The 54,964-nt window shown below is 62.8% G+C and carries 58 protein-coding genes and 1 tRNA gene (2 of these 59 only partly in view); 29 read left to right on the top strand and 30 right to left on the bottom strand.

The annotated features are described in order from the left end of the window. The 4 genes from C6W91_RS00515 to C6W91_RS00500 all read right to left on the bottom strand — a co-directional run. A protein-coding gene (locus C6W91_RS00515; protein ID WP_274833672.1) for a VWA domain-containing protein crosses the window boundary here: on the bottom strand, positions 1–176 show its beginning. The gene continues 1,009 nt to the left of window position 1, outside the view; 176 of the gene's 1,185 nt are visible here — the first part of the coding sequence; the start codon lies at positions 174–176; its stop codon lies off the left edge, out of view. Between the two features lie 19 nt (positions 177–195). Beyond that, positions 196–363 (bottom strand): hypothetical protein, encoded by a 168-nt coding sequence (locus C6W91_RS00510; RefSeq protein WP_165832664.1) that lies wholly within the window; start codon positions 361–363, stop codon positions 196–198. Positions 364–410: 47 nt separating this feature from the next. Then, positions 411–1,796, bottom strand: coding sequence for a DUF2927 domain-containing protein (locus C6W91_RS00505; protein ID WP_370570387.1), 1,386 nt, complete (start codon positions 1,794–1,796; stop codon positions 411–413). 180 nt (positions 1,797–1,976) lie between these two features. Beyond that, positions 1,977–2,819 carry a MoxR family ATPase gene (locus C6W91_RS00500; protein WP_065273228.1) on the bottom strand — a complete coding sequence of 281 codons (843 nt, stop codon included), beginning with the start codon at positions 2,817–2,819 and terminating at the stop codon, positions 1,977–1,979. A 198-nt stretch (positions 2,820–3,017) separates the two neighbouring features. Here C6W91_RS00500 and dksA point away from each other — a divergent pair, with 198 nt between their 5' ends. Beyond that, positions 3,018–3,440 (top strand): RNA polymerase-binding protein DksA, encoded by a 423-nt coding sequence (gene dksA / locus C6W91_RS00495; protein ID WP_065273809.1) that lies wholly within the window; start codon positions 3,018–3,020, stop codon positions 3,438–3,440. A 99-nt stretch (positions 3,441–3,539) separates the two neighbouring features. Then, positions 3,540–4,718, top strand: coding sequence for an FAD-dependent monooxygenase (locus tag C6W91_RS00490; RefSeq protein ID WP_370570386.1), 1,179 nt, complete (start codon positions 3,540–3,542; stop codon positions 4,716–4,718). A 31-nt stretch (positions 4,719–4,749) separates the two neighbouring features. Here the strand turns inward: C6W91_RS00490 and xth are convergent, their stop codons facing one another. After that, positions 4,750–5,556: an exodeoxyribonuclease III gene (gene xth / locus C6W91_RS00485; RefSeq protein WP_370570385.1), complete on the bottom strand. Its 807-nt coding sequence runs from the start codon at positions 5,554–5,556 to the stop codon at positions 4,750–4,752. Between the two features lie 396 nt (positions 5,557–5,952). Between xth and C6W91_RS00480 the strand changes: the two genes are divergently transcribed. The 3 genes from C6W91_RS00480 (at position 5,953) to C6W91_RS00470 (ending at position 8,431) form a co-directional block, all read left to right on the top strand. Then, complete coding sequence (locus C6W91_RS00480; RefSeq protein WP_274868812.1) at positions 5,953–6,252, top strand: DUF6749 family protein; 300 nt, start codon at positions 5,953–5,955, stop codon at positions 6,250–6,252. Between the two features lie 161 nt (positions 6,253–6,413). Then, positions 6,414–7,475 (top strand): hypothetical protein, encoded by a 1,062-nt coding sequence (locus tag C6W91_RS00475; protein ID WP_274868809.1) that lies wholly within the window; start codon positions 6,414–6,416, stop codon positions 7,473–7,475. Then, the gene (locus C6W91_RS00470) at positions 7,475–8,431 is read left to right on the top strand and encodes a DMT family transporter (RefSeq protein ID WP_370570384.1); all 957 of its coding nucleotides are present in this window, start codon (positions 7,475–7,477) and stop codon (positions 8,429–8,431) included. The genes C6W91_RS00475 and C6W91_RS00470 overlap by 1 nt, the downstream gene beginning before the upstream one ends. A 95-nt stretch (positions 8,432–8,526) precedes the next feature. Here C6W91_RS00470 and C6W91_RS00465 read toward each other — a convergent pair whose 3' ends face one another. Beyond that, on the bottom strand, positions 8,527–8,850 hold the full coding sequence (locus tag C6W91_RS00465) for an iron-sulfur cluster assembly accessory protein (protein ID WP_065273234.1): 324 nt from the start codon (positions 8,848–8,850) through the stop codon (positions 8,527–8,529). Between the two features lie 92 nt (positions 8,851–8,942). On the opposite strand from C6W91_RS00465, the gene C6W91_RS00460 reads away from it, so the two are divergent. The 7 genes from C6W91_RS00460 to C6W91_RS00430 all read left to right on the top strand — a co-directional run bounded on the left by C6W91_RS00460 (position 8,943) and on the right by C6W91_RS00430 (position 16,137). Beyond that, positions 8,943–10,094, top strand: a complete 1,152-nt coding sequence (locus C6W91_RS00460) for a deoxyguanosinetriphosphate triphosphohydrolase (protein WP_274868807.1) — start codon at positions 8,943–8,945, stop codon at positions 10,092–10,094. 152 nt (positions 10,095–10,246) lie between these two features. After that, on the top strand, positions 10,247–11,992 hold the full coding sequence (gene argS, locus C6W91_RS00455; protein WP_274831987.1) for an arginine--tRNA ligase: 1,746 nt from the start codon (positions 10,247–10,249) through the stop codon (positions 11,990–11,992). A gap of 93 nt (positions 11,993–12,085) precedes the next feature. Continuing rightward, positions 12,086–13,342: an SPOR domain-containing protein gene (locus C6W91_RS00450; protein ID WP_274868806.1), complete on the top strand. Its 1,257-nt coding sequence runs from the start codon at positions 12,086–12,088 to the stop codon at positions 13,340–13,342. Then, positions 13,339–14,346, top strand: a complete 1,008-nt coding sequence (nagZ, locus tag C6W91_RS00445; protein ID WP_274828520.1) for a beta-N-acetylhexosaminidase — start codon at positions 13,339–13,341, stop codon at positions 14,344–14,346. Before C6W91_RS00450 ends, nagZ begins: the two co-directional genes overlap by 4 nt. Then, positions 14,339–15,136, top strand: a complete 798-nt coding sequence (locus tag C6W91_RS00440) for a ScpA family protein (protein ID WP_065273239.1) — start codon at positions 14,339–14,341, stop codon at positions 15,134–15,136. Before nagZ ends, C6W91_RS00440 begins: the two co-directional genes overlap by 8 nt. Next, positions 15,136–15,813: an SMC-Scp complex subunit ScpB gene (scpB, locus tag C6W91_RS00435; RefSeq protein ID WP_274831991.1), complete on the top strand. Its 678-nt coding sequence runs from the start codon at positions 15,136–15,138 to the stop codon at positions 15,811–15,813. The genes C6W91_RS00440 and scpB overlap by 1 nt, the downstream gene beginning before the upstream one ends. A gap of 84 nt (positions 15,814–15,897) precedes the next feature. Continuing rightward, positions 15,898–16,137: a hypothetical protein gene (locus tag C6W91_RS00430; protein ID WP_065273241.1), complete on the top strand. Its 240-nt coding sequence runs from the start codon at positions 15,898–15,900 to the stop codon at positions 16,135–16,137. A gap of 27 nt (positions 16,138–16,164) precedes the next feature. On the opposite strand, the gene C6W91_RS00425 is transcribed toward C6W91_RS00430, so the two are convergent. The 8 genes from C6W91_RS00425 to C6W91_RS00390 all read right to left on the bottom strand — a co-directional run bounded on the left by C6W91_RS00425 (position 16,165) and on the right by C6W91_RS00390 (position 22,706). Further along, on the bottom strand, positions 16,165–17,250 hold the full coding sequence (locus C6W91_RS00425) for a 2'-deoxycytidine 5'-triphosphate deaminase (RefSeq protein ID WP_274831992.1): 1,086 nt from the start codon (positions 17,248–17,250) through the stop codon (positions 16,165–16,167). 136 nt (positions 17,251–17,386) lie between these two features. Further along, positions 17,387–17,463, bottom strand: a tRNA-Pro gene (locus tag C6W91_RS00420). Positions 17,464–17,535: 72 nt separating this feature from the next. Then, positions 17,536–19,143: a MerR family transcriptional regulator gene (locus C6W91_RS00415; protein ID WP_370570383.1), complete on the bottom strand. Its 1,608-nt coding sequence runs from the start codon at positions 19,141–19,143 to the stop codon at positions 17,536–17,538. Positions 19,144–19,187: 44 nt separating this feature from the next. Then, positions 19,188–19,490: an integration host factor subunit alpha gene (gene ihfA / locus C6W91_RS00410; protein WP_065273243.1), complete on the bottom strand. Its 303-nt coding sequence runs from the start codon at positions 19,488–19,490 to the stop codon at positions 19,188–19,190. A gap of 92 nt (positions 19,491–19,582) precedes the next feature. Further along, a complete protein-coding gene (locus C6W91_RS00405; RefSeq protein WP_065273244.1) occupies positions 19,583–20,554 on the bottom strand; it encodes a beta-ketoacyl-ACP synthase III in 972 nt (323 codons plus the stop codon). Between the two features lie 21 nt (positions 20,555–20,575). Further along, positions 20,576–21,685, bottom strand: a complete 1,110-nt coding sequence (gene plsX / locus C6W91_RS00400) for a phosphate acyltransferase PlsX (protein WP_065273245.1) — start codon at positions 21,683–21,685, stop codon at positions 20,576–20,578. 39 nt (positions 21,686–21,724) lie between these two features. Then, the gene (rpmF, locus tag C6W91_RS00395; RefSeq protein ID WP_065273246.1) at positions 21,725–21,931 is read right to left on the bottom strand and encodes a 50S ribosomal protein L32; all 207 of its coding nucleotides are present in this window, start codon (positions 21,929–21,931) and stop codon (positions 21,725–21,727) included. Positions 21,932–22,169: 238 nt separating this feature from the next. Then, the gene (locus tag C6W91_RS00390; RefSeq protein WP_370570382.1) at positions 22,170–22,706 is read right to left on the bottom strand and encodes a DUF177 domain-containing protein; all 537 of its coding nucleotides are present in this window, start codon (positions 22,704–22,706) and stop codon (positions 22,170–22,172) included. A gap of 98 nt (positions 22,707–22,804) precedes the next feature. Between C6W91_RS00390 and C6W91_RS00385 the strand changes: the two genes are divergently transcribed. The 3 genes from C6W91_RS00385 (at position 22,805) to C6W91_RS00375 (ending at position 26,045) form a co-directional block, all read left to right on the top strand. After that, a complete protein-coding gene (locus C6W91_RS00385) occupies positions 22,805–23,275 on the top strand; it encodes an outer membrane protein assembly factor BamE (RefSeq protein ID WP_065273248.1) in 471 nt (156 codons plus the stop codon). A 129-nt stretch (positions 23,276–23,404) separates the two neighbouring features. Further along, positions 23,405–24,166: a GNAT family N-acetyltransferase gene (locus tag C6W91_RS00380; protein ID WP_274868803.1), complete on the top strand. Its 762-nt coding sequence runs from the start codon at positions 23,405–23,407 to the stop codon at positions 24,164–24,166. Positions 24,167–24,257: 91 nt separating this feature from the next. Continuing rightward, the gene (locus C6W91_RS00375; RefSeq protein WP_274868835.1) at positions 24,258–26,045 is read left to right on the top strand and encodes an ABC-F family ATP-binding cassette domain-containing protein; all 1,788 of its coding nucleotides are present in this window, start codon (positions 24,258–24,260) and stop codon (positions 26,043–26,045) included. Between the two features lie 155 nt (positions 26,046–26,200). Here C6W91_RS00375 and C6W91_RS00370 read toward each other — a convergent pair whose 3' ends face one another. Both C6W91_RS00370 and C6W91_RS00365 read right to left on the bottom strand, forming a co-directional pair. Further along, positions 26,201–26,956 carry an SDR family NAD(P)-dependent oxidoreductase gene (locus C6W91_RS00370; RefSeq protein ID WP_274836804.1) on the bottom strand — a complete coding sequence of 252 codons (756 nt, stop codon included), beginning with the start codon at positions 26,954–26,956 and terminating at the stop codon, positions 26,201–26,203. 51 nt (positions 26,957–27,007) lie between these two features. Then, positions 27,008–27,949 carry a GNAT family N-acetyltransferase gene (locus C6W91_RS00365; protein WP_274868801.1) on the bottom strand — a complete coding sequence of 314 codons (942 nt, stop codon included), beginning with the start codon at positions 27,947–27,949 and terminating at the stop codon, positions 27,008–27,010. Between the two features lie 48 nt (positions 27,950–27,997). On the opposite strand from C6W91_RS00365, the gene C6W91_RS00360 reads away from it, so the two are divergent. Continuing rightward, on the top strand, positions 27,998–28,135 hold the full coding sequence (locus tag C6W91_RS00360; protein WP_165832663.1) for a hypothetical protein: 138 nt from the start codon (positions 27,998–28,000) through the stop codon (positions 28,133–28,135). A 162-nt stretch (positions 28,136–28,297) separates the two neighbouring features. Here C6W91_RS00360 and tyrS read toward each other — a convergent pair whose 3' ends face one another. Beyond that, complete coding sequence (tyrS, locus tag C6W91_RS00355; protein WP_274868799.1) at positions 28,298–29,551, bottom strand: tyrosine--tRNA ligase; 1,254 nt, start codon at positions 29,549–29,551, stop codon at positions 28,298–28,300. A gap of 142 nt (positions 29,552–29,693) precedes the next feature. Here tyrS and C6W91_RS00350 point away from each other — a divergent pair, with 142 nt between their 5' ends. Next, a complete protein-coding gene (locus C6W91_RS00350) occupies positions 29,694–30,806 on the top strand; it encodes an anhydro-N-acetylmuramic acid kinase (protein ID WP_274868797.1) in 1,113 nt (370 codons plus the stop codon). 163 nt (positions 30,807–30,969) lie between these two features. On the opposite strand, the gene C6W91_RS00345 is transcribed toward C6W91_RS00350, so the two are convergent. After that, a complete protein-coding gene (locus C6W91_RS00345) occupies positions 30,970–31,389 on the bottom strand; it encodes a cupin domain-containing protein (protein ID WP_274868795.1) in 420 nt (139 codons plus the stop codon). A 71-nt stretch (positions 31,390–31,460) separates the two neighbouring features. Between C6W91_RS00345 and C6W91_RS00340 the strand changes: the two genes are divergently transcribed. Continuing rightward, positions 31,461–32,879, top strand: coding sequence for a YdiU family protein (locus tag C6W91_RS00340; protein ID WP_370570381.1), 1,419 nt, complete (start codon positions 31,461–31,463; stop codon positions 32,877–32,879). A 167-nt stretch (positions 32,880–33,046) separates the two neighbouring features. Here the strand turns inward: C6W91_RS00340 and C6W91_RS00335 are convergent, their stop codons facing one another. Continuing rightward, on the bottom strand, positions 33,047–33,955 hold the full coding sequence (locus C6W91_RS00335; protein WP_274868792.1) for a DMT family transporter: 909 nt from the start codon (positions 33,953–33,955) through the stop codon (positions 33,047–33,049). Between the two features lie 148 nt (positions 33,956–34,103). On the opposite strand from C6W91_RS00335, the gene C6W91_RS00330 reads away from it, so the two are divergent. Next, on the top strand, positions 34,104–34,805 hold the full coding sequence (locus C6W91_RS00330) for an endonuclease/exonuclease/phosphatase family protein (protein WP_274839276.1): 702 nt from the start codon (positions 34,104–34,106) through the stop codon (positions 34,803–34,805). 78 nt (positions 34,806–34,883) lie between these two features. Here C6W91_RS00330 and C6W91_RS00325 read toward each other — a convergent pair whose 3' ends face one another. Continuing rightward, positions 34,884–36,215, bottom strand: a complete 1,332-nt coding sequence (locus C6W91_RS00325) for a DEAD/DEAH box helicase (RefSeq protein ID WP_065273258.1) — start codon at positions 36,213–36,215, stop codon at positions 34,884–34,886. Between the two features lie 364 nt (positions 36,216–36,579). On the opposite strand from C6W91_RS00325, the gene C6W91_RS00320 reads away from it, so the two are divergent. The 3 genes from C6W91_RS00320 (at position 36,580) to eno (ending at position 39,460) form a co-directional block, all read left to right on the top strand. Further along, positions 36,580–36,993, top strand: coding sequence for a Fur family transcriptional regulator (locus C6W91_RS00320; protein WP_065273259.1), 414 nt, complete (start codon positions 36,580–36,582; stop codon positions 36,991–36,993). Positions 36,994–37,143: 150 nt separating this feature from the next. Further along, positions 37,144–38,025, top strand: a complete 882-nt coding sequence (locus C6W91_RS00315; RefSeq protein WP_065273260.1) for a DMT family transporter — start codon at positions 37,144–37,146, stop codon at positions 38,023–38,025. A 160-nt stretch (positions 38,026–38,185) separates the two neighbouring features. Then, positions 38,186–39,460 (top strand): phosphopyruvate hydratase, encoded by a 1,275-nt coding sequence (eno, locus tag C6W91_RS00310; protein WP_065273261.1) that lies wholly within the window; start codon positions 38,186–38,188, stop codon positions 39,458–39,460. A 71-nt stretch (positions 39,461–39,531) separates the two neighbouring features. Here eno and C6W91_RS00305 read toward each other — a convergent pair whose 3' ends face one another. From C6W91_RS00305 to mazG, 5 genes are all read right to left on the bottom strand, one after another. Beyond that, a complete protein-coding gene (locus C6W91_RS00305) occupies positions 39,532–39,780 on the bottom strand; it encodes a DUF2798 domain-containing protein (protein WP_274828503.1) in 249 nt (82 codons plus the stop codon). A gap of 251 nt (positions 39,781–40,031) precedes the next feature. After that, positions 40,032–40,307 carry a glycine zipper 2TM domain-containing protein gene (locus C6W91_RS00300; RefSeq protein WP_274828502.1) on the bottom strand — a complete coding sequence of 92 codons (276 nt, stop codon included), beginning with the start codon at positions 40,305–40,307 and terminating at the stop codon, positions 40,032–40,034. 139 nt (positions 40,308–40,446) lie between these two features. Continuing rightward, positions 40,447–40,902, bottom strand: a complete 456-nt coding sequence (locus tag C6W91_RS00295) for an N-acetyltransferase (protein WP_274868791.1) — start codon at positions 40,900–40,902, stop codon at positions 40,447–40,449. Continuing rightward, the gene (locus tag C6W91_RS00290) at positions 40,899–41,840 is read right to left on the bottom strand and encodes a nucleoside hydrolase (protein ID WP_065273265.1); all 942 of its coding nucleotides are present in this window, start codon (positions 41,838–41,840) and stop codon (positions 40,899–40,901) included. The genes C6W91_RS00295 and C6W91_RS00290 overlap by 4 nt, the downstream gene beginning before the upstream one ends. 32 nt (positions 41,841–41,872) lie before the next feature. After that, positions 41,873–42,697, bottom strand: coding sequence for a nucleoside triphosphate pyrophosphohydrolase (gene mazG, locus C6W91_RS00285; protein ID WP_274833719.1), 825 nt, complete (start codon positions 42,695–42,697; stop codon positions 41,873–41,875). A 62-nt stretch (positions 42,698–42,759) separates the two neighbouring features. On the opposite strand from mazG, the gene C6W91_RS00280 reads away from it, so the two are divergent. From C6W91_RS00280 to C6W91_RS00265, 4 genes are all read left to right on the top strand, one after another. Further along, positions 42,760–43,935, top strand: coding sequence for a M20 aminoacylase family protein (locus C6W91_RS00280; protein WP_274868790.1), 1,176 nt, complete (start codon positions 42,760–42,762; stop codon positions 43,933–43,935). Positions 43,936–44,043: 108 nt separating this feature from the next. Next, complete coding sequence (gene speB / locus C6W91_RS00275; RefSeq protein WP_274832012.1) at positions 44,044–45,015, top strand: agmatinase; 972 nt, start codon at positions 44,044–44,046, stop codon at positions 45,013–45,015. Positions 45,016–45,022: 7 nt separating this feature from the next. Further along, a complete protein-coding gene (speB, locus tag C6W91_RS00270; protein WP_274828932.1) occupies positions 45,023–45,970 on the top strand; it encodes an agmatinase in 948 nt (315 codons plus the stop codon). Positions 45,971–46,037: 67 nt separating this feature from the next. Continuing rightward, positions 46,038–46,475 (top strand): DUF1499 domain-containing protein, encoded by a 438-nt coding sequence (locus tag C6W91_RS00265; protein WP_065273270.1) that lies wholly within the window; start codon positions 46,038–46,040, stop codon positions 46,473–46,475. A gap of 151 nt (positions 46,476–46,626) precedes the next feature. On the opposite strand, the gene C6W91_RS00260 is transcribed toward C6W91_RS00265, so the two are convergent. Then, on the bottom strand, positions 46,627–46,929 hold the full coding sequence (locus tag C6W91_RS00260) for a hypothetical protein (protein ID WP_274868789.1): 303 nt from the start codon (positions 46,927–46,929) through the stop codon (positions 46,627–46,629). Positions 46,930–47,016: 87 nt separating this feature from the next. Here C6W91_RS00260 and prfA point away from each other — a divergent pair, with 87 nt between their 5' ends. From prfA to C6W91_RS00245, 3 genes are all read left to right on the top strand, one after another. Then, entirely contained in the window at positions 47,017–48,072 is a 1,056-nt protein-coding gene (prfA, locus tag C6W91_RS00255) for a peptide chain release factor 1 (RefSeq protein ID WP_065273272.1), read from the top strand. Further along, positions 48,035–48,922: a peptide chain release factor N(5)-glutamine methyltransferase gene (gene prmC / locus C6W91_RS00250; protein WP_370570380.1), complete on the top strand. Its 888-nt coding sequence runs from the start codon at positions 48,035–48,037 to the stop codon at positions 48,920–48,922. Before prfA ends, prmC begins: the two co-directional genes overlap by 38 nt. 221 nt (positions 48,923–49,143) lie before the next feature. Further along, complete coding sequence (locus C6W91_RS00245; RefSeq protein ID WP_274868786.1) at positions 49,144–49,830, top strand: DUF4167 domain-containing protein; 687 nt, start codon at positions 49,144–49,146, stop codon at positions 49,828–49,830. 177 nt (positions 49,831–50,007) lie between these two features. On the opposite strand, the gene rsmA is transcribed toward C6W91_RS00245, so the two are convergent. The 4 genes from rsmA to C6W91_RS00225 form a co-directional block, all read right to left on the bottom strand. Then, complete coding sequence (rsmA, locus tag C6W91_RS00240) at positions 50,008–50,853, bottom strand: 16S rRNA (adenine(1518)-N(6)/adenine(1519)-N(6))-dimethyltransferase RsmA (RefSeq protein WP_274833728.1); 846 nt, start codon at positions 50,851–50,853, stop codon at positions 50,008–50,010. Positions 50,854–50,923: 70 nt separating this feature from the next. Next, positions 50,924–51,901 (bottom strand): 4-hydroxythreonine-4-phosphate dehydrogenase PdxA, encoded by a 978-nt coding sequence (pdxA, locus tag C6W91_RS00235; RefSeq protein ID WP_274868785.1) that lies wholly within the window; start codon positions 51,899–51,901, stop codon positions 50,924–50,926. Continuing rightward, the gene (locus tag C6W91_RS00230; RefSeq protein WP_274868783.1) at positions 51,898–53,166 is read right to left on the bottom strand and encodes a peptidylprolyl isomerase; all 1,269 of its coding nucleotides are present in this window, start codon (positions 53,164–53,166) and stop codon (positions 51,898–51,900) included. Before C6W91_RS00230 ends, pdxA begins: the two co-directional genes overlap by 4 nt. Next, positions 53,151–54,964: the 3' portion of an LPS-assembly protein LptD gene (locus tag C6W91_RS00225; RefSeq protein ID WP_274868782.1), read on the bottom strand. The gene runs 349 nt beyond the window's last position; the window shows 1,814 of its 2,163 coding nt (coding positions 350–2,163); the start codon falls outside the window, past its right edge; its stop codon occupies positions 53,151–53,153. Before C6W91_RS00225 ends, C6W91_RS00230 begins: the two co-directional genes overlap by 16 nt.

Below are 54,964 nucleotides of genomic sequence, written 5' to 3'. Positions count from 1 at the left end.
TCGAACTTGTCGATATTGCGCTCGTCCTTCACCATGGCGGCGCGCGCCAGGTAGTAAAAGGCGTCAAGATCGTAGGTCACCAGCCCTTTTTTCATGCCTTCCAGAAAGGTCAGGTACTCCCGCAGCGAAACGGGGACCGAGGCCTGGCGCAGGTTTTCGAAAAAGGGTTGAAACATCTGGGACCTTTCTGGGCAGTTACACCGCCATCCGGTGAATGATCAGGGTGGCGAGCATCCCGACAATACCAAAGGCAATGGCATAGACAGCGCCATATTGCAGCATGTCGGCAAGATTGCCGTTACGTTTCCGGGCCGTCAGCGCGCCTGTCAGCGCCCCCAGCAGCAATGCAGCGATTACGATCATCTTGTCAGTCCGCCTGTGTCATATGTTCCATGGATCCCCGACCGGTCTTAGTGCGGGCGCAGATTTGCGACCTCCCGCAGCTTGGCCCGGACGGCCCAATCCGGGCCGAACCCGTAGCGCGCCCATCCTAGGCTGTCCAGCCTGACCGCAGAGGCGGCGTCGAATTGCCCCGCAAGGTCTAGTGCTTCAGCCTGCATCATCAAGGCGGTGGAGAGCAGCGCGGCGTTTTCATAGCGGGCTGCGATCTCGGGAACCGGTTCCAGCAGCGTTAGGGCCGCATCGGGCTGGCCCCGGGCGATGGCGTAGGCCGCCATGCGTGGGCGGATGCGGGCCTGGTGCAGCTCCGTGCCGGGCTGACCGCGCAGGATTTCCATTGCGGAGGCAAACAGGGCCTGGGCGCTGTCCGGGGCATCGGCCTGTATCAGGCGGCCCAGAACATAAAGCCCCTGCGCCTGCCTATGGTCCCGCCAGCCGCTGGCGCGGCCGATTTCCACGGCGGTGCGGGCCGCCAGCCTACGCTCTGACAGGCGAGTGTCGGGGCCAAGCGCGGTTTCGATGGCGGCGATCCAGCGGCGCGGCGTTGCGGGCAGCGGGCGGGGCGGGATGCCCTGGCCGCGTGGGTTGAGCCGTGCCAGGATCCCCGGCAGGCGGGCGGCAACCTCGGCACGGGTCATGCCGGTGCGCAGGTCCGGCGCATAGGTGGCGCGCAGGATCAGCATGTCAAAGCCGGTCAGAACGGTGTGCACATTGTCATCGTTAAAGACGGAATCCGACAGCCGGTACAGATCGTTCAGCGGGCCAAGCGCCTGCGCCAGCTCTTCGTGCAGGCAGTCGCGCAGCTCTTGCGGGCTGACGTCGCTGGGCAGGAACAGCGCCAGATTGTCCCGCTGGCGCATCCGGGTCCAGTCGGTGTCCGGGCTGCGCCGCTTACGGCGGAAATCCCTCAGCGATGTGACGTTAGGTACCACGAAACAGGCCGCCTTGGGCAGAGCCTTGCGGATCGCCTTGCGAGAGACGGTTTCGATTGTGATCCGGGCGCTGTCACCATTCACCCGGGTGATGTCGATCCCGGCCTCATTGCGCAAGCGTGCCAGAAGGCGGGTCAGTTCGTGCTCGAAACCGGGGGGCGGGGCGCCTGTTACCCGCAGCGTGATGGGGCCGTCAAACCGGGTAAAGACGGGCAGGGTGCCGCCGCCTTCGAGATTGAAATGCAGATCCAGGAAATCCCGCGCGATATCGCGGTTTGCCCGTTGTGGTGGCTGCGGGTGCGCGGCGGCGAATGCCTTGGCCGGGGGCAAAGTGCTGTCGGCGATGGCGGCGCGGCCTGGCTGGCTGCTGTCAAAGGTGCCGGTGCAGCCCACAAGCGCAGCGCAGGCGAGGGCAAGCAGGACCCGGGGCGCCCGGGCAGTGTCACGATGCGTTCTTCTGAACAAAAACGGCGGTCTCCGGAAAAACGGGCTGGCGGGATGCTGCGGTGCCATCAGGCGGCGACGCCCCGGCAAGGATAAGCTATCGCGAAAATAAGTAAACGCAGCATCAAAACGCAGGAACGACCGCCACTACTGCCGAAATGGGCGGCAGCGGTGAGGTCAAGAGTGGTGCCCTGGTAAGCGTCAGCCTCGGCGCCCGCGTGCCATGAAGGCCAGCCGTTCGAACAGATGCACGTCCTGTTCATTCTTCAAAAGCGCCCCATGCAGCTTAGGCAGAGCATCGGCGCCGTCGCGCGCGAGATCCTCGGGGGTCAGATCCTCGGCCAGCAGGAGTTTCAGCCAGTCGATGACTTCGGAGGTCGAAGGCTTCTTCTTCAGACCCGCGGTGTCGCGGATTTCGTAGAACTGGGTCAGCGCCGTGGTCAGCAGGCTTTCCTTGATGCCAGGGTGGTGCACTTCGACGATCTTTTTCATCGTCTCGGCATCGGGGAAGCGGATGTAATGGAAGAAACAACGGCGCAGGAAGGCGTCCGGCAGTTCTTTTTCATTGTTCGAGGTGATGATCATGATCGGGCGCTGCTTGGCGCGGATCGTCTCGCCGGTCTCGTAGACGTGGAACTCCATCTTATCGAGTTCCTGCAAGAGGTCGTTGGGGAATTCGATGTCGGCCTTGTCGATCTCGTCGATCAGCAGCACGACCTTTTCGTCGGCCTCGAAGGCCTCCCAAAGCTTGCCCTTCTTGATGTAGTTCTTGACGTCATGCACGCGTTCATCGCCCAGCTGGCTGTCGCGAAGGCGGCTTACGGCATCGTATTCATAAAGGCCTTGTTGCGCGCGGGTGGTGGATTTCACGTTCCACTCGATCATCCGCAGACCCAGAGCGTCCGCCACCTGTTTGGCCAGTTCGGTCTTGCCGGTGCCCGGCTCGCCCTTGACCAGCAGCGGCCGCTCCAGCGTGACGGCGGCGTTTACCGCCACTTTCAGGTCATCTGTTGCAACGTAATCCTTGGTGCCCTGAAATTGCATGTCTGTCCTGCGTCCTCTGGTTACTCTGTGCCCGTTTCCGGGCTGCAATGATGCGGTTTGGTCGCTTTTAACCCGGCTGGTTTACTATTGTGTAGTGACAATCTGCGCGGCAGGGGATAAACGCTGCGGCATGGGGAGCCGCAATGTTTGGAACGATTTGAAGAGACCAGCATTATGGGCCAGACCGAAGGAGCCGAGATGAAGCAAGAAATGTTTCTGCCGGAAGACTATCGTCCGGCCGAAGACGAGCCTTTCATGAACGAAAGGCAATCTGAATATTTTCGTCGTAAGCTGCTGAACTGGAAGCACGAGCTGCTTGCAGAGAGCCGCGACACTATCGAAGGATTGCAGGACAACACCCGAAACATTCCCGACGTTGCAGACCGCGCAAGCGAAGAGACGGACCGTGCTCTTGAACTGCGCACCCGCGACCGCCAGCGCAAACTGGTTGCGAAGATCGACGCGGCCATCCGGCGCATTGATGAAGGCGAATACGGTTATTGCGAAGTAACCGGCGAACCGATCTCGCTGAAACGCCTGGACGCCCGCCCCATCGCCACCATGAGCCTGGAAGCGCAGGAACGCCACGAGCGCCGCGAAAAAGTTCACCGCGACGACTGATCGTCTCTCGGCGAAGGCAGAAACATTGACGTCGGGGCCTGTGGCTCCGGCGTTTTTCGTTTAAGGGAAACCGGACCGGAGAATCTGCGTAGGCGACCCATGGAACTGACGGATAAGAAAATCACCATTGTGGGCGCTGGTATTGGCGGTCTTGCGGCGGCGGTCGCCCTGCGCCGCAAGGGTGCGCGGGTCACGGTTCTGGAGCAGGCCGAGGCGATTTCCGAAGTGGGCGCCGGGTTGCAGATCACCCCAAACGGTCTGGCGGTGCTGCAGGCGCTGGACCTGGCCGAGGATCTGGCCTGGACTGCCCCGCGGGCCCGCGCTGTGGTGCTGCGCAGCCATGCCAAAGGGGCTGAGGTTCTGCGCCTCGATCTGGAGCAATACGCGGCGGATCTGCGATACTATTTTGTGCATCGGTCGGATCTGATCGGCCTATTGGCGGATGCCGCCCGGCAAGAAGGCGTGAAGGTACGCCTATTGCAAAAGGTCGAACGGGTCGAGCCGGGTCCGGAGCCGATGGTGCATCTGGCCAATGGGGCGGGCTGTGGCGGTGATCTGGTGATCGGCGCAGACGGGCTACATTCGCGGGTGCGCGCGGCGCTCAACGCCCCGCGGCAGCCGTTCTTCACCGGACAGGTCGCCTGGCGCGCCATCGTGCCGAACCATATCGGCCTGACGGCTGAGGCGCAGGTCTTCATGGGGCCGGGCCGCCATCTGGTGGCCTATCCGCTGCGGGACGGCTCCATCGTCAACCTTGTCGCCGCGCAGGAGCGGCGCGGCTGGGCCGAGGAAGGCTGGAACCTCAAGGACGACCCGGACAATCTGCGTCGCGCCTTTGCCGGATTTGGCGGCGATGCAAAGGATCTCCTGGACGCGGTCGAGGATGTGGCGCTCTGGGGGCTGTTCCGGCACCCGGTGGCAGAGCATTGGTATGGCGACTCCATGGCACTGTTGGGCGATGCCGCCCATCCGACGCTGCCCTTTATGGCGCAGGGGGCCAATCTGGCGCTTGAGGATGCCTGGACGCTCTGCGCCGCGCTGGAAGAGGCCCCTGACATGCAGACCGGTTTGGCACTTTATCAGAACCGTCGCCGCGCCCGCGCGGAGAAAGTGGTGGCCGCCGCCACCGGCAATGCCTGGAAATACCACCTGCGCCCGCCGCTTAACTGGCCAGCGCACAAGGTGCTGAAACTGGCTGGACGGCTGGCGCCGCAGATGATGGTGGGGCAATTCGACTGGATCTACCGCCACGATGTGACAGCGCCGCAGCCGGGCTGATCCGGCCGGGCTGCGGCGCCGCGCCGCGGCCTCAGATGTCGAGTTCGACCCAGACGGGCACGTGATCCGACGGCTTTTCCCGCCCGCGAACGTCCTTGTCGATCTGGCAATCCGTCAGCAGATCCGCCGCCTGCGGGGTCAGCAGGAAATGGTCGATGCGGATCCCGTCGTTACGGTTCCAGGCCCCGGCCTGGTAATCCCAGAAGGAATAATGGCCCGGCCCCTGATGGCGGGCGCGGAAGGCTTCGGTAAAGCCGAGGTTGACGATCCGCTGGAAGGCGGCGCGGCTTTCGGGGCGGTGCAGGGCGTCCTCGGCCCAGGCCTCGGGGCGTTTGGCATCCTCGGGCTGGGGGATGATGTTGTAATCCCCGGCCATCAGTGCGGGCATCTCATCGGCCAGGAGGGCCTTGGCGCGCGCTTGCAGCCGCTCCATCCACGCGAGTTTATAGGCGTATTTGCCGCCGGGCACCGGGCTGCCATCGTTGGTCAGCTCCACCGGGTTGCCGTTGGGCAGGTAAAGCCCACAGATGCGGATTGCCTGTTTGCCGACCACGGTGGCCTCGATCCAGCGTGCCTGCTCGTCACTGTCATCGCCGGGCAAGCCGCGGCTGACATCTTCGAGCGGCAGTTTTGACAGGATCGCTACGCCGTTGAAGCTTTTCTGACCATGGGTTTCGACGTTGTAACCACGTTCTTCGAAAATCTCGCGCGGGAAAGCCTCGTCGACCGATTTGATTTCCTGCAGCAGAACAACATCCGGCTGTGCTTCATCGAGCCAGTCGGGCAGGGCATTGGCGCGGGCTTTGATGCCGTTGATGTTGAACGTGGCGATTTTCATGTCGGATCTCCAGGCGCGCCCGGCGACCGCAGGGGTGCGGGCGGGGCATTTGGGGTTGCCGATCTATCGCCCAAACAAGGGGCCAGAGCAAGGGCTGGCCACGGAGGGGCGAATCACTTATGCGGGCTGGCGCTAACGGGTGAAAGGCTCGTTTTGCGACTTTGCATGCATCCACCTAGGGTTGTTGTTTTTGGTCTTGCAAGACTGCCTTTGTGGATAAGGATTAGCATAAGGTGTGTATTGTTTTAAATACCTGTAATTAAACGGTAATTTGCAATTCAAAGTTAAAGTGATTGTCGCGGAAAAAGCAACCTGAAATTGCAGATTCCGGTTTTGGAATTGCCAACTCCGTGCCAGCGTTTTGGTGGCGATAATGCCCGACACTCGGAGGTTTCCATGACTGCTTTGCTCAAGAAAAATGACGTTCAATCTGCCGCTACTTCATCCGCTGAGGCTGCCGCTGCCAGCCTGTTTGGCGGCGAAGCTGTCGAGATGTTTTCGTCCGGATCGGCGCCCTCTGCGGACCTGATGACAGGCGGCGGTGCGGAGATGTTCAGCTCGGGCTCTGCACCGGTTGCGGATGGCAGCCAGTCCAGCGGCGCGCTGACCGGTCTTTTTTCCTCTGGCTCGGCGCCGCAGGCCCGGGCGCGCATCGATCAGGGGGATGTCACCGGCCTGTTTTCCTCGGGCAGCTGAGGCAGGTGCCCCTATAAAAACCGCACCATAAACAGGGGCGATGATCATGACCTGATCATCTTAAAGCGGGGGCACCGCCGATCCGATCCGGGGGTGTCCGCAATACTGATCCTTCCACCGCCCACCACCCACTGCACAGCGCACAAAAGGAGCTCGCCTCCATGGCACAGGTTCTTGCCTTTCCGACAGATCGTATCCGGCCCCCGGGGGGCAATGTGGCTGTGCTGAGCGATACCTTTGCGCGGCAACGGCGCAGCCGGGAGAATGTGTTCTGGCTGAAGGAAAACGCCGAGTTTCTGAATATTCTCGAATGCACGGGGGCAGAGGTGCCTGTCGTGGCACTTGCACCTTTCGAGGCGTTTTACGAGACAGCAGAGCGGCGGTTGAGTTTCTTCCGGCAATACTACCGCTTCATCCTGTCCATCTGTCTTGACCTGGAGGATCTGGGAGTGGATGGCGGCAAGGGCGAAGAGATGGCCGCTTGGGTTGAGGGCAGCGATCTGGTGGGCGCCGAATTGTCCGACCTGCAACGGGCCGAGGCACGGCGGCTGCTGGCGCGCCGGGGTATCATGCTGGACTTGCCGGGGCTGGATCAGCGTCTGCGTGATTTCATCGAAAGCTCGCAGACCTTTGCGCTGCCGAACAAAAAGGCGGGATATGAGCTCACCCATATCGTGTTCTACCTGTCCGAATACGGTCGCAGGGATCCGGGGCTGAGCCAGGCAGCGCTGCGCAGTCTGGAGTACGCCGGGGTGGTGTCCTTTCTCGATCAGGATGCGGATCTGCTGGCCGAGGTCTGCATCGCGCTGCGCTATGCCGGGGGAGAAGTGCCTGTGATCTGGGAGGACTGGCTGGCCGCGCAAACCGATGGTTTCGCCGCAATACCGCAGGGCTTTACCGGCGGCGGCGATGACTATCACTGTTATTTTGTCTGCAACTGGCTACGCGCCCTGAGTGGCCGCCAGGCCTTTGATCGCCGCATGCCGCAGGGCGCGACGCACCTGAAGGCGCCAGAGGGCGCCGGGGTTCTGCGCAGCCTGTCCATGGCTCTTTATGAGGCAGACGTGGCGCGCGGCGGGGACTGGGCGTTGGCACGGGACAGGCTTGCATCAGGGTTGGATCCGGCGCAGCGAAACGTACTGGCGCAAGCCGAAAACAGCTGCGCCTGCTTCGGGCAGTTCTTCGAAGGCTTCCTGCGCAGCGGCCATGCGGGGCGGGCGTGATGGGATTGCCCTTTGCCCTGACCGGCGCGGTGTTCGCTGTTCTTTATACCGGGTTCATCGCCTCGGCCGATGGCATTACCAAGCTGTTGGCGGGCGGCTATGCCCCGGCGCAGATTTATGCTCTGTCCGGGGCGGTTGTGGCGGGGCTTTGCGCCGCGACCACACTCATGCGTAGCGGCGCCCGGTCGCTACCGGACGGACTGCGCACGGACTGCCGCTTGGCCATGGGACTGCGGTCCGCGGCTACGGTGGCGGCGGCCTTGTGTTTCTTCTATGCCTTCCGCTTGCTGCCTTTTGCCGAGGTGTTCATCTTCATCGGACTGATGCCGCTTCTGGCCGGGCTGATGTCGGCGCCGATCCTGCGCGAGCGGGTGCGTCCCGGCGCCTGGCTGGCGCTGGCGGCGGGTTTTGGTGGGGTGATCCGCGTCTTTCCGGGCGGCCTTTCCAGCCTGACCGCAGGCCACGCGGTGGCGCTGGGGGCCTCTGCGCTGGGGACGCTGTCGATCACCCTGTCACGCTATATCGGTCGGCATGAGCAGAACGTGCTGGCGCAGGTGCTCTATCCCAATCTGGCGCTCAGCCTTGTCATGCTGCCAGTGCTGCCCTTTGTCTGGCTGCCGATGCCAATGGCGGATGTGGTCTGGGCGCTGAGCTATGCCGGGCTGTTGTTCGGCGCGCGCTGGCTGCTGGTGGCGGCGTTGCGGCGGTTGCCATCCTATGCGGTGACGCCGCTGATGAACCTGCAATTCGTCTGGATGGTGCTGATTGGCGCCCTTGGGTTTGGCGAGCTACCGGGGCAGGGCACCTGGATGGGCGCCGCAGTGATTGCTGCCTCGGGGATTTATCTGGTCTGGGATCAACTGGCCCCGCGGCAGGCTGTCTGGGGCAGGGCGGTGATCACTGCGCGGCAGCGGGTCCGCCATAGTGCAGCTGCCGCGATGCGCACCGATCCGTAATTCGGTCGTTGCCTGCCGGATCTTTCCGTTGATTGGAACCGGTCTGTTGCTCTCCGGGCGCCGACGTACGCCATCTGGCGCCCGGATGAGAAGACTTACATCGAGAAGGAGGTGCCGCAGCCGCAGCTGGAGGTGGCATTCGGGTTCTCGATGGTGAAACGCGCGCCGATCAGCTCTTCGGTGAAATCGATAACCGCGTTTTCCAGAAACGGCAGCGAAACCGCATCCACCACAACCTTTTCACCGCCGCCTTCGAGCACCAGATCCTCGGGCGTCGGGGTGTCGAGGCCGATCTCATACTGGAAACCGGAACAACCGCCCCCTTCGACGGCAACACGCAGGGCCTGGCCTTGACCTGCGGCGCCGATCTCGGCGAGGCGCGCAAAGGCGCGTTCTGTGACTTTTGGGGGCAATTGCATATATTTTCTCCCAAATATGTGGTGCCGCATGCTAACCCATATATAGAAAGTCCTGGGCGGGCGACAAGATTTGCGAAGGATAAAGATCAGAAATGAATGCGCCTTTTGCGACGATGCCAAATCGGAGCCGTGGCCGGTTGGTCGCCGAGGAAGAAAGCTACTTCCGCTCTCCGTTTCAACGGGACCGTGACCGCATCATCCACGCCAGCGCCTTTCGCAGGCTCAAGCACAAGACGCAGGTCTTTGTCGAACATGAGGGCGACAATTACCGCACCCGGCTGACCCATTCGATCGAGGTCGGGCAGGTGGCGCGGACGATTGCCGGGGCGCTGGGGCTCAATCAGGAACTGACCGAGGCGGTCGCGCTGGCGCATGATCTGGGGCACACGCCCTTTGGCCATACGGGCGAGGATGCGCTGCATGCACTGATGGCACCCTATGGCGGTTTTGATCACAACGCGCAGGCAATCCGCATCGTCACCAGCCTTGAACGCCACTATGCCAATTTCGACGGGCTGAACCTGACTTGGGAAACGCTGGAGGCCATCGCAAAGCATAATGGCCCGGTCACTGGCCCGCTGCCCTGGGCGCTGGCCGAATTCAACGACACCATGGATCTGGAGCTCAGCACCCACGCCAGCGCCGAAGCGCAGGTGGCGGCACTGGCCGATGATATCGCCTATAACAATCACGATTTGCACGACGGGTTGCGGGCAGAGCTGTTCAGCGATGCGGAAATCGCCGATCTGCCCATCGTCGGATCGGCCTATCGCGAGGTGGACCTGCGCTATCCTGGGCTTGAGCTGAACCGGCGCCGACACGAGGCGCTGCGGCGGGTCTTTGGCGTGATGGTCGAAGATGTAATCGCGACCTCTCGCGGCCTGTTGCAGGAGGCCGGGGTGCAAAGCGTCGAAGATGTGCGCGCGCTGGGCGCGCCGGTAGTGGCCTTTTCCGACGGGTTGTGGAGGGATCTGAAGGAGATCCGTGCGTTCCTGTTCCAGCGCATGTACCGGGCGCCGAAGGTCATGAAGAAACGCGCCGAGGTGGCGCAGGTGGTCGAAGCGTTGTTTCCCTACTTTCTGGCCAACCCTTATCAGATGCCGGAGCGCTGGCACGCCGAGATCCGCGCTGCGGACAGCCAGACCGTTCTTGCGCGTCTGGTGTCGGATTACATCGCGGGCATGACGGACCGGTTTGCACTGCAGGAACATGACCGGCTGATCCTGGGGAAACCTGCGGCCTAGCGCAGTGGACTGGCGCGCATGAGGGCCATTCGGGCGTTGCGGACCAGTTTGCGCTGCCCATTGGGGCATGACAGGCCTTGTGGCGGTCGCTGATGGTTGACCCCTGACGCAGGCGTGGGTATCCGCTAGATCAAACCAATAGGACGCCCGATATGAACCTCTTCAACGATATCCGCTCGCTTGTGATCGACAGCCTGAACGCGTTGACCGCCGACGGCACGCTGCCCGAGGGGCTTTCTTTCGACAACGTGGCGGTGGAGCCACCCCGCGATCCGGCGCATGGGGATATGGCGACCAATGCAGCCATGGTGCTGGCAAAACCGGCCAAGAAAAAGCCGCGCGATATTGCCGAGGCACTGGCGGCACATCTGGCGCAGGATGATCGGATCACCTCTGCCGAAGTGGCCGGTCCGGGCTTTTTGAACCTGCGTCTGGCACCGTCCGTCTGGCAGGGTGTGCTGGGGTCCGTTCTGGCGGATGGCACGGCCTATGGGAAGTCCGAGCTGGGGCAGGGCAAACGGGTCAACGTGGAATATGTCTCCGCCAACCCGACCGGCCCGCTGCACGTGGGGCACACGCGCGGTGCGGTCTTCGGCGACGCGCTGGCCTCGCTGCTGGCCTATGCGGGTTATGACGTCACCCGCGAATACTATATCAACGATGGTGGCGGTCAGGTCGATGTGCTCGCCCGTTCTGTCTACCTGCGCTATCTTGAGGCGCACGGCCAGGAGGTCGCATTCGAGGATGGCACCTATCCCGGCGATTACCTGATCGAGGTCGGCCAGGCGCTGAAGGACAAGGTAGGCGATGCCTATGTCGGCAAAGGCGAAGAGGTCTGGCTGCAGGAAGTGCGCAATTTCGCTACCGACGCGATGATGGATCTGATCCGCGAGGATCTGAAGCTGCTCGGCATCGAAATGGATGTCTTCTTCTCCGAGAAATCGCTTTATGGCACCGGCAAGATCGAAGCCGCGCTGGAAAGTCTTGATGCCAAGGGGCTCATCTACCAAGGCGTGCTGGAGCCGCCGAAAGGCAAGAAGCCGGAAGACTGGGAGCCGCGTGAGCAGACCCTGTTCAAATCCACCGAACACGGCGATGACGTGGATCGTCCGGTGAAGAAATCTGATGGCGCCTGGACCTATTTCGCCCCAGATATCGCCTATCACTATGACAAGGTGGAGCGCGGCTTTGACGAACTGATCGATATCTTTGGTGCCGATCACGGCGGCTATGTGAAGCGCATGAAGGCCGCTGTGTCGGCCCTGTCCGATGGTAAGGTGCCGCTGGATATCAAGCTGTGCCAGCTGGTGAAGCTGTTCAAGGACGGTCAGGAATTCAAGATGTCCAAACGGGCAGGGACATTTGTCACCCTGCGCGACGTGGTCGAGGCCGTGGGCCCTGATGTTACCCGCTTCATGCTGCTTACCCGCAAGAACGATCAGGGCTTTGACTTTGATCTCGACAAGGCGCTGGAGCAGTCCAAAGACAACCCGGTCTTCTACGTGCAATATGCCAATGCGCGGATCTGCTCGACCCTGCGCAAGGCGGAAGAGGCGGGAATCGCTTCTGATGATGCGGCCCTAGCCGATGCGGATCTGTCGCTGCTGGCCGCTCCGGCGCAGCTGTCGGTGGCCCGCAAGCTGGCGGAATGGCCGCGCCTGGTGGAAATTGCTGCCCGCAGCAACGAGCCGCACCGCGTAGCCTTCTACCTCTACGATCTGGCTTCGGATCTGCACGGCCTGTACCATCTCGGCAAAAGCGACAAAAGTTTACGATTTGTTAACGAGAGCAGCCAATCGGCAACACATGCCAATTTGGCACTTGCACGGGCCGTTTCCATTGTCATTTCCGCTGGTCTTGGTATTCTTGGCGTGACCCCGGCGGAAGAGATGCGATAAAAATACGCACAGACCGCCGGAACGAGGCAGTTCAAGAGACCCGAAAATGCGGCGCAGGTGATGTTGCGCATGAAACGGGCAGTGAGGCGGATAATGGCGTATTTTACGCAGGCGGGCACGCGCCCGGCCTATGACCAGAGCGGAGTCGCAGATGGCGATTCTGCCGGTGGTGTTCAGTATCAGCGACAGCAGCAGTTCGGTGCCTATGACCCGTCGGTCCAGCCGCAGGCACAGCAGAGTTTTGTTCCACCCCAAGCCACCGCAGCCCCTGCCGCGTCCTATGCACCGCAGGGTTTTGGTGGCTTTGATCCGGCGCAGGCCGATGGGGCCGACTATGAGGCGGATGCCTATATGGCCGATGATTACGGCTACGCCGAGGATGCTGCGCCTGCCGGGCGGGCAGGATTTGGCCGGATGGCCGGAATGCTCGGTGCGGTCGCTTCGCTGGCGCTGGTCGTCGGGATCGGCGTCTGGGGCTACAAGCTGGTGATGCGCGATGTCAGCGGCGTGCCTGTGGTGCGCGCGGTCGAAGGGCCGATGCGCGTGCAGCCGGAAAACCCCGGCGGCCGTCCGGCAGACCATCAGGGACTGGCAGTGAACGCCGTGGCCGCAACCGGCACTGCCGAGGATCCAGCAGAGCGTCTGGTGCTGGCGCCGCAACCCATTGAGCTGACCGAGGACGACCGGCCGATGTCGGAACTGGCGCAGCAGGCCGAACAGAACCGCGCCGACCGCGAGGCGCCCGCAGTTTCCGATCAGTCTCTGGCCGCCTATCAAAGCGGTGACATCAACGCCCTGGTGGCTGAACTTACCGATGGGGTAACGCCTCTTGGTGCAGAGACACCGGATGCAGCGCCGGAGCAGGTTTCCAATGCCTCTGTCGCGGCCCCCGAGATCGTACAGCCGCAGCCCCTGAAACCGGTTGAAATCGCCGCTGTTTCCTCCGCGCCGCAACCCTCTGCCGCGCTGTTGAAGGCCCCGGGCGTCAAGGTTTCGCTGCGCCCGAACCTGCGGCCTGCGCGGTTCACCCCCGCAGCTGCCCCGGCCGCAACTTCCAGCTCTGCTGTCGCGATCGAGGTTTCTGCCGACAGCCTGCCCGCAGGTACGCGGCTGGCGCAGCTTGGCGCCTATGAAAGCGCAGAGGTCGCCCGCTCCGAATGGGACCGGATCTATGCGCAGTTCGACGACTACCTTGCCGACAAGAAACGGGTGATCCAGCGCGCCGAAAGCGGTGGCCGCACCTTCTACCGTCTGCGGGCCATGGGCTTTGACGGGCTGTCCGATGCCCGCCGGTTCTGCTCCGCACTGGTGGCAGGCAATGCCGACTGCATCCCCGTGACCACCCGATGACAGGATTTGGCGCGACCATTCTGGATGCAGAGGGGCTGCGCCTCACCCAGAATGAAAAGGCCCTGTTCCGCGATGCGGATCCTTTTGGCTTTATCCTGTTTGCCCGCAATATCAGCTCCGCAGATCAGGTCCGTGCCCTCTGCGGAGAGCTTCGCGATTCCGTGGGCCGCGATTGCCTGATCACCATCGATCAGGAAGGTGGCCGGGTGCAGCGCCTGCGCCCGCCACTGGGGCGCGACTGGCTGCCGCCGATGGAACACGCGGTTCAGGCTGGTGACGACGCCGAACGGGCCATGTATCTGCGCTATCGCCTGATTGCGCATGAGTTGCACGCGCTTGGTATCGACAGCAACTGCGCCCCGATTGCAGATATCGCCTCTACCGACACTCACCCGTTTCTGCGCAATCGCTGCTATGGCGAGGCTTTGCCGGATGTGACCGTACTGGCTCGCGCGGTGGCCGAGGCGCATCTTGATGGCGGCGTGGTGCCGGTTCTGAAACATATTCCCGGCCATGGCCGCGCGGTGGCGGACAGCCATCTGGACCTTCCGCATGTGGCCGCCTCCGCTGCCGATCTGGAGGCAACGGATTTCGCGGCCTTCCGGGCGCTGAATGACCTTCCGATGGCAATGACGGCGCATATCGTCTTTGACGCGCTTGATCCGCGCCCGGCGACCCTGTCGCCCCCGGTGATGGAGCGGATCCGCAAGCACATCGGTTTTGACGGGCTGATCATGACCGACGATATCTCGATGAAGGCCCTGCAGGGGGCACCGGCAGATATCGCCGGGCAGTCCCGCGCGGCGGGCTGCGATATCGTTCTGCTGTGCAATGCCGATCTTGCCGTGCGTACGCAGGTGGCAGAGGCTGCCGGAACCCTGGACGAGGTGGGGCAAAACCGCGCCCTGCGGGCCATCGCGGCGCGCAAAACCCCCGCTGCGCTTGACATAGAGGCTGCCGAGGCCGAACTTGCTGCCCTGATGGGCGGAAAGGTTTATGTCTGAAGAGTCACTTTTTCCGGAAGAGATTCAGCCCTCGGTCGAGGATCGGCTGGCGGCTGAGGCGCTGATTGTCGATGTCGACGGCTATGAGGGGCCGCTCGACCTGTTGCTGACTCTGTCGCGCACCCAAAAGGTGGATCTGCGGCGTATTTCGGTTCTGGAGCTTGCCCGGCAATACCTCAGTTTCGTGGAACGCGCCAAGGAGCTGCGGATCGAACTGGCCGCTGATTATCTGGTGATGGCGGCCTGGCTGGCCTTCCTAAAATCGCGGCTGCTGCTGCCCCCCGACCCCGAAGAAGAAGGCCCCTCGGGGGAGGAACTGGCGGCGCATCTGGCATTCCAGCTGGAGCGGCTTCAGGCCATGCGCGATGCGGCGGCGCGGCTGATGGGGCGTGACCAGCTGGGGCGGGATTTCTTTTCCCGTGGGCAAAGCGAAACGGTCGAACGTATCCGCACCGTGACCTATAGCGCCAACCTTCTCGACCTGATGCAAGGCTATGCCAGGATCCGCACCCGCGACGATTTTCGCCCCTTTGTGATGGACCGGGATTCAGTCTTCACCATGGAGGAGGCGTTGGAGCGGATGCGCGGTCTCATTGGTTTTACCGGCAGCTGGACCGATATGCTGAGCTACCTGCCGGATGGCTGGCACAGTGACCCCGTGAAACGGCGCTCGGCCACGGCGGCGACCTTTGCCGCCTCCCTGCAGCTGGTCAAAGAAGGCCAGCTGGAAATCCGCCAGAACGAGACCTTTGCGCCGATCCAGTTGCGCCACCTGAACGGGAACACCTGATGGAAGATTTCAGCAACCAGGAGCCGGACAAGGCGCAACAGGAGTCGGACAGCCTGTTCGATGCCCCGCCCATGGCCGAGCAGGAGCGCATGGTCGAGGCGGTGCTGTTCGCCAGTACCGAGCCTGTCACCCTACGCGATCTGGAGGCCCGCATGCCGCATGGCTGCAACCCGGGCGAGGCGCTGGAATACCTGCGCAAACGCTACGAGGGGCGCGGTGTCAGGGTGGTGCGCGTCGGCGATGCCTGGGCAATCCGCACGGCGCCGGACCTTGGCTTCCTGATGCAGAAGGAAATCGTCGAGACCCGCAAGCTGAGCCGCGCTGCAATCGAAACCCTGGCTATCATCGCCTATCATCAGCCGGTGACGCGGGCCGAGATCGAAGAGATCCGCGGCGTATCGGTGTCCCGTGGCACCATTGATCAGCTTTTGGAAATGGAGTGGATCCGCCTTGGTCGCCGCCGTATGACGCCGGGCCGCCCGGTGACATTCGTGGTGACACCGGTGTTCCTGGATCACTTCGGTCTGGAAAGCGCCCGCGACCTGCCGGGGTTGAAGGAACTGCGCTCTGCCGGGCTGCTGGAAAGCCGCCCGCCGCCGGGCAGCTTCCCGACGGGGCAGGGCGGTGACGACGGGGACGAGGATCCCGAGGAGCAGCCAGAGCTGTTCGAAAGCTGACGATTTCGTGTGCGGGGGCAGCCTGCCAAGAAATCGTCCCATTCCGATGTCACAATGGCATGTGAACGGAACCGGAGCCTAATGATGAACGTCGAATCCATTCTCAACATGATCATGCGCCGCCTTGTCGGGCGGGCCGTCAACTCTGGCGTGGATGCGGGGCTCAACGCGCTGTCGGGGCGCAGTGGAAAACGCGGGCGGGGCGGGCAGGCGGAAAACCGACCCGAGACACCGGCAGAGGCGGAAGAACGCGCTGAACGCGAAAGGATCCGCGAGATGCGGCAGGAGCGGCGTGCGCGGCGCGCCCAGCGGGACAACCGCTGAGCTTTTCCCCTGGGGGCGCTTCCGGCGTCAGCTAGATTGCGGCTGTTTGAAGTGCTTGGACAGTTTCAGTCCCTGTCCCTGATAGTTGGAGGCTATGCCCGCGCCATATAGCTGCTGCGGCACCTCAGCCATACGTTCATAGACCAATCGACCGACGACTTGCCCGTGTTCCAGCACGAAAGGCGCTTCGTGGCAGCGCACCTCAAGCACGCCACGCGATCCAGCTCCGCCCACTGAAGCGTGACCGAAGCCGGGATCGAAAAAGCCCGCGTAATGCACCCGGAATTCCCCGACCATGGCCAGATAGGGCGCCATTTCGGCGGCATAGGCGGGCGGGATATGCACGGCCTCGCGGCTGACAAGGATGTAAAAGGCGCCGGGATCCAGAATGATGCGGCCCTTGGTGGTGCGCACCTCTTCCCAGTAATCCTGCGGATCGTATTCGCCGATCCGGTCCAGATCGATTACCCCGGTATGCGGTTTGGCCCGGTAGCCCACCAGATCGGTACCTGGCAGTTGCAGGTCCACGGAAAAGCCCAAGCCATCCTCGATCACCGCCTCGCCATCCACCAGCGGGCTTTCTGCGTGCAGCGCGCTGAGTTCCTGATCGCTCAGCACCGCCTGACCGGTGCGGAAGCGGATCTGATTGAGCCGCATGCCGGGGCGCACCAGCACGGAGAAGGAACGCGGGCATATCTCGGCATAAAGCGGCCCGGTGTAACCCGGCTTGATGCGGTCGAACTCCTCGCCGCCATCGGTGATGGTGCGCGTGAGCAGGTCCAGCCGCCCGGTTGAGCTTTTGGCATTGGCCACGGCGGAGACGTCCTGCGGCAGGGCCAAACCTTCGAGGAGCGGCACCACGTAGACGCAGCCCTTTTCCAGAACAGCGCCGCCATCCAGATCAATGCGGTGCATTTCAAATTCAGAGAGGCGATCAGCGACCGTGTTGCCGTGTCCGGAGAGGAAGGAGGCGCGCACGCGGTAAGCCACGTGACCCAGCCGCAGATCCAGACTGGCAGGCTGAATTTGCCCGTCGATCAAAGGCTCGGACAGGGTGATCTCGCCCTGCTGCAGCATGGTTTCCAGTGTCTGGCTGGGTAAAACGCCTGTCATTGTCTTTCTCCCGTCTGGCCGGGCATCCGCCCGGTCGGGCTGCTGTTCAAGACGACCCAGATGATGGTCCCGATCCGTAACCCCAGGCTACACATACACAAAACGCCTGGGTGCGCAAACACCCAGGCGTTTTGTATGGTCGGGCTAGCAGGACTCGAACCTGCGACCTTCCGTCCCCCAGACGGACGCGCTACCAGGCTGCGCCATAGCCCGTTGAAGCGCTTTCTACCGTTTTTCCCGGCGGGGGCAAGAGGCATTGCCAAGTTTTTCCGCTGCTTTGGAAAATTAATGTGCTTCCAGCCATTGGCGCAGCTCGGCGGCGCATTCGGCAACTTCGGCGCGCACTTCGGGCCGCAGTTCCGTTGTCTGCGACAACAGGGCCAGAACACCGGGACGCAGGCTGACCTGGGCGGCCAGATTTTCGTCGGGCACGGAAATGATTCGCGGCTTGGATTCCTCCATCGGGAGATCTCCGATCGGGGGAAAGCCTGCTTCGGGCGCATCGGTTGCAGCGTCCTGCTCCGCATCGTCCGGCAGGCCCGGAGGGGCAAATCCTTCCCGCGGTGCATCTGCATCCATGGCATCCTGCAGGGCTGTATCTGCGTCGGATTCGGCTAGTTGCTCGTCCAGTTGCTCTGAGAGTTCCTCAGGCAGGATGGCTTCGACAGGGGCTTGCTCGGATGCGGGTTCAGACTCGACTTGCTCCGTAGCCATAGCCTCAGTCGGCGCTTCCTCGGCCATCAGGTCGGCGTGGGCATCGCCCAATTCGGCGGGCTTGCTCTCACCCAAGGGCGTGGGAGCGTCGAGGTGGCTGGTGAGCGGCACAGCAGGGTCAATCGGCGCGGTTGGCGGCGCGGTCTCATCCGGTGCGAAGCCGACCTCGAAGGCAGGCTCCGCCTGATCTTCGGTTGGTACAAGCGCTTCTGCATCCAGATTCGGCGCCGACTGGACCTCGCTGTCGGTGTCATCCGTGGTGCTGTCCGACTCGCCTGCGAAGGGGGCTGGTTCGGCTGTTGCCTCCGGCGCGGCGGTTTCCTCGATCACCGGGTCTGCCTCGCATTCCGGGGCAGGGGCGTCGTGGCCGCCAAGGTCCATCATGATCTGTGCGGGTTCCGGCTCTGTGGAGACGGGCTGAACCTCGTCGAAAGGCAGGCCTTCTTCGCCGCTCAGGTCGTCTTGTGGCGGGGTGAGTTCCTCCGACAGGTCAGAGGCAATAGGTTGATCCGCCGATGTGTCGGGCTCCGCATTGGATGCCTCGGACAGGGCATCGTCTGGCTCCGCCTGCACCAGTGGCGACTCATCCTGATCCAGTTCCGAGATGGTCTCTGGAATGCTCTCAGCTTGCGATGCACTGGGCTGGGCGCCCGCCTGATTTTCGTCAGCGACCTCGGCAAAGGGATCAAATTGTTCCTGTTCGAAAAACGGCAGATGGCTGGCGGGGCGCGGCGAGTCTTCCTCCGCTCCTGCGCTTTCGGTCGTGATCTCGGGGGCGCCCTCGACGCTGTCCCCTGGCGTTGCGCCAGCGCCGGGATGCGCTGCGGCAGATTCTGTGGCTGCATTGCTCTGGGCGAACCCACCGCCGGACCCGGTTCCGTCCGGTTCTCCGGGGGAGGCCGTATCAAGGCTATGGGACATCTCGGAGACATGGGTAATGCCAAGGTCGCGCAGAATTGCCTGAACTTCCTTGATGGACATGCCATCGTCATGCAGCAGCTTGCGAATGCCACCTAGGAGCAGCATGTCCGCAGGGCGATAGTATCTGCGCCCACCGGCTCGCTTGACCGGTTTTACCTGGGTGAATTTGCTTTCCCAGAAGCGCAGGACATGCGCTTGCACCCCCAGCCATTCCGCCACTTCGCTGATGGTGCGGAAGGCGTCTGGTGATTTGGACATGGGTATTGATTCCGTTGGTTCTGGACCGGTCGGGGCAGCCGTCTTCAGCTGCGGTTGCCGTCAGCGACTCGGTCTTTCATCAGATGGGAGGGCCGGAAGGTCAGCACGCGGCGCGGCTGAATCGGCACCTCTTCACCGGTTTTGGGATTGCGCCCCACACGTGCCGTCTTGTCCCGGACGCTAAAGGTGCCGAAGGAAGAGATTTTCACCTGCTCCCCGCGGACAAGGGCGTCTGACATGTGCTGCAGCATGCTTTCAACCAGTTGCGCGCTTTCATTGCGGGAGAGGCCAACCTCGCGGAAAACGGCCTCGCTCAGATCCATTCGCGTCAGAGTTTTTTCGCTCATACCAGTCCCCGTTGTTTGCTCAAGCATAGGGGGTGGTGAATTTCACTGTCAATATCAATGAATTGCGCGCTGCGAGTTTGCGCTGACCCGTGCTACCAGCGCAGCACGACCGCGCCCCAGGCCAATCCGCCGCCGATGGCCTCGGTGACGATCAGGTCGCCGGGCTTGATCTGGCCGCGTTCCTTGCCGACCGACAGGGCCAGTGGAATCGACGCAGCAGAGGTGTTGCCGTGGTCCTGAACGGTCACCACAACGTTATCGAGGCTGAGGCCCATCTTCTTGGCGGTGCCCTGAATGATGCGGATATTGGCCTGATGCGGCACGATCCAGTCGACGTCTTCGGCGCCAAGGCCCGCGCGTTCCAGAGCTGTGGTTGCGGTCTTGGCCAGTTTCTCCACGGCATGGCGGAAAACCTGGTTGCCCTGCATGCGCAGATGGCCGGTCGATTGGGTGGAAACACCGCCGTCTACATAAAGCAAATCCTTGTAGCGCCCGTCCGAATTCAGATCGGTGGCCAGAATCCCGCGGTCATCGCTGGTGCCCGCGCCGGTCTGTGCCTCCAGAATCAGCGCGCCGGCGCCATCACCGAAGAGCACGCAGGTCGACCGGTCGGTCCAGTCCATGATGCGAGAGAAGGTTTCGGCGCCAATCACCATAACCCGGTCAGCCTGACCGGAGGCGATCAATGCGTTTGCGTTGCAGAGCGCATAGACGAAGCCGGCGCAGACCGCTTGCACGTCAAAGGCAAAGCCGCGGGTCATTTCCAGCTGCGCCTGCACCATGGTGGCCGCCGAAGGGAAGGTCAGGTCGGCAGTCGAGGTGGCCACGATGATCGCGTCGATATCGTCAGCCACAAGACCGGCATCGGAGAGCGCGGCCTTGGCCGCTGCGGTTGCCATCGAGGAGGTGGTTTCGCCCTCTTCGGCGAAATGGCGGCGTTCAATCCCGGAGCGGGAGCGAATCCATTCGTCCGTGGTGTCCAGGGTGGCTTCGAATTCCGCGTTTTCGACCACGCGTTTAGGGAGATAATGGCCGGTGCCTACAACTACTGCACGTCGCGTCATTCTGTGACTGCCTTCTTGGTCTTATTTTGTTGAGATCCGGTCGTCGTCGTCGGAGCCTGCGGCATCTTGGGTAAGCTCCACGGCGGATGCAACCCGCGCGGCCAGTTTTTCGGCAAAACCCTGCTCGGCCAGACGGAAGGCCAGTTTTACTGCGGCCGATACCCCGGTGGCATCGGCGCCGCCGTGGGATTTTACCACGGTGCCGTTTAGGCCCAGAAACACGCCACCATTGGCGCGCCGCGGATCGATCCGTTTTGCCAGCCGCGACAGAGAGGTATAGGCCAGCAGCGCCGCGATCTTGGACAGGAAGGAATATTCAAAGGCCTCGCGCAGGGCCGAGCGGACCAGGCTGGCGGTGCCTTCACCGGTCTTGATCGCGACATTTCCGGTAAAGCCGTCGGTGACGATGACATCTGCCACATTGCCGGGGATATCGCTGCCTTCGACAAAGCCGACAAATTCATAATCGGCGATCCCGGCATTTTCGGCGATCAACGCATGTGCTTCTTTCAGCTCGGCGCGGCCCTTGTGTTCCTCGGTGCCGACGTTGAGCAGGCCAACGCGCGGGCGGGCGATATCCATGGAATTACGAGTATATGAGGTGCCCATCAGCGCGTATTGCAGCAGATCCTGCGCGTCGGCGCGCACATCGGCGCCCACATCCAGCATCACGTTGAACCCCTGCGGGTTCCGTGATGGCCAGAGAATCGCAATCGCGGGGCGGTTGACGCCCGGCACCTTGCGCAGGCGCAACATGCTGAGCGCCATCAGCGCGCCGGTATTGCCGCAAGAGACGACCCCGGCGGCCTCGCCGTTTTTCACGGCGTCCAATGCGGACCACATCGAGGTGCCCTTGCCATTGCGCATGACCTGGCTGGGCTTGTCGTCCATGGTGACAACGCTGTCGACATGACGAATAACGACGCGATCCGCCAGGATGCGCCGTTTGGCAACCAAGGGTGCCAATTCGTCTTCGGGGCCATGTAGAATGAATCCGATATTCGGGTTCTTCTCGGCGGATTTCGCGATACCGGCCACCACTACGGCAGGGCCGGCATCTCCGCCCATGGCATCGACAGAAATCACAATTTTACCAGTCTGCGCTTTGGATTGATCGGGTTTGCCCGTCATAGGTAAAGCCTGCCTGGCGTTATGTGATCAAAGGAGGGCTTACGCCGCGTCCTCATCCATGTCGATTTCGTCGTTCGCTGCAACGATTTCTTTATCGTCGTAGTGGCCGCAGGACGGGCACACGTGGTGCGGACGCTTCAGTTCGCCGCAGCTGGAGCATTCGTTCGGGTTTGCAGCAACCAGGGCATCGTGCGCGCGACGGTTGTTGCGGCGCGATTTGGATACTTTGTTCTGTTGGACGGCCATGTCTCAACCTTTGTCTGCTTGGCGCCTTGGGGCCATCCCCGCCGCGCGATTTCATTGTTTTGTCGTGATCGGTGTGACGTGCGTGTAGGCCGCAGCCTCTCCGATGTCCAACCAAAAATTCCGATGAGCGCGCGAAAATACTGCGAATCCTCTGCGGCGCAAGCGGTTTTTTAGGGCAGGCGGGGCGGCAGTACCAGCAGGAAGTTCACCATACGGTATTTTTCCGCCTCATTTACCGTCAGTCGTCGCCTTTCAACTGTTCCTTGAGAGCCGAAAGGGCGGCAAAGGGGCGGGTGTCTTCGTCGCGCATGGGTTTAACACCCGGTTCAGCGAACACTGCTTCGCCCAGTTCCTGGCCTTCTTTGCGCGGGTAAGCGGGAATCGCCAGGGTCAGTGCTTCAATCATTACTTCATAGGGATCGATGCTGCTGCCCAGCGGTTCGATGGTTTCATCCTCGGTCATTTCTGCTTCGGCGCCTTCCGGCTCCTCGTAGGATGCCATGTACTGTCGCCGCACTTTCTGGTCGATCCGGGTGGTGACCGGATCCAGCGTGACCACGCAGTCCTGCACCACGGTGGCGCCCAGGGTGCCGGTCAGCACCCAGTCCCGGCGCCCGCTGGCGCGGATCTCGCCTTCGAACCGCAGCTTGCGCAGGCTGTTGACCTCCAGATCCCGCGCCAAGTCAGCCAGGGCTTCGGCATCGGGGCGGATATCAAAGGGCGTCGGGGCGTTCTGCGGCAGATCCGCGACCCGGAAAGCAGTGCTGTCAGCCATTTTGCAAACTTTCGTTTCTTGAACCAGAAGGCTGCATTAGGTAATCGGGATGGGCGGCGTAATCAAGCCGGGGTCGCGGCAGTCTTTCGGGGGGCATCATGGGTGCACAGTCAATCAAGCTGAAATCAGCGGCAAAGCTGGCGGCGACACTGCTGCTGTGCGGATCCTTGACCGCCTGCGCGGCCAGCTATCGCAAGCACGGCTATGTGCCATCCGAGGAAGATCTGGCAGAAGTGGTCGTCGGCGTGGACAGCCGAGACTCGGTTGCGGAGAGCATCGGTATTCCTTCGTCTTCCGGCGTGCTGAACGAAAGCGGCTACTACTATGTGTCCACCCGGATGCGCCATTATGGCGCTGCGGAGCCCAAACCGGTGTCCCGCGAACTGGTTGCGGTCAACTTTGACACGCGCGGCGTCGTTAGCGGCATCCAGCGTTTCGGGCTTGAGGATGGCCGGGTGATTCCGCTGCAGCGCCGCGTCACATCCTCCAGCATCGAGGACAAAACCTTCCTGCGTCAGTTGATCGGCAACCTGGGCAACTTCTCCCCGGATGCAATCCTCGACCAGTAAACAGTGGTGGCCATGGGCTGCGGTGTCTATCGTGCGGTTGTGATCTGGGGATGCTAGTCTGACTGCGCCCTATGGAAACGCGGGTGGGGTGCCGGATGAGAGGTCTGGCCGCCACATGGGGGATCGGCAATGGCGCAGTCTGCAACGCTGCTGACGGAAACACTCCTCAGCAAAGGCCGTTATCTGGCCCGGTTCGCAGGGACAGATGCGGATCTTCACGCGGCGCAAGAGTTGCGCAGCCAATGCTTTGGTACTGTGAAGCTGGATCGTGATCCCTATGATTCCCGCTGCCGCCACATACTGGTCGAAGAGCGGGACACCAGGGCACTGATTGGGTGTTTCCGGATGCTGACGCTGGAGAGCGGTCAGGACATTCCCCAAAGCTATGCAGCCCAATACTATGACCTGTCCCGGCTCAGTTCCTATGAGGGGCGCATGGCCGAGGTCGGGCGGTTCTGCATTCGGGAAGGCGCCGCGGATGCAGACATCCTGCGCATCGCCTGGGGGGCGATCACCGCCCTGGTGGACGCCGAAGATATCCGGATGCTGTTCGGGTGCAGTTCCTTCGCAGGTACGGAAGCTGCGCCCTATCTCGACACTTTTGCCCTCTTGAGGCAGCGCCATCTGGCGCCCGGCATGTGGCAGCCTGTGATCAAGGCGCCGCAGGTGGTGCGGTTTGACAGCCTCCCAGCGCGCGTGCCCGACCAGAAGGTGGCCCTGCGCCATATGCCGCCTTTGTTGCGGACCTATCTGTTGATGGGAGGCTGGGTCAGCGATCACGCGGTCGTGGATGAGGGCCTCAATACGCTGCATGTCTTTACCGGCGTCGATGTTGGTGCCATCCCGGAGACGCGCAAACGCCTGCTGCGCGCTGTGGCAACCCCGGTATAGCCGATTTCCACGGCTCCCAGCCGTGGTCGGCGTTGACGGCGCGGGCGGGCCGGTTTAGCTGGCTTTCATGGCACGAATTCCTCTTTTGCAGATGTCCGGCATATCGCTCACCTTTGGTGGCGATCCGGTGTTTTCCGATCTCGACCTCGTGGTGCAACCTGGTGACCGGGTTGCCCTTGTGGGCCGCAACGGCTCGGGTAAATCCACCCTGATGAAGGTGATGGCGGGTCTCGTCGAACCGGATCAGGGCAGCATCGTGGTGCCGCCAGGTAAATCGGTAGGCTATATGGAGCAGGACCCGCAGATGACCGGGTTTGCGACGCTTGGTGATTTCGCCGCCAGCGCCCTGGAGCCGGGCGAGATGTACCGGGTGGAGCGCGCGGGCGAGGGGTTGAAGTTTGATCCCGCACGCCCGGTCGAGACTGCCTCGGGCGGGGAACGGCGCCGCGCGGCCCTGGCCAAGCTGATGGCCGAAGCGCCCGATCTGATGCTGCTGGACGAGCCGACCAACCATCTGGACATCGAGGCGATCACCTGGCTCGAAGGGGAGTTGAAATCCACCCGCGCGGCCTACGTGCTGATCTCTCACGACCGGGCGTTTCTGCGCGCGCTGACCCGCGCCACCCTGTGGGTCGACCGGGGGCAAGTGCGGCGTCAGGAAAAGGGATTTGACGCCTTCGAGGCCTGGCGCGACAAGATCTGGGAAGAAGAAGACCAGCAGCGGCACAAGCTGAACCGGTTGATCAAATCCGAAAGCCGCTGGGCCGTCGAAGGTATTTCGGCCCGGCGCAAGCGCAACATGGGCCGGGTGCGGGCGCTGCAGGACCTGAAGGCCGAGCGCGCGTCGCAGATTAAACGCCAGGGCGCGGCCGAACTGGCGCTGGATGCCGGACCCAAATCAGGCCGCAAGGTGATCGAAGCCGAGGGCCTTTCCAAGGCCTTTGATGATAAGACCATTGTCTCAAACTTCTCGCTGAAGGTGCAGCGCGGCGATCGCGTCGCCTTTGTGGGGCCCAACGGCGCGGGCAAGACGACGCTGCTGAAGATGCTGCTGGGGCTGGAAGAGCCGGACGCGGGCAGCGTTACCCTTGGCACCAATCTGGAGATTGCCCTGTTCGATCAGACCCGCGATCAGCTCGATCCCGATGCCAGCCTCTGGGAAAACCTGACCACGGATCCGGCGCTGGGGATTTCCGGCAAGGCCGATCAGGTTATGGTGCGGGGACAGCCCAAACATGTGGTGGGCTACCTCAAGGAATTCCTGTTCGATGAACGGCAGGCGCGGGCGCCAGTGCGCTCCCTGTCGGGTGGGGAAAAGGCGCGGCTGTTGCTGGCCCGGCTGATGGCGCGGCAAAGCAACCTTCTGGTGCTGGACGAGCCGACCAACGATCTCGATGTGGAAACGCTGGATCTGCTGCAGGAGCTTTTGGACGCTTATGACGGCACGGTGCTGCTGGTCAGCCACGACCGGGATTTTCTGGACCGTGTTGCCACCACCACCATCGCCATGGAGGGCGACGGGCGCGCCACGGCTTATGCGGGCGGCTGGAGCGATTACCTGTCCCAACGCGCGCCGAAAGAGGCGGAGGAAAAGGTCGAAAAGTCAAAACCTTCCAAGCCAAAGCCCAAGCAGGAGGCGGCGCCGAAGGAAGGTCTCAGTTTCAAGGAAAAACACCGGCTTGAGGCCCTGCCGGATGAGATCGACCGGCTGGAGCAGGAGATCGCCAAACTGGAACAGCTGATGGCAGATCCTGAGCTGTTCACCCGCGAGCCGGTGAAGTTCAAGAAAGCCACCGAAGCCCTTGTAGAGCGCCAGGAAAAACTGGCTGCAGCAGAGGAAGAGTGGCTGGAGCTGGAGGAAAAGGCGGGCGATGCCTGAGCGGATTTGTTTCGTGCGCGAAACATTGTCTAAAATCAGCATCTTATCGTTAATTATTCATTTAGAGATGCGGTAATTAGACTGCCACAAGAAAAGGGGCGCCTGATACGACGCCCCTTTAACATTTTGGATTAAAGTATTGTTAATACGCCATTTTAACGCATGCGCAGGGCGCCGTCGATGCGGATCACTTCGCCATTGAGGTATCCCATCTCGACGATGAAGCCTGCGAGGCGGCCGTATTCCGCCGGATCGCCAAGGCGCGGTGGGTTCGGCACATCGGCGGCCAGTTGCTGTTGCACTTCTTCGGGCAGACCGGCCAGCATCGGCGTCATGAAGATGCCCGGTGCGATGGTCATTACCCGGATACCGGAAGAGGCCAGATCCCGCGCCATCGGCAGGCACATGCCGACGACACCGCCCTTGGAAGCGGAATAGGCTACCTGGCCTTTCTGGCCGTCAAAGGCCGCGATGGACGCGGTGTTAATGATCACGCCACGGGCGCCATCGGGCTCGGGGTCGTTCTTGGCGATCTCTACCGCCGCCAGCCGTGCCACGTTGAAGGTGCCGACGAGGTTGATGTCGATGGTGCGCTTGTAGGCATCCAGCGGATGTGCGCCGTCCTTGCCGACGGTCTTGATGCCATAGGCGATGCCGGCACAGTTCACGCAGGCGGAGATCCGGCCCATCTTCTCGGCAGCAAAGGCAATCGCTGCGGCAACCGAGTCTTCGTCGGTGACATCGGTCTGAACGAAAAAGCCGCCAATCTCGGCCGCGACCTTCTCGCCGCGCTCGGCGTCGCGGTCAAGAATGGTAACCTTGGCACCGCCTTCTGCAAAATGGCGGGCAGTCGCCTCGCCAAGGCCGGATGCGCCGCCGGTGATTACCGCGCATGTCTGGTCAAGTTTCATGAGCAGGGGTCCTCCCAGTATCTGAACATGTGTTCAAATAAACATGGGGGATCAGATCTGTCCAGCGGTACCCGCCGTCATCATGCGCCGGTCCAGCCGCGCCAGTGGCGCCAGCAGGCGGCCCATCGGCGGCCAGAAAATCCAGGTGCCGCCAAGACGGTGCAGGTCGGCGCCGGTGCCAAGTTTGAACCGGGCGAGGCCAGGCGCGTCTTCGGTGTTGATAACGCCAAGATCCAGCGTTTTGCAGCCTTGGGCCGAGAGCCAGCTCATCGCTTCCCACATCAAAAGGTTATGGGCCGACAGCTGTTTGCCGCGGTCGCTGCTGTGGGACAGGTGGTAGGTGGCATGCTGCCCGTGGCGCAGCACCAGAATCGCTGCCACAGGCTCTTTGCCCTCGAAGGCCTGAAACAGTTTCGCCGTGCCTGGGTTGGCCTGCGCATAGGCCAGAGTCAGGCCGACGGGCCAGCTGCGATAGCCGCGTTCGGTTTGCTTTGCCTGATCGGCCGCAAACAGCCAGTGAGTCGGATCCACCGGCATGTTCTGCCGCGTCAGGCGCAGGGATTGAGATTCACCGTGTCTCAGCCGGTTGCGCCATTTCTGATGTAATGCGGCGCGGCGGGCATCGGGGCAGGGCGCCAGATTCAGTCGGGCGACACTGGCGGGGCCCATCAGAGGCACCGCGCCGTGGCGGGCCAGTTCGGGTGTGGGGGTTTCCGGTGACAGGATCACCGGCGTGCGGCGCAGGCCTTCTTCTTGCAGCATTTCCAGCAGGCGCAGGGGTTTGTGCACCGTGGCCCGGTTGACCATGGCGACGTCGATGCGGCCCCAGAACCGTTGCCGCAGGACGGTGGTATTGTTCATCCGCTCCAGGACCAAAGGATCCTGCCCGGTCGCCCGCAGCGCGCGCAGAAATTCTTCGGATTGGGGCAGGGTGTCGTGCCGTCCGGGCTGGATCGAGGTCTGGGCCGTTTCGGCAGGAATGAAATCAAACATGCCTATATGTTTACCGAGTGGAAACCTAATTCAGGGTTAATGGGGCGCATGAAAAAACAGTCCCAAGTTCTGGGCCGATGCGCCCCCAGCCCCCGGATCACCAAGACCGCAGCCCTTCTTGTGGCGACGGGCCTGTCGGTTCCGGTCTTCATCCTGCTGACGCTGGCGGAGTTTCTGTTCTTCTGACCCTGCCGCCGGGGGCGCTCTGATCTGCGCTCAATAACAGGGCACTCCCACTCCTGTGGGAGGGGAAGGGCCGACACGGCAGGCAGAGCAGCGCAGGCAGCAACAAAAAAGAGGCAGGAAGCCCTGCCTCTTTAACGTTCTTCATCACATAGCCAGTGGCGCTTAGTCCGCCAGCTGCACCAGCGCGTGGCGTTTCTTGCCCGCGCTCAGCTTGATCGGAGAGGCCAGCGCGCCTGCGTCGATCATCAGGCCTGCATCGCTCAGCGGGGCATCGTCGATGCGCGCGCCATTCTCGGAGATCAGCCGCTTGGCCTCCTTGCCGGATTTCGCCAGGCCCGATTTCACGATCAACTGCACGATCGAGATTCCGTCGCCCAGATCGGCAGGGGTTAGGGTCAGCGTCGGCAGATCGTCCCCGACGCCGCCTTTCTCGAACACCTCGCGCGCGGTGGCCTCGGCAGCGGCGGCCGCGTCGGCGCCATGCAGTAGGGTGGTCACCTCATTGGCGAGGATCACCTTGGCCTCGTTGATCTCGGACCCGGCCAGCGCGCCCAGACGCTCGCATTCGTCCAGCGGCATCTCGGTGTAAAGCTTGAGGAACCGGCCTACGTCCGCATCGGTGGTGTTGCGCCAGAACTGCCAGAACTCATACGGGGAGAGCATATCCGGGTTCAGCCAGACCGCGCCGTTCTGCGACTTGCCCATCTTCTTGCCGTCCGAAGTGGTCAGCAGCGGAGAGGTCAGCCCGTAGATCTCGTGATCCAGCACCCGGCGGGTCAGATCGATCCCGTTGACGATATTGCCCCACTGGTCCGAGCCGCCCATCTGCAGGATGCAGCCATAGCGGCGGTTCAGCTCCAGGAAGTCATAGGCCTGCAGGATCATGTAGTTGAATTCGAGGAACGAGAGCGATTGTTCCCGGTCCAGCCGCGATTTCACGCTTTCAAAGGACAGCATCCGGTTGACCGAGAAATGCCGCCCGATGTCGCGCAGGAACTCAAGGTAGTTGAGATCGCTTAGCCATTCGTCGTTGTTGATCATCATGGCGCCATTCGGGCCGTCGCCATAATCGACATAGGCCGAAAACACCTTTTTGATTCCGGCGATATTGTCGTCGATCTGTTCGGGCGTCAGCAGCGGGCGTTCATCTGCACGGAACGACGGGTCGCCCACCTTGGTGGTGCCGCCGCCCATCAGGGTGATCGGCTTGTGGCCGGTCTTTTGCAGCCAGCGCAGCATCATGATCTGGATCAGGGATCCCACGTGCAGCGATTTCGCGGTGGCGTCAAAGCCGATATAGCCGGACTGGCCAGGGGTCATCAGCGCCTCGTCCAGACCTTGATAGTCCGTACAGTCGGCGAGAAACCCGCGCTCCATCATCACGGTGATGAAATCCGATTTGGGATGATAGGTCATGGCATGCCTCGGCTTGTCTATTGCGACGTGGTGTATAAAACGCAAAAGGGGCACATGGAACCTGCTTTTGCGCAGAAAATCCATGCGCGTTGGGCAGTCTGGAGGCAGGCGGGCCCGGTTGATCTGGCTGAAGGGCAGGGAAATGACACGAGCGATTGCAAAAACCGGTAGGGTTATCGCGCTTGGCGCCATGAGTGGCACCTCGCTGGATGGCGTTGATGCGGCGCTGGTCGAGACCGACGGAGAGCGGATCTTTGCTTTTGGCGACAGTGGTTACCGCCCCTACAGCGAGGCGGAGCGCGCGGTGCTGCGCGCGGGGCTTGGCCATTGGTCAGGGCCAGAGGTTGAGGCCGCAGGCGTTCTGACCGATCAGGTCCATGCCGAGCTATTGTCCGGGTTTCCCGCCGCGCAGATTGTCGGATTTCACGGTCAGACCCTGGCCCATGCGCCGCGCAGACAGGGCACGCTGCAGGTGGGCGATGGCGCGGCCCTGGCCGAGGCGTTGGGACGGCCCGTGATCTGGGATTTCCGCACTGATGACGTGGCGCTTGGCGGTGAGGGCGCGCCGCTGGCGCCATTCTTCCACTTTGCCTGCGCCAAATACATCGGCGCGACGCGCCCGCTATGCTTTCTGAACCTCGGCGGGGTTGGCAATCTCACCTATGTGGATCCGCGGTTCGAGCGGCCCGAAGATCCCGGCGCGCTCTTGGCCTTTGATACCGGGCCGGCCAATGCACCGCTCAACGATCTGCTGCAGGCGCGGCTGGGGTTGCCGTTTGACAAGGATGGCGCGATTGCCCGCAAGGGGCAGGTCGAAGAGGGCGCGCTGGAGCTGTTCCTGGCTGAGGGGTTCTTTGCAAAGATGCCGCCGAAGTCGCTGGATCGGAACGATTTTGCCGAAATGGTAGAGCTGGTCGGGGAGCTGAGCGACGCGGATGCCGCAGCGACGCTGACCGCCATGTGTGCCGCCGCCGTGGCGCAGGGGATGGAGCATTGCCCCGAAGGACCCGAAATGGTTCTGGTCACTGGTGGCGGGCGGCAGAACCCGGTGCTGATGGAGATGCTGCGGGTCTCGCTCGATTGCCCGGTCAAGCCGGTCGAGGACGTTGGCCTTGATGGCGATATGCTGGAGGCGCAGGCCTTTGCCCATCTGGCGGTGCGGGTGGCGCGGGGCATGCCGACCTCCTGTCCCGGTACCACAGGCGTGCGCGCCTGTGTCGGCGGTGGTGTGGTGAGCGTGCCGGGCGAGGGGTGAATTCCTGCCGATTAAAAAGGGGCAGGGACCGTCCGCAGCTCAGCGTGGCAAAGGTCTGGCCAGATTGAGATGTCTCGCCCGGACGTGTGCGGCCGGGCAGCGCCCGACCCTCCCCACGGGAGGGCGCATGCGCTCCCTCCCAGGCTCGGGCGCTGCCCTTGGGTTACTCGCGCGGAATATCAAACTCTGGCGCGGCCAGCTCGAACCCTTCGAACTGGAACCCAGGCGACACGGTGCAGCTGACCAAGGTATAGTCTCCGGTCGTGCGGGCAGCCTGCCAGTGACCTGTGGGCACGATCAGCTGCGGCGCGCCCTTCGTCAGATCCGGGGTCAAAAGGTGATCTGTGGCGGGGCCTTCATCTGTTTCGGACAGCGACAGCACCAGCGGCGCGCCTGCGTGATACAGCCAGATCTCGGCCGCATCGACGCGGTGCCAATGACTGGCTTCCCCCGCTTTGAGCAGGAAATAGATACAGGTGCCTGTGGGGCGCCCTTCGTTCTCGGCAACCCAGGTCTGCCGGTACCAGCCGCCCTCGGGGTGGGGTTCCAGTTTCAGCTTTTCGATGATCTGATCCGCCGTCATCCGTGCCTCTTTCCTGCTGTCTTATGCCTGTTTGATCTGGCAATCCGTGCCTTGCCGCATATGTTTGGGCCATGACATTGCACATCCCCTTTAACAACACATACGCGCAGCTTGCGCCTCAGTTCTACAGCAAACAGGCGCCGGAACCGGTGTCCGCGCCCCGCCTGCTTGCCTTCAACAACGATTTGGCACAGCTCATGGGTATCACCCCGGGCGATCTGCCGGAGATGGCCGAGGTGTTCGGCGGCAACCGCATCCCCGAGGGGGCCGATCCGCTGGCGCAGCTTTATGCCGGGCATCAGTTCGGCAACTTCAATCCGCAGCTGGGGGATGGGCGCGCGATCCTTTTGGGCGAAACCATCGGCAGCGACGGAAAGCGCCGGGATATCCAGCTCAAAGGCTCAGGCCGTACGCCCTATTCGCGGCAAGGCGACGGGCGGGCCTGGTTGGGGCCGGTGTTGCGGGAATACGTGGTGTCCGAGGCGATGCACGCGCTTGGCATCCCCACCACGCGGGCGCTGGCCGCAGTAGAAACCGGCGATCCCGTCTGGCGTGAAGGCGCCAAGCCCGGCGCGGTCTTGACGCGGGTGGCGGCAAGCCATCTGCGGGTGGGAACCTTCCAGATCTTTGCTGCGCGCGGTGATGTCGCGGCGCTGCAGCGGCTGACGCAATACGCCATTGATCGCCATTATCCCGACGTGCAGGGGCCGATGGGCCTGTTGCGCGCGGTGCGCGATGCGCAGGCGCGGCTGGTGGCGCAATGGATGTCGGTCGGCTTTATCCACGGCGTGATGAATACAGACAATTGCGCCATTTCGGGCGAGACGATCGATTACGGCCCCTGCGCCTTCATGGATACGTACAACCATTCGCAGGTCTTCAGTTCGATCGACCGGATGGGGCGATATGCCTATGACAACCAGCCGGGAATAATCGTCTGGAACCTCGCGCAGCTGGCCACGGCGCTGATCCAGCAGCTGGACGATCCGCAGGCGGGTGTCGAGGAAGCCACCGAGATCGTGCATGCCATGCCGGGGGTGATCGAGCAGGAATGGCTCAGTCGCTTTGCCGCCAAGATCGGCATCGCCACGCCGCAAGAGGGCGACATGGCGCTGATCGAGGATCTGCTGGAGCGCATGGCGGCGGGTCAGGCGGATTTCACCAACGCCTTCCGGGCGCTAGCTGGTGAGAATGCCTGTGACCAGTTCCTTGACCCTGCGGCCTTTGACAGCTGGGCGATGGGCTGGCGGCAACGTTTGGAGGCAGCGGAAAACCCCGAGGTGCTGATGCGGCAGGTCAACCCGGCCTTCATCCCGCGCAACCACCGTATCGAAGAGATGATCGCGGCCGCGGTCGATGGCGACATGGCGCCGTTTGAACGGCTCAATCTGGTGCTGGCGCGCCCCTATGAGGATCAGCCAGAGCACGCAGAGCTGCAAAATCCCCCGCGCCCTGAAGAGGTGGTCGCGGCAACCTTCTGCGGCACCTGAGGCAGAGAAGCAGGGGCCGCGCTCCCGCGCGGGCTCGGCCTCCTTGCGGAGGCGCTCTCCCCCTTGGGCCCGGCGCCGTGCTGCGCACGGCGTGCGCGCCTTGGCGCGCCAGACCCAACGGGAGCGGATACATCTGTGATGCGTCCGCGACGGGCGGGAGAGCTGGCTTATGCGATTGTGGTGCGTTTGTCGGGGCGGTTGATCAGGAAGACGCCTGCCGCCACCAGTGCCAGTGCCAGCCAGACCTCATAAGATAGTTTCTCGCCAAGGATCAGCCAGCCCATCACTACCGCCAGCACCGGCGAGAGAAAGCTGAAGGAGGCGACCGAGCCGACCTTGTAGATGGTGAACAGCCAGAACCACAGCAGGTATCCGAGGCTGGCAATCGCAATGGCCTGAAACAGCACGCCTGCGATATGGATCGGCTCGGGTGCGCGCAGCAGCGGCCCGAAAAGCGGCGACAGTGCCAGCAACAGCACGGCCGAGACCGCCAGTTGGTAGATCAGCTGCGTCACCGCGGGCACCCGCGACAAGGGCGTTGCCCGCACGCAGAAGGCAAGCCCGGCCCAGCACAGGGTCGAGATCAGCGCCAGCACATCGCCCAGAACCGATGCGCCGCTGGCGTCCCGGTCCAGCACCGCCAGAACCACACCGCCCATCGCCAGCACCAGGCCAACAACGCGCAACCCGCTCAGTCGCTCTCCCGGCAGCCACAGATGCGCGGCCAGCGCCAGCCACACGGGCATCGAGTTGAAAATGATCGTCACCCGCGACACCGATGAGACATCCAGCGCCCAGAACAGGCAGATGAATTCACCGGTAAACAAGAGGCCCACCACGATGCCCCAGCCGTGGACCCCCGCTGGCATACCGCCTTCGGGGCGCAGCCTTGAGCGGCGCAGCCAGACCCAGATGAGGATCACCGCCAGTGCGATAAGCGAGCGCAGCCCGGCCTGGAACACCGGGCCAAAGCCACCGTTGGCGATCTTGATAACAACCTGATTGAAGCCAAGAAGGGCGGCAAAGCCGGTCAGGGCAAGGGCGCCCGCGGCGTCCATGGATCTTTTTTCTGTCATGGGCGCATCAGCACCGGGAGGTAACGAACTGTCAAGCAAGACGTTTCGCCAAAATCGGCTGCAATCGTGCGCGCCTTGACGCAGGCAGGGCGATCTTGGCTTGCACCGGCTGTGCGGGCGATGAACACTGGCCGGGAAAGGAGCGCCCATGCCCGAGACCACCCTGCGTCTGGCCAGTTACAACATTCAGAAATGCGTTGGTCTGGACCTGCGCCGCCAGCCACGCCGTATCCTGAACGTGCTGGAGGACATGGGCGCGCGGATCGTGCTGTTGCAGGAGGCGGACAAGCGTCTGCCGCCCCGGCCCGCGGCGCTGCCGCATTTCGTTCTGAACGAGGCGGGTTGGCAGGATGTAGATCTGGGCGGGGCCGGATCGCTGGGCTGGCACGGCAATGCGGTGATCTGGAAGGGCCAGGGCATTTCCCTGCGCGACAAGGGGCATATCGATCTGCCGGGGCTGGAGCCGCGCGGCGCGGTTTGGGCGGCCTTTGAAACACCCATCGGCCCCTTGCGGGTGGTTGGCGCGCACCTGGGGCTCACCGGGCGGGCGCGGCGGGCGCAGGTGCGGCATCTGGCGCAGCACAGCGCGAAATGGACCGATATGCCGACGGTCTGGGGTGGTGACTTCAACGACTGGTCGCGCAGCTCTGTGCTGGACCGGCTGGCGCCGATGATGCGGTTCCTGCCGCCTGCACCTAGCTTTCCGGCGCTGCGACCGCTTGGCGCGCTGGACCGAATTGCCCATAGCACAGGTCTGGAGGTGGTGCGGGCTGGGGTGCATCAGGCGCAGCCAGCGCACATTGCCTCGGACCACCTGCCGGTCTGGGCGGATCTGCGGCGCGCGGGGTAAGCGCGCGCCGCGCAAACAAAAACCGCCACGCAATGGCGCGGCGGCTTCCGATTCTTCTGATCTGTTAGCAGCTTTGGCTTAGCTGGAGCGACGGCGCTGACCGCCTTGTCCGTTGCCCTGGCCGCTGCCACCTTGACCGCCGCTTTGACCCTGGCCACCGCGGCCTCCGCCGCCGCCACGACGCCGACGGTTGCCACCGGGGCGTCCGCCGCCGCCGGGTTTGCCGCCGCCACCCGGGCCGCCACGACGTCCCTTGGGCGCTGCCGGATCGGGCAGCACTTCCCACGGGCGGCCCGAGGCGACCGGAATGGTGATCTTCATGGTCTTCTGGATCGCTTTCAGCTCATCCATCTCGTCCGGTGCGCAGAATGCGACGGCCTGACCGTCCTTGCCCGCGCGTGCGGTGCGGCCGATGCGGTGCACATAGGCATCCGGTACGTTGGGCAGTTCGTAGTTGTAGACGTATTTCACGTCTGGGATATCCAGACCTCGCGCCGCCACATCTGTGGCCACCAGCACCTTGATCTCACCGGATTTGAAGGCGGCAAGGGCGCGTTCGCGCTGACCCTGGCTTTTATTGCCGTGGATCGCCGCAGCGGCGAAACCGGCCTTGTCCAGCACCCGCATCAGCTTTTCCATGCCGTGTTTGGTGCGGCCAAAGACCAGCGTGCGCTCGTCCTTGTGCTCGGTCAGCAACTCTTTCAGCAGGCTCAGCTTTTCCGCCTTGGCGATGAAATGCACCGATTGGGTGACCTTGGCCGCCGGTTTGCCCGGAGGGGTCACTTCGATGCGCACCGGGCGCTGCAGGTAGGAATTGGCGATCTCGTTCATCTGTTTCGGCATGGTGGCCGAGAACAGCATGGTCTGGCGCTCTTCCGGCAGAAGGGCCGAGATCTTGCGCAGGGCGTGGATAAAGCCGAGGTCCAGCATCTGGTCGGCCTCGTCCAGCACCAGGAAGTCGCAGGAGCCAAGATCCAGCGCGTTACGGTCCAGAATGTCCAGCAGGCGACCGGGGGTGGCCACCAGAATGTCGGTGCCGCGGGCAATACGCTGGATCTGCGGGTTGATCGAAACACCGCCGACCACCAGGCCGATCTTCATCGGGGAGCCTTCGGTCAGCCCTTTGAGGGTCGCGGCGATCTGGTTGGCCAGTTCGCGGGTCGGCGCCAGAACCAGACCGCGCACGGTCTTGGCCGCTGGTTTGCGGCCATAGTCCTGCATGCGGGTGATCAGCGGAATGCCAAAGGCGGCGGTCTTGCCGGTACCGGTCTGGGCCAGACCCAGTACGTCCTCGCCGTTCAGGGCATGGGGAATGGCGCGCGCCTGAATCGGGGTCGGATCCTTCAGACCCATGTCATCAAGGCGGGCGAGAAGCTGCTGCGGCAGCCCCATAGTCGAAAATTCAGTCACTTGTCGTCCTTTCGCGGCCTTCGCATCATGCAAAAGACCGGTGCCGCAGCTCCGGGACCGCGTCCCGGATTGCGGAGATGGGTGGGGCAGGGACCTCGGGCGGGGGCTGGCCGGATGCCAGGCCGCTGGCCTCTGCAAACGCCCCACGCGTGATTTTGGGAACACGGGCATATCACTAAGACGCCGGGAAATGCCTGCACCTCAGGTGCAACCGGGCCGTCTCTGCTCACGCGGCAGGGATGGATGCCTGACGCCCAAATGGAGGCCCCGGCCCGGAATGTCAATGGGCACGACAGGTGATTTGACGGTTTGCGCCCCGAGCTTGGTTCGTTACACAGGGAGCCCAGAAACGGAGAGGACTGCGATGGCAGAATCGATTATCGCCCGCTGCGAGGCCAAGGGCCTGCGTATGACCGGCCAGCGCCGTGTGATTGCGCGCGCCCTGCAGGACAGCGATGATCATCCGGATGTGGAGGAACTCTACGCCCGGGCCAGCGCGCTGGATGCCGGGATTTCGCTGGCCACGGTGTATCGCACGGTAAAGCTGTTCGAAGAGGCCGGTATTCTGGACCGGCTGGAATTTGGCGACGGCCGCGCCCGTTACGAGGACGCGGACCGTGAACATCACGACCACCTGATCGACATCAACACTGGCGAAGTGATCGAATTCTGCGACCCCGAGATCGAGGCGCTGCAAGAAAAGATCGCGGCCAAGCTTGGATACCAGCTGAAGGGGCACAAGCTGGAACTTTACGGCGTGCCGACAAAAAAGAGCTGACAAGCCGCATTCATCACGATGCGTGATGATTAACATCACAACATGTTGCGTCATCCTGTCGCGAAACCGCTTGCCGGTGGCGGCAATGCTGGGCATGCCCGGATTTGCAGGGCGCCTATCGCGGGGGCCTGGCACAGGAAGGGCGCGCGCATGAACAACATCAACGGTATTCTTCTGGTCATCGGAGCGATGGCAGCCTTCACCCTGGAGGATATGTTCATCAAGACCCTGTCCGAGGGGCTTCCGGTAGGGCAGATCCTGATCCTTCTGGGGCTCGGCAGCGGCAGCGTCTTTGCAGTTCTGGCGAAATTGCAGGGGCACCGGATCTTTGCCCCGCGCGCCTGGCGCCGGAGGCCGGTGCTGCGCGCCCTGACCGAGGCGCTGGCTGCGGTCAGCTTTGCCACATCGCTGGCGCTGGTGGATATTTCCGTTGTGGCCGCCGTGTTTCAGGCAACGCCTTTGGTCATCACTATGGGCGCGGCGCTGTTTCTGGGTGAGCAGGTCGGCTGGCGGCGCTGGAGCGCGATCCTTGTTGGTTTCGCCGGGGTTCTGATGATCATCCGGCCGGGGCTCAGCGGATTTGAGCCTGCTGCCCTGCTGGTGCTGGTCTCGGTTGGGGCGGTTGCCGCGCGGGATCTGCTGACACGTGTGATGGACAGTGCCGTGCCCTCCACCGTGGTCAGTTTTCAGGCCTTTGCAGCCGTCATTCCGGCGGCGGCGCTGCTCTTGGTGCTGACGCCCGGAGAGGCGCGGGCGCTGGAGGGGGGCGAAACGCTGATGATGCTGGGCGGCGTTCTGTTCGGTGTGTTGGGTTACTACGGTATCGTTTCGGCGATGCGGGTCGGGGATGCCTCGGCTGTGACGCCCTTCCGCTATACGCGGCTTGTCTTTTCGCTGCTGGCGGGCGTCATCATGTTCAACGAACGCCCCGATGCCATGACCCTGGCCGGGGCCGGGCTGATCATCGCCTCTGGCCTTTACACCTTCCTGCGCGAACGTCGACTGGCCCGCGCCGTTCCGGCGGCGGCCTGATCAGGCACATCGCCGCAGCTGCAAAACTGTTGGCGCAAACAGCGAATTGTTAGCCCTAACCGGTGAAATAAAGGCGCGTTAGCGATAACGGAAACGGTTTACAATCTGCCCTCGGCTGCTATGACGCTGGCAACCAATTGCCACAGTCAGGAACCGACCGATGAGCACCATTATCGACATTCACGCCCGCGAAATCCTTGACAGCCGGGGCAACCCGACCGTCGAGGTTGATGTGATCCTCGAAGACGGCACCATGGGCCGCGCCGCTGTCCCCTCGGGCGCATCGACCGGTGCCCATGAAGCAGTGGAAAAACGCGACGGCGACAAGAGCCGTTACATGGGTAAAGGCGTTCTGGAGGCCGTGGCCGCCGTCAACGGTGAGATTGCCGAAGAGCTGGTCGGCTTTGATGCGACCGAGCAGGTTGCCATCGACAGCGCGATGATCGAACTGGACGGCACCGCCAACAAGGGCCGTCTGGGCGCCAATGCCATTCTGGGCGTATCGCTGGCCGTGGCTAAGGCGGCTGCCGATTTCACCACCCAGCCGCTGTTCCGCTATGTGGGCGGCACCTCGGCGCGGGTTCTGCCGGTTCCGATGATGAACATCATCAACGGCGGCGAACATGCCGACAACCCAATCGACATTCAGGAATTCATGATCATGCCGGTGGCAGCGGAAAACATCCGCGACGCCGTGCGCATGGGCGCCGAAGTCTTCCACACGCTGAAGAAAGAGCTGACCGCAGCGGGCCTCAGCACGGGGATCGGCGACGAGGGCGGTTTTGCCCCCAATATCGCATCGACTCGTGAAGCGCTGGATTTCGTTCTGAAGTCCATCGAGAAGGCAGGCTACCGCCCGGGTGAGGACATCTATCTGGCGCTCGATTGTGCTGCGACCGAATACTACAAGGATGGCAAATACGTCCTTTCGGGCGAAGGCAAGACCCTGTCGAGCGATGAAAACGTCGCTTACCTGTCGGCGCTGGTGAACGATTACCCGATCATCTCGATCGAAGACGGCATGGGCGAAGATGACTGGGACGGCTGGAAAGCCCTGACCGACGCCATCGGCGACAAGGTGCAGCTGGTGGGTGACGATCTGTTCGTGACCAACCCGGCGCGTCTGGCCGAAGGCATCCAGCGCGGCTCGGCCAACTCGATGCTGGTGAAGGTGAACCAGATCGGCTCGCTCACCGAAACCCTGCGGGCCGTCGACATGGCGCACCGCGCGGGCTTTACCAACGTGATGTCGCACCGTTCGGGCGAGACTGAGGATGCCACCATTGCCGATCTCGCGGTTGCCACCAACTGCGGCCAGATCAAGACCGGCTCGCTGGCGCGTTCCGACCGGCTCGCGAAATACAACCAGCTGATCCGCATCGAGGAAGTGCTGGGCGAAGTGGCCGAATACGCAGGCCGTTCGATCCTGAAATAAGGATCAGGCGACAGATCTGATGAAAGGCCCCGTCGGTATCGGCGGGGCCTTTTGCGTGTCCTGCGGGCGGTTCACCCGGCGCTGCGTGACAGCGTCAGGAGGCGGATCAGGCGGCTGGCCAGGAAAAAGGCGAGTGGGCCGACGCCCAGCGACAGGACAAAGGCGATGGGCATCGCGATCACGAACCGTCCCAGCCAGAGGCCAACCCATCCGGGCGCAAAGCCGGTGGGAAAGGCGGTGAAGATACCGGTCATCAGAAAGGCCATCATCAGCGCGATGAAGAACTGGGCGAGGATGACTGTCGTTTTGGGGTGAGGCATGAACGCACTCCGTTTTCTATCTGTGTAAACGGGATGCGACGGGTCATTTCACGATATACCGCAGCACCCCAGTGACGGGGACTGCTGCGGGTTCAGGCAGGGATGTCCAGCCTGACTAACTCTTGCAGGCGCCGCTTTTGGGCGGCGTCCCGCAAGGGCCGGGATAACCGGACCGGCCCTGCGTTTTTCAGCGTAAGCCTCGCTAGCACCCGGTCAGGGCACCGGTCAAGGCGCGCGGTGTCAGATTGCGATCAGGGGCAGGGCGCTTCGTAATAGGTGCCGTCGCCGCGGGCATAGGCGCAGGTGTTTGTGGCCTGGTTCTGGGCCACCACGGTGCCAGCTGCCGCACCGGCAAGGGCAGCGATGATGCGCCAATTCTTGTTGGCATCCAGCGCCTCGGCGGCGATCAGACCGGCCGCGGCGCCGCCGGTGACACCAACGACGGTGCGTTGTTCGGTGGTCAGGTTCTCGCAACCGGTCAGGGCTAGAACGGCAGCAGCGGCGAGTGCGGTGAGTTTTGCTTTCATCGGACATCTCCTGTCAGTGGTCTGAGGGGGAGTATTGCGCCGATTTTAGCGCCCCGATCTGTTCTGGATCAACTTTTGGGAAAAATCCGAAGGACACGCCCAAAGTGGCGAAAACCTGCCTGATGCGCTGTTTGGGGCCTCAGGGGATGAGTCTCTTGCTCATCAGCATCTCGCCTTCGCGCGGCTGAAAACGGGCGCGGGCGTAAAGGCGCTGTGCCTGCTCATTGGCCTGATCGACGGTGAAATGCAGCGCCGTGATCCCTGCTTCGGCAAGGGTTTTGGGCAATTCTGTCAGCACTTCGGTGGCAATGCCGCGGCCGCGTACGGCGGGGCGGATGTAGATCTCATCCACCATGCCGTCCATGCCGCCAAAGGCGACCGACCAGCTGAAGGTGACCACGATATAGCCGATCGGTGCACGGGTGGGGCCGATGATATAGACTGCGCCATAAGGCATGCCCTCCAGCAGCGGCGCGATGCCCGCCTCGCGCTGCTCGGCGTTACTGTCGCGGCCGATCTCCTCGTGGCAGGCAGCAACCAGCGGCAGCAGCTTGCCCAGATGCTCGGGCTTGGCAAGATGCAGGGCGGCGCTCATAGCCGGGCCAGACGGTCGGTGATCAGGGCGAAAAAGCCGTCCGCGTCCACATCCCCCATGAACATGGCATTGGGCGCGTGGTCGGTGACGCCCCACCAGTCGGCGACAGTCATGCCGAGGGTCAGCTCCGATCCGGTTTCGACCTGAACGTTCACGTGACGACCTGAAAAGAGATCAGGTTGCAGCAGATGTGCGATGACGCAGGGATCGTGCAGCGGCCCGCCTTCGGAGCCGTATTTGGCCACATCAAACCGTTCAAAGAAATCCAGCATATCGGCGGTGAAATGACCGGCGCGGGTATCGAGTGCGCGGATCGCAGCGACTCGGGGCCGGGTTGCCAGCGCCTTGTGGGTGACATCCAGCGGCATCACAACCAGCGGCACGCCGGAGGTAAAGACGGTCTCGGCCGCCTCGGGGTCGACGTAGATGTTGAATTCGGCGGCGGGGGTGACATTGCCTACTTCGAAATAGGCGCCGCCCATCAGCACGATTTCCTGCACCCGGTCGATAATATCTGGCGCCTTTTTGAAGGCCGTGGCGATATTGGTCAGCGGTCCCAGCGGGCAGAGGGTGACCGAGCCGGGGGCATGGCGACGCAGGTTGTGGATGATGAAATCCACCGCATGGCCGTCGGTCAGCGGCAATTGCGGCTCCCACAACTCGGGGCCATCAAGACCGGTCTTGCCGTGCACATGTTCCGCCGTCACCAGCGGCCGGGCCAGCGGCGCGTCGCAGCCTGCCAGTACCGGCACATCGCTGCGCCCGGCGACTTCGCAGATCATGCGGGCGTTCTTCTGCGTGAGCGACAGCGGCACGTTGCCAGCGACGCAGGTGATGCCAAGCACTTCCAGCTCGTCCGGGCTGGCCAGCGCCAGCAGCAGGGCAACGGCATCGTCCTGGCCGGGATCCGTGTCGATGATGATCTTGCGTGCGGTCATGAAAGGTCTTTCTGTATCTCTTTTGGTCACGATCAGGTGGCTTTGGCGCGCTGGGCTTCCTTTTCGGCATCCCACAGGGCGTCCATCTCTTCAAGCGTGCTGTCCTCGGGACGTTTGCCCAGATCGGCCAGACGCGCTTCGACGCCTTCGAACCGGCGGATGAATTTCGCGTTGGCGCGGCGCAGGGCGGCCTCGGGCTCAACCCCCAGATGGCGGCCCAGATTGGCCATGACGAACATCAGATCGCCGAATTCCTCTTCCACCGCGTCCTGTGTCAGCTCGTCCCGCGCCTCCGCCAGTTCGGCGGCCTCTTCCTGGATCTTGTCGATCACATGAGAGGCGTCGGGCCAGTCGAAGCCCACCCGGGCGGCGCGTTTTTGCAGCTTATGCGCCCGCAGCAGTGCGGGTAGGCCGACAGCGACGCCATCCAGCGTGCCCTGTTGCGCCTTGCCCGCGCGTTCTGCGGCCTTGATCGCCTCCCAGTCGCGGGTCTGCTGCTCGGGGGATTTATCACGCGATTCGTCACCAAAGACATGCGGATGACGGCTGACCATCTTGTTCGACATGGTGGTGACCACGTCCTGAAAGGTGAAATGCCCGGCTTCCTCGGCCATCTGCGCGTGAAAGACGGATTGGAACAGCAGATCGCCCAGCTCTCCCTTCAGCTCATCCCAGGCTTCGCGCTCGATCGCATCGGCGACCTCATAGGCCTCTTCGATGGTATAGGGCGCGATGGTGGCGAAATCCTGCGCCACATCCCAGGGGCAGCCCGTTTTGGGATTCCGCAGGGCGCGCATGATTTCCAAAAGTCGTTCGATTCCGGCGGTTTCGTCGTGGATGAGCTCTGTATCGGCCATTGCAGCTGCCTATTGATCGGTGTCAGATGCATCATCCCGAGTCTGACCAAGGAGTCCACCCCATGCCGGTCGTCAACCGCATCGCCGATTTTGCCACTGATATGACCGCATGGCGGCGCCATCTGCACCAGATCCCGGAGCTGGCGCTGGATCTGCCCAAGACCGCCGCATTCGTGGCCGAGCGCCTGCGCGAATTCGGTGTGGATGAGCTGCACGAGGGCATCGCTCAGACCGGCATGGTGGCGATCATCAACGGTCAGGGGCATGACGCGCCGGATGCGCGGACGATTGGCCTGCGCGCCGATATGGATGCACTGCCCATCCCCGAGGAAACCGGCGTCGAATACGTCTCGGGCCACGCGGGCAACATGCACGCCTGCGGCCATGACGGACACACCACCATGCTGCTGGGCGCAGCGAAATACCTCGCCGAGACGCGTAATTTCAGTGGCCGCGTCGCGCTGATCTTCCAACCCGCCGAAGAGGCCATCGGCGGTGCCCGTATCATGGTAGAAGAAGGCGTGATGGAGCAATTCAACATCGGCGAGGTCTACGCGCTGCACAATCTGCCGGGGCTGGCCGAGGGCAGTTTCCTGACCACGCCGGGGCCGATCATGGCGGCGGTGGATACCTTCCATGTGCGTATTCAGGGGGTTGGCGGGCACGGCGCCATGCCGCACGAGACCCGCGATCCGGTGATGGCGGCCTGCGGCATTGCCCAGGCGATACAGACCATCGTCAGCCGTAATCACTATGCGCTTCAGGATCTGGTGGTCTCGGTCACCCAGATCCATACCGGCACCGTCGACAACGTCATTCCCGACACGGCCTATATCAACGGCACCGTCCGCACCTTTGATCCGGAAGTGCAGGACATGGTGATGCGCCGCATGGAGGAGATCGTGGCGGGGCAGGCGGTCTCTTACGGCGTCGAAGCGACGCTGGATTACGAGGTCGGCTATCCCGCGACCATCAACGATGCGGACAAGGCGGATTTTGCTGTCGGCGTCGCGCGCGAAATCGTCGGCGAGGACCGGGTTGTCCCCGATGCCACCCGCGACATGGGGGCCGAGGATTTCTCTTACATGCTGAACGCGCGCCCCGGCGCCTATCTGTATATCGGCCAGGGCGATACCGCCGGGCTGCACCACCCCAAGTATGACTTTAATGATGCCATCGCACCCGTCGGGGCGTCCTTTTTCGCCCGTCTGGTGGAGCGCGCACAACCCGCAGCGTGACCGGCTTGCAAGGGCGGGTATTCATACCACCCTCAGCAGGTGACAACATAGTTTCAGTCGGGTATTCCCGGCTGAAACGGGGTTAACAACTTGTAACGGGGCAGGCCGATGGCATTGGAAGACGCAAAGACCCAGGTGGATCAGGCTTTCACCCGCGAAGACCTGAAGGGGCTCAGCTATGAGAACACCTTTGGCGGGGCACCGTCCTTTGCGCGCCGCCGCTACACCAAGGATCTGAGCGCCGCGGATATCGCCGTTACTGGTGTACCCTTTGATCAGGCGGTGACCAACCGCCCCGGCACCCGGCTGGGCCCGCGCGCGATCCGCGAGGCGAGCCTCTTGCAAAGCCCCGATGCCCCCTATGGCTGGGGCTTTGATCCCCTCAGCGAACTGGCGATTGCGGATTACGGCGATCTGGCCTTTGACTATGCCAACGTCCCGGCCTTTCCCGGCACCCTGCAGGCCCATATCAAGGGCATTCTCGACAGCGACACCGCTTCGGTCACGCTGGGCGGCGATCACTACATCAGCTTTCCCATCCTGAAAGCCTATGCAGAGAAATACGGTCCGATCTCGCTGTTGCAGTTTGATGCCCATACCGACACCTGGGCCGATGATGATTTCTCGCGCGTGGATCACGGCACCATGTTCTATAAGGCGGTGAAATCGGGGATCGTGGACCCTGCGACCTCGGTTCAGGTGGGCATCCGCACCACCAACGAGGACACGCTGGGCGTCAATATCATCGACGCCCCCACCGTGCATGAGATCGGCCCGGCTGAGACTGCCCGCCGCATCAAGGACATCCTCGGCGACCGGCCCACCTATCTGACCTTTGACATCGACGGGCTGGACCCGGCTTATGCGCCCGGCACCGGCACCCCGGTCTGGGGCGGGCTGACCTCGGCGCAGGTGGCGCGGATCCTGCGTGATATCGCTGGGATCAACATCAAAGGCGGCGATGTGGTGGAGGTTTCGCCTCCGTTCGATACTACCGGCGCGACGGCGATTGCGGGGGCTCATGTGGCGATGGAAATCATCTGCCTTCTGGGCTGGAATATGACAAAGAAGAATGGCTGAGCAGAGAATGGCAGAGTTCAATCAACCCATCAGTGGCAACGATCTGGCGCGGTTCTCCGGGCCCAATACCTTTATGCGGCTGCCGCAAGCGACCTCGCTGACCGGGCTGGACGTGGCGGTGCTGGGCATTCCGATGGACATCGGCACCTCCTGGCGCTCGGGCACCCGGTTTGGCCCGAAACAGATCCGCTCCGAAAGCGCGATGCTGCGGCCCTATAACATGGCCACCGGCGCGGCGCCCTTTGACAGCCTGAACATCGCCGATATCGGCGATCTGGCGATCAATACCTTTTCGCTGAAGGATTCGCTGCGCATCATCCAGGACAGCTATGCGGCGATCCTGTCGGGCTCGGCTATTCCGGTGGCCATGGGCGGCGATCATTCGATCACCCTGCCGATCCTGCGCGCCATCGCCGCGAAATATGGCCCCGTGGCGCTTGTTCATGTGGATGCCCACGCCGACGTCAACGACGAGATGTTCGGCGAAAAGGAAACCCATGGCACCGTCTTCCGCCGCGCCTATGAAGAAGGGCTGGTCGTTCCCGACAAGACCTATCAGATCGGCATTCGCGGCACCGGCTATTCGGCACAGGATTTTGCCGAGGCGCAGTCCTGGGGCTTCCAGCATTTCCCGGCGCAGGAGCTGTGGGGGCGGCAGCTGCACAATATGGGTGCGGAAATTCGTCGCGATATCGGCAATAGGCCGGTCTATGTGACCTATGATATCGATAGTCTTGACCCGGCTTATGCGCCGGGCACCGGCACGCCTGAAATCGGCGGGCTGACGACACCGCAGGCGCTGGAGCTGATCCGATCCCTGAAGGGGCTCAATATCGTGGGCTGCGATCTGGTCGAGGTGTCGCCGCCCTATGATGCATCGGGCAACACGGCGCTGACAGCGGCGAACCTGCTGTACGAATTGATGTGCGTGCTGCCGGGTGTGAAGACGAAATAGGCAACCTCAGCCGCGGCGCAGGGCACCGCGGTCTGCGGTGACAGCAGACGGGGCGGGGGGAGGCCAGATGGGACGTGTTATGCTGCTTGGGTGGATCGTTCTTGCTGCTGTCGTTGTGGTGCTTGGCTTCATCCGGCTGGCGCCCTCTGATCCCTTGGACTGGAACACCCAGCCGGAACTGTCCGAGGACAAGGAATTTCGCGGTGGTATCTTCCGGGTGGTGAACACAGGCCCGGACGGGCTGCGCCGGTTCGACCGTATCGCCGGGCAGGCGCCGCGCACGCAATTGCTCGCTGGCTCGGTCGAGGACCAGATGGTGACCTATGTGACCCGGACCAAGCTGTTCGGATTTCCCGATTACACCACGGCCCGGCAGGATGGGGAGTTGCTGAAGGTCTACGCTCGGCTGCGCTTTGGCCGCTCCGATTTGGGCAGCAACAAGGCCCGGATCGACAACTGGTTGTCGCAGATGGAGATGGCGGGCGACACTGCTGCGGTGGACTAGGAAACCCGCAGCTTTTTCAACCGGCAGCGATGCTCAACAAGTAGGGGGAGGCGCTCCCGCCCGTCGCAGGCGCATTGTGGAATGCGCGGCTCCCGTTGGGCCGGGCGCCGCACCAAGGTGCGGCGTGCGCACGATTTGGCTGGTCTTGCGCCTAAAGCCTTGGCAGCGGGTGCGCTGTTTCGGTTTGCGGCAACTGCGCGCCGTTCAGCGCGGCTGAAGGGCAGGCCGACTGGACCTCGCGCCACATGGGTACGTTCAGGGACATCTGGCATTGCGCCATGAAGCTGCGCCCATCGACCGAGAGACAGCGAAACTCGCCAAGCTCGACCCGGCTGCCGGATTTGTCGGTGCAATAGCAATCAAGCACTTTGCCGCCCGGACCGCTGACATCCGCCTGCAGGGGCAGGGCGGTGCCGATCAGCGCGGTTGCGATAAGGAGACTGGTATAATGCATGCCCCTAGCATATCACAGGGCGCGGCCCGCGCCAAAGCGCCCCGGCGGCCCATGGCCCTTATGACAAGAACAAAATAGGCGTTCCCGATGGTACCCGAAGATCGGCTGGAGCAGATCCTGCAACGGTTTCAATACCTTGAAGCGGCGATGGCAGATGGTGCCAGCGGCGGCGATATTGCGACCTTGGCCAAGGAATATTCCGATCTGAAGCCGGTGGTTGAGCAGGTGCAGGCCTATCGCAAGCTGGTGGCGGATCTGGCCGAGGCCGAAGCCATGCTGGCCGATCCCGATATGAAGGAACTGGCCGAAGAGGAAATCCCGGCGCTGAAGGCGGCGCTGCCCGAAGCGGAACATCAGCTGCAGCTGTCGCTGCTGCCCAAGGACAAGGCTGACGCGCGGCCTGCGATCCTGGAAATCCGTCCCGGCACTGGCGGTGACGAGGCAGCGCTTTTTGCCGGTGACCTGCTGCGCATGTATCAACGCTATGCCGAGGCGCGCGGCTGGAAGTTCGAGATCCTAGAAGAACAGGCCACCGAACTGGGGGGCATCAAGGAAGTCGTGGCCCATATTAAGGGCGAGAATGTCTTTGCCCGGCTGAAATACGAATCCGGCGTGCACCGGGTGCAGCGGGTTCCCGTCACCGAATCCGGAGGCCGTATTCACACTTCGGCGGCCACCGTCGCGGTCCTGCCCGAAGCCGAGGACGTCGACATCAAAATTGATGCGAACGATCTGCGTATCGACACCATGCGGTCATCCGGCGCGGGGGGGCAGCACGTCAACACCACGGATTCTGCGGTGCGGATCACCCACTTGCCGACCGGCACGGTTGTCACCAGCTCGGAAAAATCCCAGCACCGCAACCGCGAGATTGCCATGCAGGTGCTGCGCACGCGGCTTTATGATCTGGAGCGTCAGCGCATCGACAGCGAGCGTTCGGAAAGCCGCGCCAGCCAGGTTGGCTCGGGCGATCGCTCGGAGCGGATACGGACCTATAATTTCCCGCAGGGGCGGATGTCGGATCACCGGATCAACCTTACGCTCTATAAGCTGGATCAGATCATGCAGGGCGATCTGGATGAGATCATCGACGCGCTGACGGCCGATGATCAGGCGCGTCTTCTGGCCGAACTGGGGCAGTGACGTGACGCATTCGGGAAATACCGCAGCGCAGGCCATGGCTGCCGCAGCATCGCGGCTGCGGGCGGCCGGGGTGCCTGATCCTGCACGCGATGCACGGGTTCTTTTGGCGCATGCCGCGCGAATCGAAGCGAGTCGTGTTACACTGATCGCACCGGAAGAGCTGTCTTCTGAGATCGCCGACCGGTATGAGCAACTTGTGGCCCTGCGCGCCGTGCGCGTTCCGGTGTCGCATCTAATTGGCGAGCGGGAGTTCTACGGTCGCCGTTTCAAGGTCTCGGGCGAGGTTTTGGACCCGCGCCCGGAAACCGAAACTCTGATCGAAGCCGCGCTGTCGCGTCCGTTCAAGCGGGTGCTGGATCTGGGCACCGGGTCGGGCTGTATTCTGGTGACGTTGCTGGCAGAACAGCCGGATGCCTCTGGGCTTGGCGTCGATCTCAGCGAGGCCGCCTGCCTGCAGGCCAGCGCCAATGCGGTGCTGCACCGGGTGGCGGAGCGCGCCGATATCCGTCAGTCGGATTGGTTGCAAAACGTGAGCGGGACATTCGATCTGATCGTTTCCAACCCGCCCTATATCGCCCGGTCTGAAATGGAGGCGTTGGACCCCGAGGTTTTGGACCATGAACCGCAGATGGCCCTGACCGATGGCGGCGATGGGCTGGGCGCCTATCGCAGTATTCTGGCCGGTGTCATGCAGCATCTTGTGCCGGGGGGGCGGCTGCTGGTCGAAATCGGCCCAAGTCAGGGCGCGGATGTCGCGGATCTGTTCCGCGCGGCAGGGCTGGAGGCGGTTCAGGTTCTTCCCGATCTTGATGGACGGGACCGGGTTGTTTGCGGGAATGCGCCTGCCTAGGCCGGGTCGAATGGGAAAATTCGCACTTTAGAAAGAAAAAAGGTCGAAAAAGAAGCTGTGCCTCTTGTATGGGGGCGCTTAAAGTGGTTACTCAAACTGTCGCACAAAGGTGAGGGCGTTTTTCCTCCCGGCGACATCAAGCCCAAAAATGTCGATGACCCGGCGCTGAGGCGCGCTCGATTGGGTCTACGACGCTTACAATCAAGGCTGACGTTAGGCATATGAGATCGTCAAAATCACGTTCGCGTTCCAAGTCGAACCGAAATCGCCCTGCAAATGGCGCCAATGTTGTCAATCGTGTCTTTGACAGCTCTGGTCCCGAGGGCAAGGTGCGCGGAACTCCGCAGCAGATCATAGACAAGTACAACCAGCTGGCTCGCGATGCGCAGCTGAGCAATGACCGCGTTGCGGCTGAAAACTTTCAGCAGCATGCCGAGCATTACCTGCGCCTTCTGAACGAAGCGCAGCGGGAAATCGACGCGCGCCGTGAAGAGCAGGAGCGGCAGAACCGCGAACGCCAGGCCGAACGTGATCGCGAACGCGCCGAGCGGATGGAACGTCAGGAACGCGAAGCGGCCCAGGCCAAACCCGCAGCCGATCCCGCCGATGCGCCGCAGCCCGAAGTGATCGACCCGCGCGAAGCTGGCGGTCAGGATCAGGACAGCGGTCTGGTTGAGACACCGGAAAGCGCGAGTTCCGAGGCTGCGCCGAAGAAATCTGCGCCGCGCAAACCCCGCGCGCCGCGCAAGCCCGCCGCCAAGAAGGCGCCCGAAGGGGCACAAGGCGAGGTCGCAGAATCGGCCGCAGCGGAAGGCAAAGAGGATGAGGCCAAGAAACCGGCCAAGAAGCCCACGCGCAGCCGCTCCAAGCCCAAACCGTCAGAAGACACTCCGGAAGCAGCTGAGTAAGGGCTGCAATGGGATTGGGGCAGATGTGTCCCGTTCCTGCGTCCACCCTGTGGTTCAGGTCTTTTGCGAACGAAATAGAGAACCCCGGTCGCCGATGGCGGGCCGGGGTTTTTCTTTTGCTCTGGGCTACAGGTCTGGAGCACCGTCAAATGAGGGCGTTGCCGCAGGGGCGGCGTCTTACGCGACTGGCTTCAGGCTGCGAGCCAGCGCGCAGAAGGCTTCCAGGCTGACCTGCTCGGCGCGTTCTGTTGGAGGGATGCCCGCAGCCTCCAGGTGCGCTTCGATATCCGGGGACACCCCTTTAAGGCTTGCACGCAGCATTTTTCGACGCTGGTTGAAGGCCGCAGCCACAACACGCGACAGGGTCGCCGCATCCGCCGGGTAGCGCGGTTCGGGTAGCGCCTCCAGATGTACCACGGCGCTGCTCACCTTCGGCGGCGGGGTAAAGGCGCCCGGCGGCAGCGACAGTACGATCTGCGCCTTGGCGCGCCACTGCGCCAGAATGGCAAGTCGTCCATAGGCCTTGGAGCCGGGCTGCGCCACGATGCGTTCGGCCACCTCGCGCTGGAACATCAGCGTCAGGCTTTGCCAGAACGGCGGCCAGTCTTTTGGCGTAAGCCAGCGCACCAGCAATTCGGTGCCGACGTTGTAGGGCAGGTTGGCTACCACCCGCACCGGCGGCGTCAGGTATTGCAGCGGGTCAATCTCAAGCGCGTCGCCATTGATCACCTGCAAACGGTCCGGATAGGCGTCTGCGATCTCCTCCAGCACCGGCAGGCAGCGGCTGTCCTTTTCCACCGCCAGCACCCGGCGCGCGCCCTCGGCCAGCAGGCCACGGGTCAGGCCGCCAGGGCCAGGCCCGATCTCAAGCACATCACAACCAGTAAGGTCGCCGGCCTGGCGGGCGATCTTTGCTGTCAGGTTGAGATCCAGCAGAAAGTTCTGGCCCAGCGATTTGCGGGCGGACAGCTGATGCGTCGCGATGACCTCGCGCAGGGGGGGGAGGGTGTCGATCTGGCTCATCCCCTTCCTATGCGGTGAAATACCGGGCCAAGGCAAGGGGCTGCAGGCGTAAAGGCTGGCGGGAGCAGGCTCAGCCAGAGGTCGCCAAGGCCATGCGCTGCGCCATTTTCAGCGCTTCGATCATGCTCGACGGGTTCGCCTGACCGGTCCCCGCGATATCAAAGGCGGTGCCATGATCCGGAGAGGTGCGGATGAAGGGCAAGCCAAGGGTGACGTTGACGCCGCGGTCGAAATCCAGCGTCTTGATCGGGATCAGCGCCTGATCGTGATACATGCAGACCGCCGCATCATAGCGGGCGCGGGCGGCAGCATGAAACATCGTATCCGCCGGATGCGGCCCGGTCAGAGACATGTCCGGCGATTGCAGCTCGGCGATCAGCGGAGCGATCCACTCCAGCTCCTCGCGGCCCATGGCGCCGCCTTCACCTGCATGCGGGTTGAGTCCGGCAACAGCGATGCGCGGCTTGGAAATGCCGAACTGACGCCGCAGGCCCTCGGCGGTGATGGCGATGGTTTCGCGCAGCAGATCCGGCGTCAGGGCGCGGGGGACCTCAGAGAGGGCAATATGGATGGTTGTCGGCACCACCCTCAGCTGGTCGCTCGCCAGCATCATCACCACCCTGTCGCGCCCAGCCAAATGGGCCAGGAATTCGGTGTGGCCGGGATAGGCAAAGCTCGCGCCGTCGATCAGCGCCTTCTTGTGAATGGGGGCGGTGCAGATGGCCGAGGCCTCGCCTGCGCGCACCAGCGATACGGCGGTTTCTATTGCGGCGATCACACCGGATGCATTGCGTGGGTCCGGTGTTCCGGTATTGGCGTCCCCGGCAAAGGGCACCTTCAGTACCGGCAGCGCCTGCGGGCAGATCGCTGCGGCATCCTGCGGCTGCGCAACCTCCTGATAAGGCGTGCCTGCAGGAAGATGGCGCGGATCACCGAGCCACAGCATGGGGGAGCTGGTCCGCAGCTCAGCCCAGGCCTTTGCTGCGATTTCAGGGCCGATACCGGCCGGTTCGCCGCAGCTGATCGCGACGGGGCGCGTATGGGTCATTTTTCTTTGATCTGGGCGTCGGCGCGCAGCTGTTCCAGATAGCTTTCGGACAGGGAATCAACCCGCTGCGCGGTCAGGGCATTGGCGACGGTTTCGCGGCTTTCACCTTCGCCGAGTTCGGCCGTACGACCACACAGGCGCAGCAGAACCAATGTATTTCCGTTGTTGCGCGTCACTGCGGTCGAGGTTTCGCCGGGATCGAGTTTCGCAAGCTCGATCGCGATGTCGCGGTCAATCTCTGCCGGGGACAGGCTGACACGATCCAGAACCGAAGGATCCTGACCCTTTGCCACCCCATAAAGATCGTCGCAGGTATCTGTCTGGGAGATGATGCCTTGCGCCTTGGCCAATGTCTCGGCACTGCGCCCTCCGGGCAGGTAATAGGCGGCGTAATCGATCGCGGCATAGCGTTGCGCACGTCCTGTGACCTCGCGCAGATCGCGCATCTGGAACAGGGCAACCGCGCCTTGCAACGGCAGCGGGTCGGTCACCTCGCCGGGGCTGAGGGCCAGCACGACCTCTTGCAGCTGCGGCGGTAGCTTGGTGATCGGCATCCAGTTCAACTGACCGCCCCGTTCGCGGCTTTGGGCAGCGGAATACTGGCTGGCGGCGGCGGAAAAGGAATCATAGCTGCGCAATTGCGAGACCTGACGCGCCAGATCCTCGACCTGTGCGGCATTCTGTTCGTTGATCGGCAGGATCAGCTCGGAAAGAAGAACCTGAACGCTGCCGGAGCCAGCCTGACCCATGGCGCGGTCGATCTCTGCCTCGGTCGGGCGGGCGCGTGACAGGAAGCGGGCACCGACCAGATCACGCCAGCCCAGCCCGACGCGGGAGAAATCGCGCACGGTTTCCGGATCGACGCCGCTTTCCTGCAGCGCCGACAGGAATTCGTTCAGCGACAGGTTGGCACGCCCAGCCAGTTCAGTCATGCCTGCGGTGATCTCATCTTCGCTGGGCTCAATACCAGCCTCAGCCATGGCCGCCAGTTTCAGGCGGTCATTGATCAGCTCCTTGCGGGCCGCCTTCATCAGGTCGCCCGGAACCCGCAGCACCCCCATGAAACGGGCGCGCTGTTCGAGTTCGTAATATGTAATGACCGTGTCATCGACCGTGATGGCAGGCGAGAACAACCCCTGCGCGGCGCCAGGCACCGGCGTCAGAAGAACGGCGCAGAGCGTCAGGGCCGTGGCCGACTTGGCCGCAAACCGCAGGCCGCGATGGATCAGGGAGGCCGGAGTCCGGAGGGTCAGGTATTGCTGCATGATCGCCTGTACTTTTTGTTGCCGCTGTTCACGGAGAACCCGTTCAACGCGATGGTAAACCCAAAATCGGTCGAAGGCTCAACACTTGTTGTAGATGTATAACGCCGGTTGAGCGAAACGTCGACGGTGACGCATTCATTGCTGTAGGCAAGGCCGATACCAGCCCGCGTGGCCTGCGCATCAGAGATGTCATAGCGCAGGTTGGCGCTGGCGCGCCAGGCCGGTGAAATCTCGTAGGAGCCGTCGAACCACATTTCCGAGGTCTCTTCGCTGCGCCCTTCGGCCGGGTCGGTGCCAAGCCACAGGTAGGTGCCCGACAACGACCCCTTTTCGTGGCGCCAATCGCCGCGGAATTCCGCCTTGGAAAAGTTCAGCGACCCGTTCAGCAGGCCGCGCGTGGTTAGAGAAAGATCCTGGCTCAGCTTCAGCTGCCCTGCCATCAGGATATCTGAGGTGGTGCCGCCGAGGCCCGAGCTTTTGGTGAAGCGGGTGTCGGCATCCTGCCGGAAGATTTGTCCGACGGTGGCAAAGGCTTGCCATCCATTGACCGCGTAATGCGCCCAGTTGACCCCGTAGACCAGGGTCAGCCCGTCTTCGCGCGCATCGACAGCGGGGAAGCGAGACAGGGCCAGAAGATTGCCTTGATCGAATTCGACAAAGCCGCTTTCGTCGCCGGGCACCGCATCGCCGGTGACATCGCTCCAGCCCAGCTGGACGATGGGCTCCAGATAGCTGCGGTTGCCGGTGGCGCTGACCTTGCTGATCGGCAGGCGCAGGGTCAGGGCGCTGCGCGGCGTCAGCCGGGTTGCGGTGTTGTCAAACTTGGCGTCGTTGTAGATCGAAAACGCATCTGTCGCAGCGCCGGCCTGCCACTCGGCCACCAGGCCGCTCGCGAAATGCCATTGACGGCGCCAGTCGATATCGGCGGTCACACGGGCAATATCCCGGCCCAGCGGCAAGGCGCCGGTACTGGTCTGATCCGACTGTCGACGGTGGCCATGGGCCTCCAGCGTCAGGCGCATTTCGCCACCGATAGTCTGCGGGAAATAGCGGCGCTGGAAGGTGAGATCGGCGACGGCCGAGGGGATGAACTCCTGCTGTTCGCTGTCGCGCAGAGTCTTGTAGTGATAAAGACCGGCCCTGAACATCATGTCGCGTTGCGCCTTGGTCAGCGTCAGATCCGAGCGGAGCCGGTCAAGATCGTCGAGGCCGTAGTCGGCAAGATAGGCGTCGTCCGAGACGGTTTTTACATCGAACCCCAGGCGGACATCATGGGGCAGATCGAAACTGCCGGTCCCGAAGAAATAGCCGCGACTGTCGCCGGGTTGCAGGTCATCGCGGGTATGGGCGCCCTCGAATGTAATCGTGCCGGTACGGAACGCCTGCCTGTAGCGTGCCTCCAGCGTGCGGGTCTTGCGCGAGACATAGGGCGACAGCGTCAGGTCCCGGTGGTCACCAAGCCGGAAGAAATACGGCACTTTGACCCCGGAGCCGAGGTTCGAGGTTGTGCGCAAAGAGGGGATCAGGAAACCGGTGGCTCGCTTCAGCGTCGGATCGGGCAGGCGGATTCCTGGGAAATAGAACACCGGCACATCCAGAACCCGCAGCTGGGCGTTCTCGAAGTAAAGCTGGCGTTCGAGCTGGTCATGGGTCACGCGTTCAGCCCGGATCTGCCAGAGCGGCGGGCTTCCGTCCTCGCAGACGTGACACGAAGTGACGGCGGTCTTGTACAGTTGCGTATAGCGCCCGCTGACTCGCGTCATTTGCAGCGAGGCCAGCTGCAATTGCTGTTGGAACA

The organism is Phaeobacter sp. SYSU ZJ3003, assembly GCF_041300735.1.
GTDB classification, from domain to species: domain Bacteria; phylum Pseudomonadota; class Alphaproteobacteria; order Rhodobacterales; family Rhodobacteraceae; genus Phycobacter; species Phycobacter gallaeciensis_A.
Note: the sequence above shows the minus strand (reverse complement) of the source record. Positions and strands in the feature narration are given on the sequence as shown.

Coding starts and splice junctions, on each gene's coding strand:
- scpB (WP_274831991.1), top strand. CDS start 15,136: ATGGAAGATTTCAGCAACCAGGAGCCGGACAAGGCGCAACAGGAGTCG.
- C6W91_RS00430 (WP_065273241.1), top strand. CDS start 15,898: ATGAACGTCGAATCCATTCTCAACATGATCATGCGCCGCCTTGTCGGG.
- prmC (WP_370570380.1), top strand. CDS start 48,035: ATGATCAGGCGCGTCTTCTGGCCGAACTGGGGCAGTGACGTGACGCAT.
- C6W91_RS00305 (WP_274828503.1), bottom strand. CDS start 39,780: ATGCCTCACCCCAAAACGACAGTCATCCTCGCCCAGTTCTTCATCGCG.
- C6W91_RS00490 (WP_370570386.1), top strand. CDS start 3,540: ATGGAACTGACGGATAAGAAAATCACCATTGTGGGCGCTGGTATTGGC.
- C6W91_RS00320 (WP_065273259.1), top strand. CDS start 36,580: ATGGCAGAATCGATTATCGCCCGCTGCGAGGCCAAGGGCCTGCGTATG.
- argS (WP_274831987.1), top strand. CDS start 10,247: ATGAACCTCTTCAACGATATCCGCTCGCTTGTGATCGACAGCCTGAAC.
- C6W91_RS00335 (WP_274868792.1), bottom strand. CDS start 33,955: ATGACAGAAAAAAGATCCATGGACGCCGCGGGCGCCCTTGCCCTGACC.
- C6W91_RS00465 (WP_065273234.1), bottom strand. CDS start 8,850: ATGCAATTGCCCCCAAAAGTCACAGAACGCGCCTTTGCGCGCCTCGCC.
- mazG (WP_274833719.1), bottom strand. CDS start 42,697: ATGGCCGATACAGAGCTCATCCACGACGAAACCGCCGGAATCGAACGA.
- C6W91_RS00265 (WP_065273270.1), top strand. CDS start 46,038: ATGGGACGTGTTATGCTGCTTGGGTGGATCGTTCTTGCTGCTGTCGTT.
- C6W91_RS00290 (WP_065273265.1), bottom strand. CDS start 41,840: ATGACCGCACGCAAGATCATCATCGACACGGATCCCGGCCAGGACGAT.
- C6W91_RS00375 (WP_274868835.1), top strand. CDS start 24,258: ATGTCCGGCATATCGCTCACCTTTGGTGGCGATCCGGTGTTTTCCGAT.
- C6W91_RS00380 (WP_274868803.1), top strand. CDS start 23,405: ATGGCGCAGTCTGCAACGCTGCTGACGGAAACACTCCTCAGCAAAGGC.
- speB (WP_274828932.1), top strand. CDS start 45,023: ATGGCAGAGTTCAATCAACCCATCAGTGGCAACGATCTGGCGCGGTTC.
- plsX (WP_065273245.1), bottom strand. CDS start 21,685: ATGACGGGCAAACCCGATCAATCCAAAGCGCAGACTGGTAAAATTGTG.
- C6W91_RS00440 (WP_065273239.1), top strand. CDS start 14,339: ATGTCTGAAGAGTCACTTTTTCCGGAAGAGATTCAGCCCTCGGTCGAG.
- speB (WP_274832012.1), top strand. CDS start 44,044: ATGGCATTGGAAGACGCAAAGACCCAGGTGGATCAGGCTTTCACCCGC.
- C6W91_RS00330 (WP_274839276.1), top strand. CDS start 34,104: ATGCCCGAGACCACCCTGCGTCTGGCCAGTTACAACATTCAGAAATGC.
- C6W91_RS00295 (WP_274868791.1), bottom strand. CDS start 40,902: ATGAGCGCCGCCCTGCATCTTGCCAAGCCCGAGCATCTGGGCAAGCTG.
- C6W91_RS00460 (WP_274868807.1), top strand. CDS start 8,943: ATGAATGCGCCTTTTGCGACGATGCCAAATCGGAGCCGTGGCCGGTTG.
- C6W91_RS00280 (WP_274868790.1), top strand. CDS start 42,760: ATGCCGGTCGTCAACCGCATCGCCGATTTTGCCACTGATATGACCGCA.
- eno (WP_065273261.1), top strand. CDS start 38,186: ATGAGCACCATTATCGACATTCACGCCCGCGAAATCCTTGACAGCCGG.
- C6W91_RS00480 (WP_274868812.1), top strand. CDS start 5,953: ATGACTGCTTTGCTCAAGAAAAATGACGTTCAATCTGCCGCTACTTCA.
- C6W91_RS00260 (WP_274868789.1), bottom strand. CDS start 46,929: ATGCATTATACCAGTCTCCTTATCGCAACCGCGCTGATCGGCACCGCC.
- C6W91_RS00300 (WP_274828502.1), bottom strand. CDS start 40,307: ATGAAAGCAAAACTCACCGCACTCGCCGCTGCTGCCGTTCTAGCCCTG.
- C6W91_RS00390 (WP_370570382.1), bottom strand. CDS start 22,706: ATGGCTGACAGCACTGCTTTCCGGGTCGCGGATCTGCCGCAGAACGCC.
- C6W91_RS00365 (WP_274868801.1), bottom strand. CDS start 27,949: ATGTTTGATTTCATTCCTGCCGAAACGGCCCAGACCTCGATCCAGCCC.
- prfA (WP_065273272.1), top strand. CDS start 47,017: ATGGTACCCGAAGATCGGCTGGAGCAGATCCTGCAACGGTTTCAATAC.
- C6W91_RS00370 (WP_274836804.1), bottom strand. CDS start 26,956: ATGAAACTTGACCAGACATGCGCGGTAATCACCGGCGGCGCATCCGGC.
- C6W91_RS00425 (WP_274831992.1), bottom strand. CDS start 17,250: ATGACAGGCGTTTTACCCAGCCAGACACTGGAAACCATGCTGCAGCAG.
- C6W91_RS00345 (WP_274868795.1), bottom strand. CDS start 31,389: ATGACGGCGGATCAGATCATCGAAAAGCTGAAACTGGAACCCCACCCC.
- C6W91_RS00405 (WP_065273244.1), bottom strand. CDS start 20,554: ATGACGCGACGTGCAGTAGTTGTAGGCACCGGCCATTATCTCCCTAAA.
- ihfA (WP_065273243.1), bottom strand. CDS start 19,490: ATGAGCGAAAAAACTCTGACGCGAATGGATCTGAGCGAGGCCGTTTTC.
- C6W91_RS00475 (WP_274868809.1), top strand. CDS start 6,414: ATGGCACAGGTTCTTGCCTTTCCGACAGATCGTATCCGGCCCCCGGGG.
- C6W91_RS00470 (WP_370570384.1), top strand. CDS start 7,475: ATGGGATTGCCCTTTGCCCTGACCGGCGCGGTGTTCGCTGTTCTTTAT.
- C6W91_RS00245 (WP_274868786.1), top strand. CDS start 49,144: ATGAGATCGTCAAAATCACGTTCGCGTTCCAAGTCGAACCGAAATCGC.
- C6W91_RS00230 (WP_274868783.1), bottom strand. CDS start 53,166: ATGCAGCAATACCTGACCCTCCGGACTCCGGCCTCCCTGATCCATCGC.
- C6W91_RS00385 (WP_065273248.1), top strand. CDS start 22,805: ATGGGTGCACAGTCAATCAAGCTGAAATCAGCGGCAAAGCTGGCGGCG.
- rsmA (WP_274833728.1), bottom strand. CDS start 50,853: ATGAGCCAGATCGACACCCTCCCCCCCCTGCGCGAGGTCATCGCGACG.
- C6W91_RS00415 (WP_370570383.1), bottom strand. CDS start 19,143: ATGTCCAAATCACCAGACGCCTTCCGCACCATCAGCGAAGTGGCGGAA.
- xth (WP_370570385.1), bottom strand. CDS start 5,556: ATGAAAATCGCCACGTTCAACATCAACGGCATCAAAGCCCGCGCCAAT.
- C6W91_RS00350 (WP_274868797.1), top strand. CDS start 29,694: ATGACACGAGCGATTGCAAAAACCGGTAGGGTTATCGCGCTTGGCGCC.
- C6W91_RS00360 (WP_165832663.1), top strand. CDS start 27,998: ATGAAAAAACAGTCCCAAGTTCTGGGCCGATGCGCCCCCAGCCCCCGG.
- tyrS (WP_274868799.1), bottom strand. CDS start 29,551: ATGACCTATCATCCCAAATCGGATTTCATCACCGTGATGATGGAGCGC.
- rpmF (WP_065273246.1), bottom strand. CDS start 21,931: ATGGCCGTCCAACAGAACAAAGTATCCAAATCGCGCCGCAACAACCGT.
- C6W91_RS00340 (WP_370570381.1), top strand. CDS start 31,461: ATGACATTGCACATCCCCTTTAACAACACATACGCGCAGCTTGCGCCT.
- C6W91_RS00450 (WP_274868806.1), top strand. CDS start 12,086: ATGGCGTATTTTACGCAGGCGGGCACGCGCCCGGCCTATGACCAGAGC.
- C6W91_RS00510 (WP_165832664.1), bottom strand. CDS start 363: ATGATCGTAATCGCTGCATTGCTGCTGGGGGCGCTGACAGGCGCGCTG.
- C6W91_RS00500 (WP_065273228.1), bottom strand. CDS start 2,819: ATGCAATTTCAGGGCACCAAGGATTACGTTGCAACAGATGACCTGAAA.
- dksA (WP_065273809.1), top strand. CDS start 3,018: ATGAAGCAAGAAATGTTTCTGCCGGAAGACTATCGTCCGGCCGAAGAC.
- nagZ (WP_274828520.1), top strand. CDS start 13,339: ATGACAGGATTTGGCGCGACCATTCTGGATGCAGAGGGGCTGCGCCTC.
- C6W91_RS00315 (WP_065273260.1), top strand. CDS start 37,144: ATGAACAACATCAACGGTATTCTTCTGGTCATCGGAGCGATGGCAGCC.
- pdxA (WP_274868785.1), bottom strand. CDS start 51,901: ATGACCCATACGCGCCCCGTCGCGATCAGCTGCGGCGAACCGGCCGGT.